The organism is Rhodococcus wratislaviensis (assembly GCF_041228765.1).
Lineage (GTDB): Bacteria > Actinomycetota > Actinomycetes > Mycobacteriales > Mycobacteriaceae > Rhodococcus_F > Rhodococcus_F wratislaviensis.
Genome location: NZ_CP150488.1, coordinates 4,615,012 through 4,672,682, shown reverse-complemented (window position 1 = coordinate 4,672,682; position 57,671 = coordinate 4,615,012). Strand labels below are relative to the sequence as shown.

General features: G+C 65.7%; 50 protein-coding genes and 3 pseudogenes (1 of these 53 running past the window's edge). 35 read left to right on the top strand and 18 right to left on the bottom strand.

Annotated elements, in window-relative coordinates; translation table 11 throughout:
- Positions 1-75: 75 nt before the first annotated feature.
- The gene (locus tag WKC72_RS21575) at positions 76-591 is read right to left on the bottom strand and encodes an NADPH-dependent FMN reductase (RefSeq protein ID WP_218027693.1); all 516 of its coding nucleotides are present in this window, start codon (positions 589-591) and stop codon (positions 76-78) included.
- A gap of 373 nt (positions 592-964) precedes the next feature.
- On the opposite strand from WKC72_RS21575, the gene WKC72_RS21570 reads away from it, so the two are divergent.
- Together WKC72_RS21570 and WKC72_RS21565 are read left to right on the top strand one after the other, a co-directional pair.
- On the top strand, positions 965-2,440 hold the full coding sequence (locus WKC72_RS21570; RefSeq protein WP_128638460.1) for an MFS transporter: 1,476 nt from the start codon (positions 965-967) through the stop codon (positions 2,438-2,440).
- A gap of 8 nt (positions 2,441-2,448) precedes the next feature.
- Positions 2,449-3,081 carry a TetR/AcrR family transcriptional regulator gene (locus tag WKC72_RS21565; protein ID WP_370179058.1) on the top strand — a complete coding sequence of 211 codons (633 nt, stop codon included), beginning with the start codon at positions 2,449-2,451 and terminating at the stop codon, positions 3,079-3,081.
- 136 nt (positions 3,082-3,217) lie between these two features.
- Here the strand turns inward: WKC72_RS21565 and WKC72_RS21560 are convergent, their stop codons facing one another.
- Positions 3,218-3,340 carry a hypothetical protein gene (locus WKC72_RS21560; RefSeq protein ID WP_370179055.1) on the bottom strand — a complete coding sequence of 41 codons (123 nt, stop codon included), beginning with the start codon at positions 3,338-3,340 and terminating at the stop codon, positions 3,218-3,220.
- A 39-nt stretch (positions 3,341-3,379) separates the two neighbouring features.
- Between WKC72_RS21560 and WKC72_RS21555 the strand changes: the two genes are divergently transcribed.
- Together WKC72_RS21555 and WKC72_RS21550 are read left to right on the top strand one after the other, a co-directional pair.
- The gene (locus tag WKC72_RS21555) at positions 3,380-3,607 is read left to right on the top strand and encodes a hypothetical protein (RefSeq protein WP_370184444.1); all 228 of its coding nucleotides are present in this window, start codon (positions 3,380-3,382) and stop codon (positions 3,605-3,607) included.
- A 106-nt stretch (positions 3,608-3,713) separates the two neighbouring features.
- On the top strand, positions 3,714-4,157 hold the full coding sequence (locus tag WKC72_RS21550; protein ID WP_037239065.1) for a DoxX family protein: 444 nt from the start codon (positions 3,714-3,716) through the stop codon (positions 4,155-4,157).
- A gap of 4 nt (positions 4,158-4,161) precedes the next feature.
- Here the strand turns inward: WKC72_RS21550 and WKC72_RS21545 are convergent, their stop codons facing one another.
- Positions 4,162-5,457, bottom strand: coding sequence for a wax ester/triacylglycerol synthase domain-containing protein (locus WKC72_RS21545; protein ID WP_268790458.1), 1,296 nt, complete (start codon positions 5,455-5,457; stop codon positions 4,162-4,164).
- 126 nt (positions 5,458-5,583) lie between these two features.
- Positions 5,584-7,230 (bottom strand): alpha/beta fold hydrolase, encoded by a 1,647-nt coding sequence (locus WKC72_RS21540; protein WP_370179051.1) that lies wholly within the window; start codon positions 7,228-7,230, stop codon positions 5,584-5,586.
- A gap of 411 nt (positions 7,231-7,641) precedes the next feature.
- On the opposite strand from WKC72_RS21540, the gene WKC72_RS21535 reads away from it, so the two are divergent.
- From WKC72_RS21535 to WKC72_RS21515, 5 genes and pseudogenes are all read left to right on the top strand, one after another.
- Positions 7,642-9,123: a class I adenylate-forming enzyme family protein gene (locus WKC72_RS21535; RefSeq protein ID WP_370184441.1), complete on the top strand. Its 1,482-nt coding sequence runs from the start codon at positions 7,642-7,644 to the stop codon at positions 9,121-9,123.
- Between the two features lie 98 nt (positions 9,124-9,221).
- Positions 9,222-11,090: a DUF3556 domain-containing protein gene (locus WKC72_RS21530; RefSeq protein ID WP_128638455.1), complete on the top strand. Its 1,869-nt coding sequence runs from the start codon at positions 9,222-9,224 to the stop codon at positions 11,088-11,090.
- Positions 11,087-12,520: a phytoene desaturase family protein gene (locus WKC72_RS21525; protein WP_370179047.1), complete on the top strand. Its 1,434-nt coding sequence runs from the start codon at positions 11,087-11,089 to the stop codon at positions 12,518-12,520. The genes WKC72_RS21530 and WKC72_RS21525 overlap by 4 nt, the downstream gene beginning before the upstream one ends.
- Positions 12,517-13,074 (top strand): annotated as a pseudogene (locus tag WKC72_RS21520) (enoyl-CoA hydratase-related protein); the annotation flags it as partial. The gene WKC72_RS21525 and the pseudogene WKC72_RS21520, both read left to right, overlap by 4 nt.
- Positions 13,075-13,259: 185 nt before the next feature.
- Complete coding sequence (locus tag WKC72_RS21515; RefSeq protein WP_235214780.1) at positions 13,260-13,406, top strand: hypothetical protein; 147 nt, start codon at positions 13,260-13,262, stop codon at positions 13,404-13,406.
- Here WKC72_RS21515 and WKC72_RS21510 read toward each other — a convergent pair.
- The gene (locus WKC72_RS21510; RefSeq protein WP_370179044.1) at positions 13,384-14,694 is read right to left on the bottom strand and encodes a PucR family transcriptional regulator; all 1,311 of its coding nucleotides are present in this window, start codon (positions 14,692-14,694) and stop codon (positions 13,384-13,386) included. The genes WKC72_RS21515 and WKC72_RS21510 overlap by 23 nt on opposite strands.
- Positions 14,695-15,083: 389 nt before the next feature.
- Here WKC72_RS21510 and WKC72_RS21505 point away from each other — a divergent pair, with 389 nt between their 5' ends.
- The 3 genes and pseudogenes from WKC72_RS21505 (at position 15,084) to WKC72_RS21495 (ending at position 16,740) form a co-directional block, all read left to right on the top strand.
- Positions 15,084-15,884: an SDR family oxidoreductase gene (locus tag WKC72_RS21505; protein ID WP_370179041.1), complete on the top strand. Its 801-nt coding sequence runs from the start codon at positions 15,084-15,086 to the stop codon at positions 15,882-15,884.
- 32 nt (positions 15,885-15,916) lie between these two features.
- Positions 15,917-16,104: pseudogene (locus WKC72_RS21500) on the top strand (enoyl-CoA hydratase-related protein); the annotation flags it as partial.
- Between the two features lie 25 nt (positions 16,105-16,129).
- Positions 16,130-16,740: pseudogene (locus tag WKC72_RS21495) on the top strand (citrate/2-methylcitrate synthase).
- Positions 16,741-16,797: 57 nt separating this feature from the next.
- On the opposite strand, the gene WKC72_RS21490 reads toward WKC72_RS21495, so the two are convergent.
- On the bottom strand, positions 16,798-17,844 hold the full coding sequence (locus WKC72_RS21490; RefSeq protein ID WP_370179038.1) for a helix-turn-helix domain-containing protein: 1,047 nt from the start codon (positions 17,842-17,844) through the stop codon (positions 16,798-16,800).
- Between the two features lie 913 nt (positions 17,845-18,757).
- Between WKC72_RS21490 and WKC72_RS21485 the strand changes: the two genes are divergently transcribed.
- From WKC72_RS21485 to zigA, 5 genes are all read left to right on the top strand, one after another.
- A complete protein-coding gene (locus tag WKC72_RS21485; protein WP_370179035.1) occupies positions 18,758-19,831 on the top strand; it encodes a phenylacetaldoxime dehydratase family protein in 1,074 nt (357 codons plus the stop codon).
- Entirely contained in the window at positions 19,831-21,390 is a 1,560-nt protein-coding gene (locus WKC72_RS21480) for an amidase (protein ID WP_370179032.1), read from the top strand. Before WKC72_RS21485 ends, WKC72_RS21480 begins: the two co-directional genes overlap by 1 nt.
- 72 nt (positions 21,391-21,462) lie before the next feature.
- Positions 21,463-22,086, top strand: a complete 624-nt coding sequence (nthA, locus tag WKC72_RS21475) for a nitrile hydratase subunit alpha (protein ID WP_370179029.1) — start codon at positions 21,463-21,465, stop codon at positions 22,084-22,086.
- A gap of 26 nt (positions 22,087-22,112) precedes the next feature.
- Complete coding sequence (gene nthB / locus WKC72_RS21470) at positions 22,113-22,751, top strand: nitrile hydratase subunit beta (RefSeq protein WP_112298346.1); 639 nt, start codon at positions 22,113-22,115, stop codon at positions 22,749-22,751.
- A 115-nt stretch (positions 22,752-22,866) separates the two neighbouring features.
- Positions 22,867-24,093 (top strand): zinc metallochaperone GTPase ZigA, encoded by a 1,227-nt coding sequence (zigA, locus tag WKC72_RS21465; RefSeq protein ID WP_268790427.1) that lies wholly within the window; start codon positions 22,867-22,869, stop codon positions 24,091-24,093.
- Between the two features lie 58 nt (positions 24,094-24,151).
- Here the strand turns inward: zigA and WKC72_RS21460 are convergent, their stop codons facing one another.
- Positions 24,152-28,123 carry an amino acid adenylation domain-containing protein gene (locus WKC72_RS21460; protein WP_370179024.1) on the bottom strand — a complete coding sequence of 1,324 codons (3,972 nt, stop codon included), beginning with the start codon at positions 28,121-28,123 and terminating at the stop codon, positions 24,152-24,154.
- Between the two features lie 252 nt (positions 28,124-28,375).
- Here WKC72_RS21460 and WKC72_RS21455 point away from each other — a divergent pair, with 252 nt between their 5' ends.
- Both WKC72_RS21455 and WKC72_RS21450 read left to right on the top strand, forming a co-directional pair.
- On the top strand, positions 28,376-29,389 hold the full coding sequence (locus WKC72_RS21455; RefSeq protein WP_370179021.1) for an NAD(P)-dependent alcohol dehydrogenase: 1,014 nt from the start codon (positions 28,376-28,378) through the stop codon (positions 29,387-29,389).
- Positions 29,390-29,460: 71 nt separating this feature from the next.
- Positions 29,461-29,835, top strand: coding sequence for an ANTAR domain-containing protein (locus WKC72_RS21450; RefSeq protein WP_037231936.1), 375 nt, complete (start codon positions 29,461-29,463; stop codon positions 29,833-29,835).
- Between the two features lie 78 nt (positions 29,836-29,913).
- Here the strand turns inward: WKC72_RS21450 and WKC72_RS21445 are convergent, their stop codons facing one another.
- On the bottom strand, positions 29,914-30,519 hold the full coding sequence (locus WKC72_RS21445; RefSeq protein WP_037231934.1) for a TetR/AcrR family transcriptional regulator: 606 nt from the start codon (positions 30,517-30,519) through the stop codon (positions 29,914-29,916).
- 259 nt (positions 30,520-30,778) lie between these two features.
- Here WKC72_RS21445 and WKC72_RS21440 point away from each other — a divergent pair, with 259 nt between their 5' ends.
- Positions 30,779-31,729, top strand: coding sequence for a metal-dependent hydrolase (locus WKC72_RS21440; protein WP_370179018.1), 951 nt, complete (start codon positions 30,779-30,781; stop codon positions 31,727-31,729).
- Positions 31,729-32,889: a hypothetical protein gene (locus WKC72_RS21435; RefSeq protein ID WP_370179016.1), complete on the top strand. Its 1,161-nt coding sequence runs from the start codon at positions 31,729-31,731 to the stop codon at positions 32,887-32,889. The genes WKC72_RS21440 and WKC72_RS21435 overlap by 1 nt, the downstream gene beginning before the upstream one ends.
- Positions 32,890-32,981: 92 nt before the next feature.
- Here the strand turns inward: WKC72_RS21435 and WKC72_RS21430 are convergent, their stop codons facing one another.
- Positions 32,982-34,439, bottom strand: a complete 1,458-nt coding sequence (locus WKC72_RS21430) for a catalase (protein ID WP_370179014.1) — start codon at positions 34,437-34,439, stop codon at positions 32,982-32,984.
- Positions 34,440-34,553: 114 nt separating this feature from the next.
- A complete protein-coding gene (locus WKC72_RS21425) occupies positions 34,554-36,185 on the bottom strand; it encodes a sigma-54-dependent Fis family transcriptional regulator (protein WP_370179012.1) in 1,632 nt (543 codons plus the stop codon).
- A 358-nt stretch (positions 36,186-36,543) separates the two neighbouring features.
- On the opposite strand from WKC72_RS21425, the gene WKC72_RS21420 reads away from it, so the two are divergent.
- The 13 genes from WKC72_RS21420 (at position 36,544) to WKC72_RS21360 (ending at position 49,652) form a co-directional block, all read left to right on the top strand.
- Positions 36,544-38,178 carry a methane monooxygenase gene (locus WKC72_RS21420; protein ID WP_037231929.1) on the top strand — a complete coding sequence of 545 codons (1,635 nt, stop codon included), beginning with the start codon at positions 36,544-36,546 and terminating at the stop codon, positions 38,176-38,178.
- An 84-nt stretch (positions 38,179-38,262) separates the two neighbouring features.
- Complete coding sequence (locus tag WKC72_RS21415) at positions 38,263-39,306, top strand: FAD-binding oxidoreductase (RefSeq protein ID WP_112298353.1); 1,044 nt, start codon at positions 38,263-38,265, stop codon at positions 39,304-39,306.
- A gap of 50 nt (positions 39,307-39,356) precedes the next feature.
- On the top strand, positions 39,357-40,463 hold the full coding sequence (locus WKC72_RS21410) for an aromatic/alkene monooxygenase hydroxylase subunit beta (RefSeq protein ID WP_037231925.1): 1,107 nt from the start codon (positions 39,357-39,359) through the stop codon (positions 40,461-40,463).
- The gene (gene mimD, locus WKC72_RS21405) at positions 40,460-40,801 is read left to right on the top strand and encodes a propane 2-monooxygenase effector subunit MimD (RefSeq protein WP_037231923.1); all 342 of its coding nucleotides are present in this window, start codon (positions 40,460-40,462) and stop codon (positions 40,799-40,801) included. Before WKC72_RS21410 ends, mimD begins: the two co-directional genes overlap by 4 nt.
- 124 nt (positions 40,802-40,925) lie before the next feature.
- The gene (locus tag WKC72_RS21400) at positions 40,926-41,972 is read left to right on the top strand and encodes an alcohol dehydrogenase catalytic domain-containing protein (RefSeq protein ID WP_370179008.1); all 1,047 of its coding nucleotides are present in this window, start codon (positions 40,926-40,928) and stop codon (positions 41,970-41,972) included.
- A 64-nt stretch (positions 41,973-42,036) separates the two neighbouring features.
- Complete coding sequence (locus WKC72_RS21395; protein WP_128638445.1) at positions 42,037-43,083, top strand: amidohydrolase family protein; 1,047 nt, start codon at positions 42,037-42,039, stop codon at positions 43,081-43,083.
- Positions 43,080-43,823, top strand: coding sequence for an iron-sulfur cluster assembly protein (locus WKC72_RS21390; RefSeq protein WP_370179005.1), 744 nt, complete (start codon positions 43,080-43,082; stop codon positions 43,821-43,823). The genes WKC72_RS21395 and WKC72_RS21390 overlap by 4 nt, the downstream gene beginning before the upstream one ends.
- Positions 43,820-44,845, top strand: a complete 1,026-nt coding sequence (locus WKC72_RS21385; protein WP_037231917.1) for an NAD(P)-dependent alcohol dehydrogenase — start codon at positions 43,820-43,822, stop codon at positions 44,843-44,845. The genes WKC72_RS21390 and WKC72_RS21385 overlap by 4 nt, the downstream gene beginning before the upstream one ends.
- A 42-nt stretch (positions 44,846-44,887) precedes the next feature.
- Positions 44,888-46,537, top strand: coding sequence for a chaperonin GroEL (groL, locus tag WKC72_RS21380; RefSeq protein ID WP_370179003.1), 1,650 nt, complete (start codon positions 44,888-44,890; stop codon positions 46,535-46,537).
- 97 nt (positions 46,538-46,634) lie between these two features.
- On the top strand, positions 46,635-46,961 hold the full coding sequence (locus WKC72_RS21375) for a putative quinol monooxygenase (protein ID WP_037231914.1): 327 nt from the start codon (positions 46,635-46,637) through the stop codon (positions 46,959-46,961).
- Positions 46,962-47,083: 122 nt separating this feature from the next.
- The gene (locus WKC72_RS21370) at positions 47,084-47,404 is read left to right on the top strand and encodes a hypothetical protein (protein ID WP_268790420.1); all 321 of its coding nucleotides are present in this window, start codon (positions 47,084-47,086) and stop codon (positions 47,402-47,404) included.
- A gap of 95 nt (positions 47,405-47,499) precedes the next feature.
- Entirely contained in the window at positions 47,500-49,248 is a 1,749-nt protein-coding gene (locus WKC72_RS21365; RefSeq protein ID WP_370178999.1) for a sigma-54-dependent Fis family transcriptional regulator, read from the top strand.
- 158 nt (positions 49,249-49,406) lie between these two features.
- Entirely contained in the window at positions 49,407-49,652 is a 246-nt protein-coding gene (locus tag WKC72_RS21360; RefSeq protein ID WP_037231908.1) for a hypothetical protein, read from the top strand.
- A 376-nt stretch (positions 49,653-50,028) separates the two neighbouring features.
- Here WKC72_RS21360 and WKC72_RS21355 read toward each other — a convergent pair whose 3' ends face one another.
- The 6 genes from WKC72_RS21355 to WKC72_RS21330 all read right to left on the bottom strand — a co-directional run bounded on the left by WKC72_RS21355 (position 50,029) and on the right by WKC72_RS21330 (position 54,697).
- Positions 50,029-50,325, bottom strand: coding sequence for an antibiotic biosynthesis monooxygenase (locus tag WKC72_RS21355; protein ID WP_370178996.1), 297 nt, complete (start codon positions 50,323-50,325; stop codon positions 50,029-50,031).
- 367 nt (positions 50,326-50,692) lie between these two features.
- A complete protein-coding gene (locus WKC72_RS21350) occupies positions 50,693-51,625 on the bottom strand; it encodes an NAD(P)H-binding protein (protein WP_370178994.1) in 933 nt (310 codons plus the stop codon).
- A 338-nt stretch (positions 51,626-51,963) separates the two neighbouring features.
- The gene (locus WKC72_RS21345) at positions 51,964-52,581 is read right to left on the bottom strand and encodes a TetR family transcriptional regulator (protein WP_370178992.1); all 618 of its coding nucleotides are present in this window, start codon (positions 52,579-52,581) and stop codon (positions 51,964-51,966) included.
- Positions 52,582-52,607: 26 nt separating this feature from the next.
- The gene (locus WKC72_RS21340) at positions 52,608-53,129 is read right to left on the bottom strand and encodes a GNAT family N-acetyltransferase (RefSeq protein ID WP_370178990.1); all 522 of its coding nucleotides are present in this window, start codon (positions 53,127-53,129) and stop codon (positions 52,608-52,610) included.
- A 486-nt stretch (positions 53,130-53,615) separates the two neighbouring features.
- Positions 53,616-53,801 (bottom strand): hypothetical protein, encoded by a 186-nt coding sequence (locus WKC72_RS21335; RefSeq protein WP_370178988.1) that lies wholly within the window; start codon positions 53,799-53,801, stop codon positions 53,616-53,618.
- 284 nt (positions 53,802-54,085) lie between these two features.
- On the bottom strand, positions 54,086-54,697 hold the full coding sequence (locus tag WKC72_RS21330) for a histone-like nucleoid-structuring protein Lsr2 (protein WP_370178986.1): 612 nt from the start codon (positions 54,695-54,697) through the stop codon (positions 54,086-54,088).
- A 446-nt stretch (positions 54,698-55,143) separates the two neighbouring features.
- Between WKC72_RS21330 and WKC72_RS21325 the strand changes: the two genes are divergently transcribed.
- Positions 55,144-56,364 (top strand): Ig-like domain-containing protein, encoded by a 1,221-nt coding sequence (locus WKC72_RS21325; RefSeq protein ID WP_370178983.1) that lies wholly within the window; start codon positions 55,144-55,146, stop codon positions 56,362-56,364.
- A gap of 18 nt (positions 56,365-56,382) precedes the next feature.
- On the opposite strand, the gene WKC72_RS21320 is transcribed toward WKC72_RS21325, so the two are convergent.
- Positions 56,383-56,601, bottom strand: coding sequence for a hypothetical protein (locus WKC72_RS21320; RefSeq protein WP_370178980.1), 219 nt, complete (start codon positions 56,599-56,601; stop codon positions 56,383-56,385).
- Between the two features lie 706 nt (positions 56,602-57,307).
- A protein-coding gene (locus WKC72_RS21315) for a DnaJ domain-containing protein (RefSeq protein WP_370178977.1) crosses the window boundary here: on the bottom strand, positions 57,308-57,671 show its 3' portion. The gene runs 32 nt beyond the window's last position; 364 of the gene's 396 nt are visible here — the last part of the coding sequence; its start codon lies off the right edge, out of view; it ends in the stop codon at positions 57,308-57,310.

The window sequence follows — 57,671 nt, the reverse complement described above, 5'->3', positions numbered from 1 at the left end:
CGCCTTGCTGGCCCTGCCCGGATATCGGCGAGCGCAAGCGCAGAGCTCGACGTGAAAGATGAGCTGAGGAATGTGTCATCCCACCTGACTCCAGATCTGTGCCAACGACTGCGCGACGTGTTCGTTCCGGATCTCGCCCTTCCCGTCTACCGCGTCCCGTCCGACCGGTACGGCGATGCATGCCGACCGGAGCAGTCGCGCTCCGACGTAACCCAATACGGTTTCCAGGGTGCTCACCGCACCGTGGCCGCGCCCCGGCGCGGCGACGTTGATCCACGCCACCGGTTTGTCGGTCATCTCGGTTCCACCGACTGTCCAGTCCAACAGGTTCTTGAAGCTGCCCGGCAGTGTGCCTGCGTACTCGGGTGTACAGAACAGCACGATGCCGGCATCCCGTATGAGCTGCCTCAGGGCGAACACTTCGTCGGGAAGCGGATCGTGGTCGTCGTCGGGGTTGAACGCAGGAAGTGTCGACAATCCGCGGTAGATGGTCGTTGTCGCCGTCGGCGGAGCCGATTCGGCGATTGACGCGAGAGCGGCAGCATTGGTCGAGGTCGCTCTGGTGCTCCCTGAGACAAGCAGAATGTTCACGAGGTCGATGTTCGCACGATCAGGAAGATGGATGAACAACTCCACGGCGGGGTTCGATGACTTTCGCAAATGCGTTGCAGCGCAAGCCGTCGAGTCAGCGAACCACATCTCATAATCCTGTTGTATCCGCCCCCGACGGCATCCACCTCGACGTTTTCACGCTCTTCGTTACAGTGCGCAATGCAACAGTGTTGTGAGAGCCGCTGGTTCCGAGCCGACCACGTCCGACGGCCCCGTCGGGTGACGTTTCCTGCACATGATCAGACACCGCCCACCCCGGACGGCCATGACCCACTCGATACAGGCAAGCCTCCGCTTCGAATGATAGATTCCTGGCATGCGGAGTGATCGCTCCGCTTTGTTGGGAGTATTTATGAGACCCGCTTCGCTGCGGACGCACTATCAGCTGACGTTTGCCGTTCTCACTCTGGGTGTAGGCGCCTTTGCGCTTCTGCAGTCACTGGTGATGCCGGTGCTGCCCACCCTCGAGTCGGAGCTGGGCACGACACAAGCCGATGTCACGTGGGTGTTGACTGCCTACCTGCTGTCGGCGTCGATCTTCACCCCGGTCGTGGGACGCCTCGGTGACATGCACGGCAAGAAGCGCCTGTTCGTGGTTGCACTCGTCGCGCTGGCGGTCGGGTCTCTGCTCGCAGCCCTCGCGACGTCGCTGTCGGTGATGATCGCCGCCCGGGTGATCCAGGGAATCGGTGGCGGTGTGCTGCCCTTGGCGTTCGGCATCATCCGCGACGAGTTCCCCGAGGAGAAGGTGGTGGGAGCAGTCGGCATCATCGCCGCTCTCACCGCTGTCGGCGCTGGTCTCGGCATCGTCCTTGCTGGTCCTATCGTGACCGTGCTGAGTTACCACTGGCTCTTTTGGATTCCGCTGATCATGGTCGTCCTGGCCGGGCTGGCCGCGCAGATTCTGGTCCCCGAGTCTCGCGTTCGCACCGCCGGGAGGATCAACTGGCTCACCGCCCTGCTGCTGTCCGGATGGCTCGTCACGTTGTTGCTCGGCGTGAGCAGGGCGCCCGCATGGGGTTGGGATTCTCCGATCGTCATTGGGCTACTGGTGGCTGCCGCGGTCATCGTGGTCACCTGGGTGGCCGCAGAATCGCGATCCGCCAACCCACTGATCGACATGAAGATGATGCGAATCCGCAGTGTCTGGGCCGCCAACCTGTTGGCTCTGCTGATGGGGGTCGGAATGTACGCCGCATTCGGCTTCCTACCGCAGTTTCTGCAGACACCGGTGTCGGCCGGATACGGCTTCGGTGCTTCGGTCACCGAGTCGGGCCTGATGCTGCTGCCCGTGAGCGTGGGAATGTTCCTGCTCGGGCTCGCCTCCGGCCGCCTGGCGGCTCGATTGGGTTCGAAAAACCTGTTGATCGCAGGGTCGATCGTCAGTGCGATCGGCTACTTCGCGGTGGCGCTTCTGCATGAGACCGAAATAGACATCTACGTCGCCATGTCATTGGTCGGGATCGGTTTCGGCCTGGCCTTCTCGGCGATGTCGAACGTTGTCGTCGCAGCGGTGCCACCGGAACAGACCGGTGTCGCGAGCGGCATGAACGCCAACATCCGCACAATCGGCGGCTCGCTGGGCGCTGCCTTCATGGCCAGCATCGTCACCGCCGGGGCGTCCTCCTCGGGGGTCCCGCAGGAATCCGGTTACACGAACGGATTCATCATGCTGGGTGTGGCAGTCGGCCTCGGCGCCGTTGCTGCTCTGTTCATCCCGGCAATGAAGCGGGACAAGATCACGCAACTCGAAGAGTCGACCGAGTTGCGACACCCGGAGCTCGCGATGGTCGCGGGAGGCACGCTGGTAGGCGACGAATCCGAGTGAGGTCCAACGTGAGCAGTCAGGCAGACGGCAAGGCACTGCGTCGCGACGCCGCGGAGAATCGGCAGCGGTTACTCGACGCGGCAGCGACCGTGTTCAGTGCGCGTGGCCTGGATGTGGGTGTCGACGAGATCGCACGGGTCGCCGGCGTCGGCATCGGCACCCTCTACCGGAGGTTCCCCACCAAGGATGCGCTGATCAGTGAGCTCGTTCGACAGGTGCTCGAAGAGTTCGTCGCCCTGGCCAATGAGGCGCTTTCCGCGCCGGATGGTGCGGGCCTGGAGCAGATGCTCTACGGCAGCGGGACACTCCTGGCCTCGAACCGCGGGTGTTTGTCTCGCATGTGGAGCGACGACGAGACCACGATCCTGAGGGACGAGTATCGACGGATCCTGTTCGAGCTCTTGGCGCGAGCCAAGCAGCACGGCCGCATCCGCGAGGATGCCACCGACGCCGACCTGGATCTCATCTTCTGGTCCGTACGCGGCGTCATCGCGACAACACGCGGGGTTACCGACACAGGTTGGCGTCGGATCATGGCAGTGATGATCGCGGGATTGCGACCCGGCGCGGACAATCTCGACGCGATCCCGATGAGCGCCCAGCACGTCGCGCAAATCATGGACCAATTGTGGGCTCGATAGGTGAGTGGGCGCCGTTGCGTTCCCGCCACCACTGCGGCGCATCGACGAAGTGGTCCGGCCATCCTGCTCGGTGCGGACGGATACACCCCATTCGGTGGAGTTGTCGGTCATCCGCATTCTCGTCATGTCGTTTCGGTCAGACGGACAGCAGGACAACGGCTACGATCAGTGCTGGTGCCGTAGCCCCGTAGATCGCGAACGCCGCCTTCCGGTCGCCACCGTTCGACAGCACGATCCACGTCTCGCCCAGCGGGATCACGGCCGGTAGAGTTGGTCGCGGGCCGCGAAGGCGAAGACGATCGTCGATTGCGCCCGCGACATCGCCGAAAACGACGGTCGGGCCGCCGTCACGACTCGTCGTCTCGCCAACGAGATCGAATACAGCCCACCCGTGCTCTACAGCCACTTTCCGGACTGCAGAGACGGCATCGTCAGCGCGGTCGCGCTCATCGGCTTCCGAGACTTCACGTACGTCATGCTCCGCCGCGGTGAGTTTTCCCGCCGCCTCTGGTCTGTACAGGTATGAGTCGACACGAAGCGTGCGGGAGCGGCCACCGTGTCCGCCGTGCGCCGACGGGCAGGTGCCACAGGCCAGCGGTGTACAGCTTCATGAACAGCAAGGAGAAAGTCTCATGACATCGACACCACCCTCCACGGGAGCCTCCAACGCGACACCGGCGCCGACGGACGGAACCACGAAGAAGACCCGAGTCGCCGGACTTGTCGTCAGCGTTCTCGTGGTGCTGTTCCTCCTGTTCGACTCGCTCATCCACATCGCGAACACCCAAATGGTGCGCGAGGCGATGGCCGATCTGGGTTTTGCCGAGAATCTCAACCGTGTCATCGGGGTGGTTCTGTTGGTGTGCCTGATTCTCTACCTCGTGCCCGCTACGTCGATCCTCGGTGCCGTACTGCTGACCGGATACCTCGGTGGAGCGGTCGCCACCAACATGCTCACCGAGCAGCCGATCATCAGCACCACCCTGTTCCCGATCTACGTCGGCATCTTCGTGTGGGGCGGGCTGTACCTGCGTGACGCGCGGGTGCGATCGATCATGCCCGTCCGGCGCACCTGATCACCTACCTGCATCCGGAGGCGTCTCGCAATTCGGCGTATGAATCTTCCATCGCCTCCGCCAGCCGGGCAACGTCGGGCAGCGCCTCGGGGTCGGTGCAGAGCCCGATACCGACGATCCCGGCGCAGGAGATCGCCGAGATCCGCAGTGCGTGGTGAGCGGCGGGTTCCGACGAGGAGAAGAGTCGCTCGACCCGGCGTCCGGAAACGCTGACCGGCACGCGCGGACCGGGGACGTTCGAGATCGACAGGCTGAACTCGCGCGCGCTGCCGGCGAGTCGCTGTGCGGCTTCCTCGACGCGCTTCACGCGGCCGAGTGCATGGAAAAGGTCGAAGAGCTCTCCGGCATCGTCGAGCAGTTTGCGCTTGCTGGTCTCGGCGTTGATCCGGTCGAGTCGGGTGAGCGGATCCGCCTCGCCCAGAGGGAGATCGACGTTCATGAAGGAATCACGGTTTCCGAGCTCACCCGCTCCCTCATCCCGGTGGTGAAGGCTGACCGGAACTTGAGCTCGAAGATGCGGGAGCGCCGCCTCGCCGGCGCCGAGCCAGCTGCGCAGGCCGCCGGCGACGATCGCGAGGAGCACGTCGTTGACAGTTGCGCGGGTGGGACGCGAGGCGCCGATTGCCTTCAGCTCCGGGAGCGGGGCGACGGTGAAGGCAAGCTCGCGGGCGGCACTGATCGGGCGGTCGAAGGGCGAGCGTGAGCCGCGATGGCCGAGCTCACGATGCACAGCCGCGGGCATCCGCAGTGCCTCGTCGACCCGCGAATGCTGCGGCGAAGCGGCGCGAAGGCCGGGTCGCTTTCCTCGCGGGGGCGGCTCGAGGTGTGGATCCCAGAGCACGTCGTCCAGGAAGCGAACCGCGCTGATCCCGTCGGCCATCGCGTGATGGATCCGGGCCGCGATCGCTTCGCGCCCGTCGCCGAGTGGGCCGATCAGATCGAACGTCCACAGTGGACGCTCGTGATCGAGGTGCTCGGACATCAGCTTGCTGACGACCTGCCACAGATCGCCGCGCGAGGCGCACCCGGGCCCTTCCCGGCGCCGGACGTGGTCGCTGATCTCGAACGCGGTCGCCTCGACCCAGCGCGGCTCCGGTCCCGAGGTGTCGATCCGCTGCATCGCCCGCGGCTGGCTCGAAAGCCGCTCCGCCACCGCGGTTCGCAGGGTCTCGAGGTCGAGCGGACCCGAGCCCGGCTCGAGAACGACGAGCTTGAGCGTGTGGCCGGTTATCACCGCCGATTCGAGCCCCAGGATGGTCGCATCGTCGGCGGAGAGCCGATCAGGATCCTCGCGGGTCACCTGGGCAAGTCTATTCGGGTGTGCACCTATCGGAACCCGGAATGCCGGTCTCGTAGCCCGGCATGGCCGCCGCCACCTGGCCGGCGGTGCGCTTGTCGCCGGTCGCGGCGGGGAACCAGACGGGTGTCACAACGGTGCGGTGATCGGTGCTTCGGGGGCGTGCGTGACGGTGGTGTGTCCATCCTCGAGGTACTCGGTGACGGCCTGGTCGATGACGGTGTTTCCACCCTGGATCCCCGCACCGTGATCGCCTCCGTCGACGGTGACGAGGTGCGCCCCCATGTCGCGGGCCAGTTGGACTCCGCCCTGATAGGGGGTCTGGGGGTCGCGCATCCCCTGCAGGACGAGCGGCGCCGTCGCCAGTCCCCGATTGCTCAATGCGGGCAGCGCGGCGACGGGCGGCGCACCGGCACACGCGGGTCCGGCGCTGTAGCTGTACCCGATGAGGTCGAAGAGATCTCCGGTGACGAATGTGGAGAAGAGCCATCCCGGGATGCGGTCCGGCCGGGCCGCCACACTGTTCTCGTTGCACAGGACGAGTGTCTGCATCATCTGGGACTGGGCGATCCGCTCGTACTCCTGCTCCGTCAGGTCGTCCATCGCGGTACCGTCGGGAATCGCGTCCGGGCCGTCGCGGATCACCCGGGCCATGAGCGGCCAACTGTTCCGGGCGGGAAGCACCTGGCGCGTCATCACGTAGATGCCGGACGACATCTGGGTGCGCGACGGGTCGGCGAGGCTACGAACGAAGGCCTCGAACTGAACGCGTGCCGGTCCGGTGAGATCGACCCCGCCGCGGTAGGCATCCGCAAGGGCTTCCAGGCCGGGCGGTACGTCACCGACCTGGGCGGGTGGCGGCGCGAGCGTCGGGTTCCCGCCGGCCTCCTCGACGATCCGGTCCGACCACCGCTGATACACCTTCAGTGGCGTGTCACCGAGCCCGTAGGTGTCGTCGTGGGCGGAGACCCAGTTCATGAGGTCGTAGAAGCGATCCTTGTAGCCGTCGTTCTGCTGCCACAGCACGTCGTTCCACAGCCAGTTCTGGTCGACCGCGGAATCGAGGACCATGCGACCGGTGTGCTGTGGGAAGACCGTCGCGTAGGTGGATCCGAGGATCGTGCCGTAAGAGAGGCCGTAGATGTCGATGACCTCCTCGCCGAGTGCGAGCCTGACCTGCTCCCAGTCCTTCGCGGTGTTCTCGGTCGTCAGGTGCGCCGTGCTGCCCGGTGCAGCAGACTCGCAGGCGGTACGGATCGCGGCACCACCGAACCCGAGGCTCATCGCCGTCGTGTGTTCGGGGGCCAGCACACACTCGACGGCGCCGGCATAGGGAAGCCCGCGCGGTTGGACACCGATCACATCCCACTGTGCGCGGACCGCGTCGGGCAGGATCTCGACGAACATGCTGTTCGAGCCGATCGCGTCGCCGCCGGGCCCACCGGGATTGGTGAACAGCACGCCACGGCGCGAGCCGGGATCCTCGGCGCGATGGCGGGTGACGAGTACGTCGATCGTGCCGGCGGCGGGGTCCGCGTAGTTACGGGGAACGGTGACCGAGGCGCACTGATCGGATGCCGGATCAAGCTCGTATTCGGCCGGGCAGGACTCCCAGCGAAGGCCGGCACTCGGTGCCGGTTGCGCGGTGGCGAGCGGTACCGCCCCCACGGCGACTGTGGCGGTGAGGCCGCCAACGAGGGCGACAAATCGTGTACGCCGTGAGTACCTCGCGCCCGCGCGCTGCCTCGAGTCCAAGTGCCCGTCGATCCCCGACATACTTTCGCGGTCCCCCTCGTCGTCCCGTGTCGTGAGGACAGTGGCGCCTGGGCCGCTCCGCGGCCAGTGCGCTCGCTATCGCTCAGCACCCAGTGTCTCAGACGCACCATCGCGTCGACCGGCAACCCTGTCGTCGTGCGAGCTCAAATGCGGTGTTCGAGGCGCCTTCCGGCGTGAAAGCCATTGTCGAGGATCGACGACATCGCCACCAGCCGCCGCCGCCGGCCGTCGGCCGTTGCCGTCACCTTCGAGGATCGGGGTCCGTCATTTCTCGTCTGTTTCGATCCCGGAGGGTTCACTGTCCGCCGCGGACAAACGCTGGGGCGAACTCGAGCCCCGCGGAATATGTCGGACCACACCTCCCGCGCTTAGTGTCATGGATCACACGGCGAAGTGAAGGGGATCGAAACAGTGTCCGACATCGGCTATTTCACCTGGGACCTCGCGACGACACACGGTGACGCACCGTGCCTGCGCGACGACCACATCGACCTCACGTACCGGCAGTTCGCCGATCGTGTGGATGCGTTCGCGACACAACTGAGCGAACACGGGGTCGGCAAGGGTGACGTCGTCGCGGTGATGCTGCCGAACCGGGTGGAACTGCTCGTCGTCCTGATGGCGGCCTGGCGGCTCGGTGCGGCCGCGACACCCGTCAACCCCTCCTTCACCGCCGTCGAAGCGGAGAACCAGATCACCGACGCCGACGCCGCCCTCGTCGTGAACGAGGGATCGGACGCCCCGACCGCCGGTCGTCCCTCGATCGCGGTCGACGAGATGATCGGGTCCCAGCCTTCGGGCCCGACCCCGGGCTTTCGCCCGGCGGGGAGCGACGTCGCATTACTGATCTACACGTCGGGGTCGACGGGGCGACCCAAGGGCGTCATGCTCACCCACGAAAACCTGCATTTCATGAGTTCTTCTTTGGCCGAGCATCTTTCACTGACCACCGACGACCACTGCCTACTCATCCTGCCGCTGTTCCACGTCAACGCGATCTGCGTCAGCTTTCTCGCGCCGATGCTGGCGGGAGGGCAACTGAGCGTCACCGGACGGTTCTCCCCGGCCCGATTCTTCGACGATGTCGCCCGGTTGCGGCCGACCTACTTCTCCGCGGTCCCGACGATCTATGCGCTGCTCGCCTCGCAACCCGACGAGATTGTCGCCGACACGTCCTCGTTGCGGTTCGCCGTATGCGGCGCCGCGCCGATCTCCAAGGAACTGCTCGACCGCGCCGAACATCGCTTCGGCCTGGTGATTGTCGAAGGGTACGGGCTCACCGAGGGCACCTGCGCATCGGCGTGCAATCCGCCTGCCGACGTCCGCAAACCGGGTTCCGTGGGACCCGCACTGCCGGGACAGACTCTCGCGATCATGGACGATTCCGGCGCCCTGCTCCCACCGGGAGCGATCGGCGAGGTCGTCGTCCGCGGCGCCAACGTGATGCACGGCTATCTGGGGCGTCCCGAGGAGACCGACCGGACCATTGTCGACGGCTGGCTCCACACGGGCGACGTCGGCCGACTCGACGAGGACGGCTACCTCACCCTCGTCGACCGCATCAAGGACATGATCATCCGCGGCGGAGAGAACATCTACCCCAAGGAGATCGAAAACGCACTCGCCACCCACGACGGAGTCCTCGAGGCGGCCGTGGTCGGAGCGCCCCACGAGGTGTACGGCGAGGTTCCCGTCGCGTATGTCGTCGCCTATCCCGAAAGCCCAGTTACCGAGGGCGAGCTCATCGAACACCTCCGCGGCCGGCTCACGAAGGTGAAACTGCCCGCAGCCGTCCACGTCGTCGGCGCCTTGCCCCGCAACCCCGTCGGCAAGATCGACAAGCCGGGGCTCCGTAGCCGTCACCGACAGCAACCCCTCGCCACAGGCGGATGAGCAACCGGCTCTAGCCGCCACCACAACGAACATCGCAACTCGGGACGCCCCCGAGGCGATGACCCCTACCCTCCGCCCGCCCTATCCAGGAGCATCCGATGGGATTCAAAACCGGGAACTTTCCCGAAGTAGACCCCGCAACATTCCTCGATCGCCCCTTCTTCGACCGGATCCGAGCCATGTCGACCCACTGGGTCGACTACGGCTTCGGCACCCCGAAGATGGTGCACACCATCTACATTCTGAAACTGCTCGTTCTCTACCTCGCCGCCGGACTGTCGATTGCGACGTTCACGTCCGGATACAACGTGCTCGACGTCGGCGCGTGGTGGAAGGCACCGATCGTGTACCAGAAGCTCATCCTGTGGACACTGCTGGTCGAGACCGTCGGTCTGGGCGGTTCGTGGGGTCCGCTCGCCGGCCACTTCAAGCCGATGATGGGCGGCGCCCTGTTCTGGCTCCGGCCCGGCACCATCCGCCTGCCACCCTGGCCGGGGAAGGTGCCGCTGACATCCGGTGACACTCGCACCATCTTCGATGTTCTCGTCTACGCCGCAATCTTGGTCGACATCGTCCTCGCGCTCGGATTCGCCGGCGTGCACACACCGTCTGTCGACGCGGCACTGCCCGGCAACCACGGCCTGGTGAACCCCACCCTTCTGTTGCCGCTGATCGCACTGCTGGTCGTGATCGGCCTGCGCGACAAGGTCATCTTCATCGCTGCCCGAGGCGAGCAGTACTTCCCGGCCGTCGTCTTCTTCGGTGTCCTTCCGTTCGTGGACATGATCGTCGCGCTCAAGCTGCTCATCGTGTCGGTGTGGGTCGGCGCCGGCATCTCGAAACTCGGCCACCACTTCTCGATGGTCGTGCCGCCGATGCTGTCCAACACCCCCTGGTTGCCGTCGAAGACGATCAAGCGCGCCCACTACCGCAGCTTCCCGAACGACTTGCGGCCGTCCATCGTCGCCGGCGGCGTCGCCCACGTTCTGGGCACCGTCGTCGAGGTGGTCACGCCACTGGTGTTGCTGTTCACCACGAATGGCACCACCACCCTGCTCGCGGTTGCGTTGATGGTGGCATTCCACCTGTTCATCCTGTCCACCTTCCCGCTCGCAGTACCCCTCGAATGGAACCTGCTGTTCGCGTACGCGGCAGTCTTCCTGTTCCTCGGGTTCCCGAACGCCGCCGGCTTCGGGCTGGGGGATTTTTCCTCACCGCTCCTGCTCGCTGCGATCGTCGCCGCGCTGGTGTTCTTCCCGATCCTCGGCAATCTGCGCCCCGATCTCGTGTCGTTCCTGCCCTCGATGCGTCAGTACGCAGGCAATTGGGCGTCGGCAACCTGGGCGTTCGCCCCGGGTGCGGAGGACAAGCTCGACGAGTTCATCATCCGTCCCACCAAGAACACCCGCACCCAGTTGCTGGCGACCTACCCGCCCGCGGTGGCCGACGTGGTGATGCACCAGTTGCTCGGCTGGCGGTCGATGCACAGCCAGGGCCGCGCCCTGTTGTCGCTGATGAGCCGCCATCTCGGGGACGACATCGACACCTACTCGCTGCGTGAGGCGGAGTTCAGCTGCAACTCGCTGGTGGCCTTCAACTTCGGTGACGGCCACCTGCACAACGAGTTCCTAATCGCCGCACTCCAGCGGCGCTGCAACTTCGCGCCCGGCGAGTTCGTCGTCGCCTGGATCGAATCGCAGCCCATCCACAAGGGCATCCAGGAGTACAAGGTGATCGACGCGGCCCTCGGTGTCATCGAGCGGGGAACGTACAAGGTGTCCGATGCCATCGCCGAGCAGCCGTGGCTGCCGAACGGTCCCATTCCGTTCGATGTGCAGTGGACGTTGGACATCGACGCCGATCGGGCGATCACCGATCCCGGCTCACTGTCGGAACCGAGGATGCGCAGCAAGCACGCCACCAATTCGTCACTCCATGGTGACGAGGGCAGCGGAGTGCGGCGGTGACCACGGCAGTCGTCGTCGGCAGCGGGCCCAACGGGCTCGCTGCCGCGGTCCACCTCGCCCGGCACGGCGTCGACGTCCAGGTCCTCGAGGCCGCCGACACCATCGGCGGCGGCACCCGCTCCGGCGAACTCACCGTCCCCGGCCTGCTGCACGACGAGTGCTCGGCGTTCCACCCGATGGGCGCCGGATCGCCGTATCTGCAGACCCTCGACCTCGGCCGGTACGGCTTGACGTGGAAGTGGCCGGAGATCGACTGCGCGCACCCCCTCGACTCCGGTGAGGCGGGGTTGCTGCACCGGTCGGTCGCGGCCACCGCCGCCGGACTCGGCGAGGACGGCGGGCGCTGGCAGCGCATGTTCGGCGGACTCGCCGACGGCTTCGACGACCTCGCCGCCGACCTGATGCGTCCGATCGCGAACGTGCCCCGGCACCCGCTGAAGCTCGCGAGCTTCGGGCCCCGAGCCCTCCTGCCTGCCGCCGTGACGGCCCGCTGGTGGCGCACCGACAAGGCCCGCGCACTGTTCGGCGGTGCCGCCGCGCACGCCTATTACCGCTTGGACCGGCCCACGACATCGGCGGTCGGCATGATGATCATCGCCGCCGGTCACCGATACGGGTGGCCGGTCGCCGAGGGCGGATCGCAGTCGATCACCGGTGCACTGGCGGCCATGCTCACCGACCGGGGTGGCAAGATCACGACCGGTGTCCACGTCCGCGAGTGGAACGAACTCCCGACCGCCGACGTCGTCCTGCTGGACGTCGCGCCGTCCGCCGCGCTCGGCATCCTGGGCGCTCGCCTGCCCGACCGGGTGGCCCGCGCGTACCGGCGGTTCAAGCACGCGCCCGCCGCGTTCAAGGTCGACTTCGCGATCGAGGGCGGGGTACCGTGGACCGATCCCGAATGCGGACGCGCCGGGACCGTCCATCTGGGTGGCACTTTCGCCGAGATCGCGGCCGCCGAACGCGACGTCGCATCCGGGCGGATGCCGCAGCGGCCGTTCGTCCTCGTCGGCCAGCAGTATGTCGCCGACCCCAGTCGTTCGAACGGCGATCTGCATCCGCTGTACGCGTACGCCCATGTCCCGCACGGCTACACGGGAGACGCGACGGAGGCGATCACCGCGCAGATCGAACGATTCGCGCCCGGGTTCCGGGATCGGATCGTCGCCACGGTCAGCAGCGGACCGGCGCGACTGGCCGCGTCGAATCCCAATTACATCGGCGGTGACATCATCGGCGGCGCCAACACCGAGACTCAGGTGGTGCTGCGGCCGCGCATCGCCCTCGACCCGTACAGCACCGGCGTTCCGGGAACCTATCTGTGCTCGGCCTCCACGCCGCCGGGCGCCGGCGCCCATGGGATGAGCGGATTCAATGCCGCCCAATCCGCACTGCGTTACCTGCGCAGACACGGTGGTGATGTGCTGTGACGGTGGAAGAGTCCGAGAAAAGGGATCGCCGTGGTGCGGCTTTTCTCGAGCGGCACGGTCCGCTCGCAGTGATCACTCTCAATCGTCCCGAGGTCCGCAACGTCGTCGACTCGGCCGTCTCCGCCGCGGTCGGCGCGGCGATGGAGACGTTGGCCGCCTCTCCCGACCTTCGGGTCGGCATCATCACAGGAGCAGGAGACACCTTCTGTGCTGGTGCGGATCTGGCCGCATTGACTGCCGGGCACCGCATCGACGCGCCCGGACACCCGGGGTGGGGGTTCGCCGGCTTCGTCGGGCATGACGTGGGCAAACCGCTCATTGCAGCCGTGAACGGTTCGGCCTCGGGTGGAGGACTCGATCTCATCTTGGCGTGTGACGCCGCCATCGTCAGTTCTCACGCCTCTCTCGGGTCCCGGGAAATGGGACGATATGCGGACGGGGATCCCGACTCTGTAGGACTCGGCCGCCGAGTCCGGGCCAGGGCGGTGTTCCCTCGCGACCCGCTCGAGCCGGAGACGGCACTGCGATGCGGAATGATCGACAGGGTCGTCCATCCACATGAAGTACTGCCGGAGGCCATGCGGCTGGCGCGTGCGCTCGCAACGACACCTCCACCCCTGGATGGGATCGGCGCAGCGGTCATGCGTCGTCGCGCCGGCAGGAACACCTCCCGGCACCGCAGCGATCCTGTGGTGCCGGGCCCGCCGCCCACCCCACGACGAAGACGAACCGAGGAATCATGCTGGAACGAGTGTACGCAGCCCTACTGGCCGCAGCCGGACTGTCATTCGGCGACTACATCGCCCTCGAGGACGCGGTGAGCGATCCAGACGAACTGCCGCGGACCGTCACCGACCCCGCCATCATCGCCCACCCCCACCTTTGACCGTCGGCTCACCCTTTGCCCGATCCGGTGTCAGGACCACCGGTCCCAGCCATTGGCACACGAGCAGGGCGAGTTCGACGGCCAGGCGATCCCCGGTGAAGTCTTCCCCTCGTTCCTCCGCGGCCCGCTTCACCCGATATTTGACCGAATTGTAGTGCAGATCCAGCTTTTTCGAAGCAGCGACGTTACTGAGGTTGCTTGCGAGGTAGACCTGCACGGTCTCACGTAGGCGGGCCGCGTTCTCATTGTCCACCGCCAGGCCGCGCAAGACGCTGCGCACCCACGTCCGGGTGGCCGCAAGGTCCTCTATCAGCAGTGCGACCGTCGACACTCCTGGGTCGTCGTACGCGGTCACGACGGGGGCATTCTTTCCTGCAGCGATAGCGAGCGCTCGTGCGCGTTGAGCACGCGTGTGCGACTGCCGAAATCCTTCCGGGCCGTTGGTGACCCCGCCGACCGCCATGACCAGCCCCGGATGGCGGGCCTCGAGGAACTCGCGCAGTTCGCCGTAACTTCGCCGGGGAGCCGAGCGCGTACCGAGTGGGACCCATACCCATCCGGTGACGCGGTCGGCCGCAACGAACAACGGATCGGTCGCTGCGCCCATGAACCCTGAGAAGTCGTGTGCCGCCGACTCGATTCTGGCCAGCATGTCTCCCGAACCGGTATCGGGAACCCAGATGATGGCCGCCAGGTGATTCTGATGCAGCACATAGTTGAGGGCGGCGCTGGCCCCGGCGTCCGGGTGTTCGTTGCCCGCCAGGATTTCCTGGACTCGGACGGCACGAACGCTGCTCTGGTGGGCCAGCCACCGTTCGCGTTCACGCTCGTAGACTTCGACCACCTGCTGCGACACCCTGTCGATGTACACCGACATCACCGTGATGATGCGCTCGAGCACCGGAACACCCAGCTCCGGCTCGACCGCTTCCCCACCCAGCTCGTCGAACACCAGCTCGAGAAGATTGGTCTGTCCGAGTCGGTAGGCGCGCACGAGCGCGTTCACGGGAACCCCTTGCTGAGCAAGACGTCTCGCGTATTCCATCGCGGCAGCCGGCGCTTCCAGATTTTCCGGTGCGATGTTGTGCTGCAGCGTGTGGAAGATGGTGTCGAGGTTTCCTTCGACACTCGCACCGAGCAGGTCGAACAGCTGCCGATCGGCACGCAGATCGGGAATCTCGCTGTACAGAACATCCGTGATATCGGCCGTCAACGTCACCAACCGCTGGTTGAGCGAGCCCGCGATCCGTGCGACCAACAGCGCGGCGCGCTCGTCGTGTGAAGCCATGCGAAGACAATAGAGCAGTCGACACCCCAGCATGACGATTTATCCAGAACGTCATGCTCAGCGTCTCTACCTGCACACTTCCGCCCATCCGGCTGTCCACCTCCTCACCGACACGACATGAGCATGTCCCCATAGGACAAACGGCCCACGTTTCTTGATGCTTCGCGGACGTGGTCACCATCACAGGACTCTCCTATCGTGAAGAGCGCTCGGCCAACGCCTGCGAACTGCTCGGTGAGCGACGCACGGCACCCCGAGACTCCGTCGTACGGGATTGGTTCGAGCGTTACCGTCCAAGTTCGACAGGCGCGGAACGGCTTCTCACCCACAGCGTCAACTACGAAGGGATTACAGTGAACAACACGAGCTTCCGCGGGAGAACCGCCGTCATGTCCGGAGGCAGTCGCGGCATCGGACTTGCCATCGCCCGCGCGATCGCGAGCCGCGGTGGGAACGTCGTCCTGCTTGCCAAGACCGATACCCCCGACCCTCGACTGCCCGGGACGATTCACACCGCCGTCGCAGAACTGAACGAGCTGGGCGGACACGCCGTACCCGTTGTCGGCGACGTCCGAAGCGATGGCGATATCGCCCGGGTCGTCGACGCCGCTCTCGACAACTTCGGCGGCATCGACATCGTGGTCAACAACGCCAGCGTGCTGGATATCTCGAAGACCGAGGACCTGCCGCTCAAGCGGTTCGATCTGATGCAACAGGTCAACGTGCGCGGCACTTTCGCGCTGACCCGGGCGTGCCTTCCGCACCTGCAGAAATCCTCCGCCCCGCACGTACTGACGCTCTCACCGCCACTGAACATGACGCAGCATTGGCTGGGCACCCATCCGGGCTACATGCTGGCAAAATACGGGATGACGCTGGCCGCGTTGGGCATCGCCGCCGAGTACGCGAATCAACCCATCTCCAGCAACTGCCTGTGGCCGCAGACGATGATCGCGACGGCAGCGGTCGGGAACCTACTCGGCGGCCACGACAGCCTGGAACACTCCCGCTCCCCCGAGATCATGGCCGACGCCGCGATCGAACTGCTCGGCCGTCCCGCCGGCACCGACAACGGTCGCACGGTCCTCGACGTCGAAGTACTCACCGAAGCCGGTGTCACCGATTTCACGCCCTACGGTGGAACCGCCCCGTTGACGATCGACATCTTCGTCGACGCTGCGGCGGGATGACGACGCATTCTTCCACGTCAGGCCTCGTAACCGCCGCGGGTGTCGGCGTATCCCTGGCGCTCGCGTGCGACCTCACCGTCGCTACGGAGTCCAGCTACTCCTTCTTGCGTTCAATAAGGTCGGCCTCATGCCGGACGGCAAAGGCACCGCCCTCATCGCCGCGTCGACCGGCCACGCCCGTGCCATGAAGATGGCTCTCCTCGCAGAACGACTCCCATCATGGACACGAACAGCAGACCGTACCAATCCATTTCAACCCTGGACTGGAAGGTGTGGTCGCGTTCACCAGCGACATCGCCGAACCCGACAAGGACGGCGGCGCCCTGCGCTACCGCGGCGTCGACATCGAAGAACTCGTCGAGGGCACGTCACCTTCGGCAACGTGTGGGCCCTGCTCGTCGACGGCCGCTTCGGCCCCGGACTGCCCCCGGCCGAACCGTTCCCCCTGCCCGTGCACACCGGCGACGTCCGCGTCGACGTCCAGGCCGGCCTGGCCATGCTCGCCCCCATCTGGGGATACCAGCCCCTCCTCGACATCGACGACGACATCGCCCGCGTCCTGCCGATGATCGAGGATACCGAAAAGACCGGCGACGCCCGCACCCTGGTCAAGGGCATCCTCGACCGCAAGGAAAAGCTGATGGGCTTCGGGCACCACGTCTACCGCGCCGAAGACCCCCGCACCCGGGTGCTGCGCGCCACCGCCCAACGCCTGAACGCCCCCCGCTACGAGGCGGCCGCCGCCCTCGAACAGAAACGCCTCGGCAAACTCGTCCGCCCCGCCGCCATCTACACCGGACCCGCACCCCGCACCCCCGAGTCCGTCGAGGGCTGGGACCAGATCGCCTCGACGTAGGGGTCGACAGCACTGACTGAGGCGCCTACTGGCGGCGGATGGGCCTTCGGGCCTCGATCATCGGTGCTGTTCCCGGTAGCGGCTCGGACTGATGCCGTAGGTCGCCGTGAATGCTCTGCTGAAGACGGACAGATCGATGAACCCGAACTGGGCTGCGATGTCGGTCAGGGATCGGGGGATGTTGCGTGGGGCCACCATCGCTTGGCGGCAGGCCTCGAGTCGGTGTTCGCGAATCGTGGCAGCAGCGGTTGCGTCGAAGCGCGCGAACACTCTGTGGACGGTTCTGGTGGAGACGAAGAAGGCCTGTGCGATGCCGGACGGGGACAGGTCCGGGTCGTCGAGGTGCTGTCCGATGTACTGCACCATGTTCGCGTACAACTCCCGCATGGCGGCATCTGGATCGTCGGGCTGACACTCCTCCTGCGCCGCGGTGATGGCCAGGTCGGCCAAACCGCCGGCGAGCCCGATCGCGCCTCCTGAGGAGACTTCCCCGTCGGCGACGAGGAGGCTGGACAACATTGGTGACAGTAACTGTCCGACCGGGGAAGTGGAGCTGACGGTCCGCGCTGTCAACTGCTGTGACTGGCTCTCGGTGAGCGCCACCGAGGCGCGCGGCCAGGTGAACACCCGCAGGTGCCAGTCCGGATGCAGGTTCCAGGTAAAGGGCCGTGACGTCTCGTAGAGGGCGAAGTCACCCGGACCGAGAATGCAGGTACGCCCGTCCTGGATGAGCTGTCCCTCACCTGCGACCACCATGCCGATCTGCATCAACTCGAGTGGGTGGCGGTTGGCAAGCCTCGCCGTTCGGCGGAAGGATTGCGATGTCGCGGTGACGTCGGCAGCCATCAGGTGCGCGAAATGCCGGGTGTGGACCGCGCCGGTGAACTGCGTGGGCTCGGCGGGATCGATGTCCAGCGCGACGAAGGTGTCGCGGATCGTGTCGATCCAGGTGCCGAGCGTGCTGGTCCGAACCACCTCGCGGCGCTGCTGAGGTGTCGACCCGGCGCGCGACAGTGACGGTTGCGGCACCGCTGTGTTCGCGGGCCGGGAATCCGAGCAGTCCCCATCCACGAGGTCGCCATCAGGCGGTGGCAACGACGTCATGGACAGCTCCTTCTCCTCGCGTGAACCTCACGCTATGAGCGGCGAAACCGCATGTCAACGCGCGCTCGCCCATTTACGCGGAAGAAACACGATTTCCAACCCGTGACAAAGCCGAATACCTGTCGGGGTATGACTCACGAACCCTGTGAGTTCCGGCGCCAGTGGCTCCGCCCCCGCGATGACGATGTCGCGGAGTGCAAAGCGGGCAGTCGCTGAGCGTCAAACATCACGCCTCGGAAACTCCTACCGTTCGAGTACGCCGGAAATCCCGGACGGGGCCGATTGTCGGTTCCTCGTCCTGACCGCCGGCGGGTCGCCGGTGTAGACAGGAGGACAACATGAAGGCACCGCCGTTCGTCACTCGGTGGACCTCGACCGAGCAATCACGGTGGCCGTGATCGTCCAATCGCTGCCGCCGACGTCGTCGTATCAGTGTTGGTGGCCATCAGTTTCATCGCATCCGCGGCGATTCTCCAACGCCATCGGCATCGTCGGGCCTGTGCGGCCGGGCCCAAACGAAGAGACACAGCATGCCGCTACTACTGCTCGACGCTGCCATTGCACTTCTCCGAATGCTGATCCGCCCTTACCGTTGGCCGGCCGACCTGAAGGAGGGTGTCACCAGACTTGCGACGGCGCGCGCTGATCGACGGTCGATGGCCCTGCACGCATACTTCGCGGGTGCACACGACGAGCGCATGTGCGCCGATGATTTCGGCGGCACAGCTACGTCCCGCGGGGAATCCAGACGGAACACTCCGCCCGGTAGCACGTTCTGCGCCGAGTGTCGCTGATCGTCGAACTACCTGTCGCTCGTCGTCAAATTCACACCGGCACACGAAGGTAACGTCAATTTCGATCCGAGTTGCCGAGCGTTCTCGGCAAGCCCCAACTCGATGACTCAGGAGTCCTCATGGAATCTGCAATCAGTGACCACCTCACATGTCCGCGGAGTTTGACCCGGCGTGTGCCCGACGACTACCAACCCCCTTTCCCCATGTGGGTGGGACGTGCCGACGAGCGCTTGCAGCAGGTGGTGATGGCGTATCTCGGCGTGCAGTTCCTCGGCGACGAGCAACGCCCGGCCGCGCTTGCTGCCATGCGCGACATCGTCGCCAGTTTCGATCTGGGCGACGGCCCACTGCACCACGACCTGACCCATCATGCGGACAATCAGGGTTACGAGAATCTGATGATCGTGGGCTACTGGAAAGACGTTTCTTCCCACACACGTTGGCTCCACAACCCTGCTGTGGCCGACTGGTGGGCATCGGATCAACGACTGGCCGAGGGACTTGGCTACTTCCGCGAGATCGTGGCCCCACGGGCCGAGCAATTCGAAACGCTCTACGCCTTTCAGGACCACCTCCCTGGTGTCGGCGCTGTGATGGACGGGATCAGCGGCGAGATCAACGAACACGGGTACTGGGGTTCGATGCGCGAACGCTTCCCGATCTCCCAGAATGACTGGATGCAGCCCTCGGGCGACCTGCGGGTGCTCAGCGGCGATCCCGCTGCCGGTGGCCGTGTCGTGGTACAAGGCCACGACAATATCGCGCTGATTCGGTCCGGCCAGGATTGGAAGGATGCCGAATCCGAAGAACGCGCCCTGTATCTCGAGGAAATCCTCCCGACCTTGCAGCAGGGCATGGATTTTCTTCGAGACAACGGCGAGTCGGTGGGCTGCTACAGCAACAGGTTCGTGCGCAACATCGATGTGGAAGGGAACTACCTCGATCTGAGCTACAACATCGGCCACTGGGGTTCGCTCGACAAACTCGAGCGCTGGGCAGAATCCCATCCGACCCACCTGCGAATCTTCACCACCTTCTTCCGCGTCGCCGCCGGCCTGTCAAAACTTCGGCTCTATCACGAGGTCTCGGTGTTCGACGGGTGCGACCAGCTGTACGAGTACATCAACTGCCACCCCCAGACCGGCATGATGCGCGACGCCCAACCGGTCAAGCACGTGAGGAGCACCACCTGATGACAGTCGTCCGACCGAACGCCGATGCAATCGGCTCTGCCGCAGATCATTACGGCCTCCATTTCGACGCCGCGACTCGTCAGGAGTTCGCAAGCTTGGTCGATGGCGCGCTCGGCTCGTACGACGTGGTCGACGCCCTGTATGCGGACGAGAGCGTCTCGGCACCGTCCCGCAATCATGCGACACCTGATGCAAGCGACAATCCCTTGGGCGCATGGTATGTCACCACGAGCATCTCGACGACGACAGAAGGTCCGCTGACCGGCCGGCGTGTGGCGATCAAAGACAACGTGACCGTGGCCGGCGTGCCCATGATGAACGGATCGCGGTCGCTGGAGGGGTTCGTTCCCACCCGCGATGCGACCGTGGTCACCCGACTGCTCGATGCCGGCGCCACGGTGGCGGGCAAGGCGGTATGTGAGGATCTGTGCTTTTCCGGTTCGAGCTTCACCCCGGCCACCGGTCCGGTACGCAACCCGTGGGACCCTGACCGCGAGGCCGGTGGATCCTCCGGTGGCAGCGCCGCCCTCGTCGCAGCCGGTGATGTCGATTTCGCGATCGGCGGCGACCAGGGTGGGTCGATCCGCATTCCGGCCGCATTCTGCGGCGTGGTCGGCCACAAGCCCACGTTCGGGCTGGTCCCCTACACCGGCGCCTTCCCCATCGAGCGCACGGTCGATCATCTCGGGCCCATCACCCGCACAGTCGAAGACACCGCCCTGCTTCTGTCGGTGATCGCGGGCCGTGACGGCCACGATCCCCGCCAACCAGACGACCTCGTGGTGGATGACTATGCGTCTACCCTCGACTCCGGGATCGAGGGCCTGCGGGTCGGGGTCGTGAGTGAGGGCTTCGGGCACGCGGTCTCGCAGCCGGAGGTCGATGATGCGGTCCGCGCGGCCGCACACCGGTTCACCGACTCCGGCGGTGTGGTCGACGAGGTGAGCATTCCGTGGCACCTGCACGCGTTCCATGTGTGGAACGTGATCGCCACCGACGGCGGCGCCTATCAGATGCTCGACGGCAACGGTTACGGCCTCAACGCAGACGGCCTCTACGACCCTGAACTGATGGCGTACTTTGCACAGCGCCGAATCCAGCACGCTGATGCCCTGTCCGAAACCGTCAAACTCGTCGCCTTGTGCGGCCATCACGGTGTCACCGCATTGGGCGGATCGAGCTACGGCAAGGCCCGCAACCTGGTACCGCGCGCTCGCGCCGCCTACGATGCGGCGCTGGAAAGCTTCGACGTCCTGGTCATGCCGACCCTGCCCTACGTTGCCTCCGAACTACCGGCGCAGGATGTGGACCGAGTCACGTACGTCACCAAAGCCCTCGGAATGATCGCGAACACCGCCCCATTCGATGTCACCGGCCACCCCGCCCTGTCAGTGCCGGCAGGTCTGGTGAACGACCTTCCTGTCGGAATGATGATCATCGGGAAACGATTCGACGACGCCACCGTGTTACGCGCCGGCCACGCATTCGAACAGATCCGCGGCGCCTTTCCCACGGCGACCGGCCAACCGGCTACCAGTGCACGTCTGAGTCTCGCCTGAGACGAGGCGCGTCCTACCCGCCCACTCACACCACCACTTCACAAGTATCAGCCCCTACAGAAAGTGGAAACAATGTCGGCAACGATCGAACACACACCAGACAACGCGGCACCACCTCAAGCGCCGGCGTCGGATCGCGCGTGGGCCCTGTTCCGTGCGCTCGACGGAAAGGGCCTGGTCCCAGAGGGTTACACCGAAGGGTGGAAGAAGACCTTCGAGGAGGACTTCAGCCCGAAACGCGGCGCCGAACTCGTCGCGCGAGCCTGGACCGACCCGGAATTCCGCAACCTGCTCCTCACCGACGGCACCGCCGCCGTGGACCAGTACGGCTATCTCGGACCGCAGGGCGAATACATCGTGGCGCTCGAAGACACCCCCACCCTCAAGAACGTGATCGTATGCTCCCTGTGCTCGTGCACCGCGTGGCCCATCCTCGGGTTGCCGCCGACCTGGTACAAGAGCTTCGAGTACCGTGCCCGCGTCGTCCGTGAACCTCGAAAAGTTCTGTCGGAGATGGGCACCGACATCCCGAAGGATGTCGAGATCCGTGTGTACGACACCACCGCCGAGACCCGCTACATCGTGCTCCCCCAACGACCGGCCGGCACCGAAGGCTGGAGCCGGGAGCAACTGCAGCAGATCGTGACCAAGGACTGCCTGATCGGGGTCGCAGTCCCGCAGGTCCCGGCCAACTGAACCACCGAACCAAAGGAGAGAGACCCATGGATGGAGTACACGATCTCGCCGGTGTTCAAGGATTCGGCAAGGTGCCCCACACCGTCGACGCCGATATCGGCCCTACCTTCCACGCCGAGTGGGAACACCTGCCCTACAGCCTGCTGTTCCTCGGAGCGGCGGACCTGGGGGCATTCAGTGTCGACGAGGTTCGCCACGTCGTCGAACGGATGGAACCCCGCCACTACATGATGACGCCCTATTACGAGAGGTACGTCATCGGCGTTGCCACCCTCATGGTCGAGAAGGGCATTCTCACCCACGACGAACTCGAAGTCCTCGCCGGTGGCCCGTTCCCGCTGTCCCGTCCCGCCGACTCGGCGGGACGTCCAGCCCGCACCGACACCATCACCTTCGAAGTCGGTCAACGCGTCCGGGTGCGCGACGAATACGTTCCCGGGCATATTCGCATGCCCGCCTACTGCCGCGGCAGGGTCGGGACCGTCACCCACCGCACCAACGACCAATGGCCGTTCCCGGACGCCATCGGCCACGGCCGCACCGATGCAGGCGAGGAACCGACCTACCACGTCGAGTTCGCGGCCGAGGACCTCTTCGGAGAAGACACCGACGCCGGCAGCGTCGTAGTCGACCTGTTCGAGGGGTACCTCGAACCGGCGGCCTGACCCTCTGCCCACACTGTCCCCAGCGGGCGTCGGCGGGCACGCACCTCGACTGCGCGTACCCGCCGACGCCCACGTAGCCGGGATCTCCCCGACCCCGCGGAAGGATTCAAAAGCCATGGCCGACACTCGACTTCCCGTGACCGTGCTGTCAGGGTTCCTGGGTGCAGGAAAAACGACCCTCCTCAACCAGATCCTGCGCAACCGTGAGGGCCGACGGGTGGCCGTCATCGTCAACGACATGAGCGAGATCAATATCGACAGCGCCGAAGTCGAACGGGAGATCTCGCTGAGCCGCTCACAAGAGAAGCTCGTCGAGATGACCAACGGCTGTATCTGCTGCACCCTGCGCGAAGACCTTCTCGCAGAAATCAGTGCATTGGCCGCCGATGGACGATTCGACTACCTCCTGATCGAATCGTCCGGCATCTCCGAGCCGTTGCCGGTCGCTGAAACGTTCACCTTCATCGACACCGACGGACATGCTCTGGCAGACATCGCCCGCCTGGACACCATGGTGACCGTCGTCGACGCCCACAGCTTCCTTCACGACTACCAGACCGGCGGCCGCGTCGAGGCCGACGCACCCGACGACGAACGCGACATCTCCGACCTTTTGGTCGATCAGATCGAGTTCGCCGATGTCATCTTGGTCAGCAAAGCCGACCTCGTCACCGTAGAGCACCTGACCGAACTGACCGCGGTCCTGCGCTCACTCAACCCCACTGCCCGCATACAGTCGATGTCTCACGGCGACATCCCGCTCGAGAGCATTTTGGACACCGGCCTGTTCTCCCTGGAGAAGGCCGCCCAGGCACCCGGATGGCTCCACGAACTCCAAGGCGAACACACTCCCGAGACGGAGGAATACGGAATCAGTTCCGTGGTCTACCGTGAACGCGCCCCCTTCCACCCCGGCCGGCTGCACCATTTCCTCACCAGCGAATGGTCGAATGGGCGTCTCCTGCGCGCCAAAGGCTACTTCTGGAACGCGCACCGATTCACCGAGATCGGCAGCATTTCCCAGGCCGGCCACGTGATCCGACACGGCTATATCGGACGGTGGTGGAAATTCCTGCCCGAGGCCTACTGGCCTGAGGACGAGTACCGCAGGGCGGGGATTCTCGACAAATGGGAAGAACCAGTTGGTGACTGCCGGCAGGAACTGGTCTTCATCGGCCAAGGAATCGACCCCGACGCACTGCGCCACCAACTCGACGCGTGTCTGCTGACCACCGCCGAGATCGAACTCGGCCCCGACACCTGGACGACATGGCCCGACCCCCTCGGTGACGGCCACAGCGACCAGGTCACCAGCACCGTTGCCCAGACACGCACCGCCTGACCCCAACCGGCAACATCTCGGGCGCGGCTCGGAGCGTCGATCCTGTGCCGAGGGAACGTCACGTCGTTCCTTCCGATCGCGCGGAGTTACCGGACAGCGCGAGCCGGCGCTCGGCGAGCGTCACGTGGTGCGCGAGGACGGGGCCGATGTCGGCGAGCCCTTCCGGGCTCGTCATCTGCTGGTGCGACACGGGAATGGCGTGTTCGTGGATCTCGCCGCTGATGTGCGGCCTCCACGCGGCGACGCCGGTGGGGGCATCCACAGAATCTGCCGCACCGAAATACAGCAGATCGAGACCGATCGGTGTCGACGGGCGATGCGCGAGGGCGAGGTCGACCGTGTGGGTGAACACCCGGTGGACGGCCTCGAGATCGTCCGCGGTCACAGCGGCGAACAGTCCGCCGGTGCGGCGCAGCGCTTCCACGGCACGATCCGTGGTCGGCGCCGCATCCTCGCCACCCGGGACCACCGCGCCGAACTCCGCCAGAAGTGCTGCCACGGTGGGCTTCTCCGTCGGGCGACCGTATCCTCCGGTCAGGTGCGTGTCGAGCATCGCGAGGGTGGCCACTTCGTCGCCGTCACCCGCGAGTTGCACCGCCATCTCATGGGCGATCTGACCACCGACCGAATAGCCGACCAGGTGGTACGGGCCGTGCGGCTGCACCGAGCGGATCCGTTGGACGTACCCCGCGGCGAGATCCTTCAAGGAATCGACACGCAGGTCCGGGTCGGTGAGCGCCGGGGATTGCAGCCCGAAGACCGGACGATCGCCGAGATACTGCACCAGTCCGGTGAAGCACCAGGCCAACCCGATCGCGGGATGGATGCAGAATACCGGGCTGCCGGTTCCGGAGGTCCGCAGCGGCAGCAGCACGTCGAGCGACCGGTCCGCTGCGTCCTCCGCCCCGGGGTCCTCCGGCGCCGTGGCGATCATGTGCGCCAGGGCTTCCGGCGTCGGATGGGTGAAGATCCACTGCACCGGCACGGCGCGCGCAGACGATTCGGCAATCCGGGCGATCACGCTGGTCGCGGTGAGCGACGTGCCACCGAGCGTGAAGTAGTTGTCGTCGAGGCCGACCCGGTCCAGGCCGAGCCCCTCGGCGAACGCGGCGGCCACCACTCCCTCGGTTACGTTGCGCGGCGCCCGGTACGCGGCGCGCGCCGCAGTGAAGTCGGGCTCCGGCAGGGCGGCGCGGTCGAGTTTCCCGTTCGCGGTGACCGGCACGGCGTCGAGCACCGTGACGGTCGTGGGGACCATGTGCGGGGCCAACCGTGCGCGGGCGTGAGCCAGGACCGCGGCCGTGTCCAGTAGTGAACCCGCTGCGGGGACGACGTAGCCGGCCAGCCGGTCGCCGCTGGTGTTCACGACGGCGCGATCGATACCGGGGTATCCGAGGAGTGCCGATTCGATTTCGCCGAGTTCGACCCGGAAACCACGAATCTTCACCTGAAAATCCGAGCGACCCACATACTCGAGCACCGGCCCACCCACCGAACGCCGCCACCGCACCACATCCCCCGTCCGATACATCCGCTCCCCCGGCCCCCCGAACGGATCCGCAACAAACCGCCCCGCCGTCAACCCGGACCGATTCCGATACCCCCGCGCAAGCGCCGGACCCGACAAATACAACTCCCCCGCCGCCCCGAACGGCACCGGCCGCAACCGCCCATCCAACACCAACTCACCGAACCCACGAACCGGACCACCGACCGTGACCGACTCCCCCACCACCAAACCGCCGCTCGCATTCGACATGATCGTCGCCTCCGTCGGCCCATACGCATTGAACATCCGCCGACCCGGAGCCCACCTCGCAACCAACTCCGGCGGGCACGCCTCACCCGCCACCACCAGAGCACCCAACGCCTCCAGCCCGACCGGATCGACCGACGACAACGCCGTCGGCGTCAACACCGCATGCGTCACACACTCCCGAACCAAGATCTGCGCCAACTCCTCCCCACCGTAAACCGTCGGCGGAACCACCACCAACCGCGCACCCATCCCCAACGCCCACACCAACTCGAACACCGAAGCATCGAAACTCGGTGACGCACAATGCAACACCCCAGCACCCACACCAACCCCGAAACCCGAACGCTGCGCAGCCACCACATTCGCCAACCCCCGATGCGTCACCACCACCCCCTTCGGCACACCCGTCGACCCCGACGTATAAATCACATACGCAGCCTGACCCACCCGCACCGGCGCACCCCGATCCACATCGGTCACCGCCCCCGCCGACACCGACACAACCCGCGACACGACCTCCGCATCATCGAGCACCACCCACCGCACCGAACCCGGCAACCGATCCCGCACCTCCGAGACCGTCACCCCCACAACCACACCCGAATCCACCAACATATGCTCGATCCGACCCACCGGATACAACGGATCCACCGGCAAAAACGCCGCCCCCGTCTTCGCCACCGCCCACACCGACAACACCGACTCGACCGACCGCGCCACCGCCACAGCCACCACCGACTCGGCACCCACCCCCGCCCCCAGCAACACCCGCGCCAACCGATTCGACGCCTCATCCAACTCCCGATACGTCACACGCCGATCCCCACACACCACCGCCACCGCATCCGGATCCACCCCCACCGCCGCCGCCAACAACTCCGGCAACGACACCTCCGACACCGACACCTCACCCACCACCGGAGTCAAGCACTCCAACTCCGCCACCCCGATCACGGCGAGCGGAGTACCGGGGTCGGCGGCGAGCAGTTCGTCGATCAATCCGACGACGCCGGCGTGATGCGACCGCAGGTCGTCGTCGCGGTAGCGGTACGGGTTGGCCTCGAACTCGACGATCGTCGACGCCGGAGTGCCGCTCCGGTACACGTTCACGGACAGGTCCGGGACAGGACCGGTGGTGAGGATCCGGAAGTCACCGGTCAGCGACCCGAAGGTGAGATCCTGGTCGAAGAGCATCACGTTGATCATCGGTCCCGAGATCCTGCGGGCCTCGGCGGACACACCCAGCTCACGCAGAATGTCCTCGACGTTGCCGCGCTGGTGCCGCATTGCCCCCATCAGTTCGTGCTGCACCCGGGTCACGAGGTCGCCGACGGTGTCGTCGGATCGGACCTGCACCCGCAGGGGCGCGACGTTGGCGAGCATTCCGCCGGATCGTCGCAGTACAGCGGTGGTGCGCGCGGACAGGGGAATGTCCACGAGCACGTCCTGCCGTCCCGTCCGCCGCGAGAGGTAGCAGGCGAAGGCGGCGATCAATGCGGCTGCTGCCGTCGCGCCCGGCCGGCCGTCGGTGTCCTCGAGTCGTGCGACGGTATCGGCGGACAGCGCCGTGCGCACGGTCAGGCTGTGTGCGGCAGGCGGAGCCTCGATGTCGGTCAGGGAGGCGCCGTTCGTGCGTGTGTGGAGACGTTCGGCCCAATAGTCACGGTCGGACGAGAACCGGTGGGACGCCCGGTAGTCGCTTTCGAGGCGGTGCAGGGTGTGCAGGTCGGCTGCACGGCTCGGTTCGAGCTCGAGGCCTTGGACTGCCGCGGTGTACAGGGCGGCGACACGGTTGACCATCGTCATCGCCCCGTATCCGTCGAGGGCGACGTGGTGGATCCTGCTGTACCACAGGTGCCGCTCGTCACCGACCCGCAACAGCGACGATTCGCACAGATAGTCGTGCTCGAAATCGACTCGTGCCGTGTAATTCTCCCGCATCCACGCCTCCGCGGCGGCCATCGGGTCGGATGCACTGCGGAAGTCGACGATTCCCATGGCCGCGTCGGCAGGCGGATCGACCACCTGCTGCGGCTCACCGTCGACGACGACCAAACGCAGGAACACCGACTCGTATTCGTGGCCGGCAACGAGCGCTACCTCACGAAACAGATCGACGTCCAGCTGCCCGTGGATGTCGACGTACTGCGCGATGCAGATCGGGACGTCCGGGGCGAGTTGCTGCGCAAACCACAGCCCGTGCTGCGCCGCGGACAGCGGGAACGGATCGGATCGATGCTCTCGGTAGTTCGCTCGCGCAGCGTGTTCCATCAAATCACCAACCAGGGTGCTTGCGCCGCTGGATCGACGGCGGGACGCTCGGTCCTTGTGGGCAGGGGCAGCCGGATATACCGACGCCACTACGGTCCCGCGGATCGCCATGCGCGGAAACACACCCTAGGTGTGTGGTGTGGACACCCTGCACCGCCCGCACAACCCCACGACGAGGATGCCGGAGAACTATGCTTGGCCGTGAGCTTGTTCGAGGCGCGACGACCCGGAACGCCGCCGAGGAGGTCTGCGATGAAGGCGATCATCCACACTCGGTTCGGCGGACCCGAAGTACTCGAACTCGCGCAGGTCCCGAAGCCGACACCCAAGGACGGCGAAGTCCTGGTGAAGGTCCACGCGACAACGGTGACAACAGCCGAATGCAAGATGCGCCGCGGCGAGCCGCTGTGGGGCCGGTTGATCCTCGGGCTGCGAAGGCCACGAAGGAAACTGCGGACTCTGGGCCTGGAGCTTGCCGGAGAGATCGAGGCCGTCGGCAAGGACGTCCGCCGGTTCCAGCCGGGCGATCAGGTATTCGGGTTCACCGGGTTCGACATCGGCGCCTACGCCGAGTACAAGTGCCTACCGGAAACCGCCTCGCTCGCACTCAAGCCGGTCAACAAGACCTACGAGGAGGCCGTCGCCGCCGTCGACGGTGCCACCACCGCATTGTTCTTCCTTCGGGACAAGGCGAAGGTGCGAACCGGGCAGAAGGTCCTCGTCAACGGCGCCTCCGGCAGCGTCGGCACCTACGCGGTGCAACTCGCCAAGTCGTTCGGCGCGGAGGTCACCGGAGTGTGCGGTCCGCACCACACGGAGTTGGTGAAATCCCTGGGCGCCGACGACGTCATCGACTACACCACAGAGGATTTCACCGCCAACACCGCGGCATACGACGTCGTCTTCGACACGATCGGCAGGAACTCGTTCGCGCGGTGCAAGGGCTCGCTCACCGAGCACGGGTGCTACGTTCCCACATCCGGGCTGAACAACAACGTGCTGCAACTCTGGACGTCGATCCGAGGCGGACGGAAAGTCGTCACCGGTATGTCCGTCCGCAAGAACGACGCTTTGGCGTACATCAAGCAGCTCCTCGAAGCGGACACATTGCGGATCGTCATCGACCGCAGCTATCCCCTGGAACGCATCGTCGAGGCGCATCGGTATGTCGACACCGGGCACAAGAGTGGCAACGTCGTCATAACCGTGGCCCAGACGGGCCTCCCCGGAGATCGCGATCCCACCCTCACGCGTCCGACCACATGAACCAGCACTCGGGTACGCACGTTTACGAGATCGCGACCTGGGGGAATCTCGTAGACAAAGGACGGTGCCAGATGTTGAAATCCGAGAACCCCAACCCCGTGCGGCCCACCCGAAGCTTCCTCGACCGGCGCCGCGGGCCCTCCGACCGTGAACTCTTGACCACCGCCAAGGCGCTGCTGATCACCAGCCGCGGCTACAGTGATGCGCAGGCGTTCGACGAACTGCTCGACGTGGCACGACGGCACCACCTCTCCGTGCAGGGCGCCGCTCGGTGCCTGATCGACCTCACCAGCAACACCCGGCACCTCACCAGTCGCCGTCCGGGCACGTTCCCCGAGTGGGAAGGACTCCGCGGACAACCTTCGGGGCACCACCGGCCTTCGCAGCGCATGGCCAGCCTGCACGGGCGACACCATCCCCACCTCGCGACACAGATACGACCGTGACCAGCACGGCTGTCGGCGCGCCGGGGTCGCCGGCAGCGGCAGCCGACCATGTTCCCGCGGCAGATCGCCGCCCGGCCTCTAGGCCGGCCTGTGTGGGACGGCGACCGTTGATCCCACCCACCGTCGGAGATACGCACGCAGTTCGTCCTGGCTACGCGGCGGGTTTCCGGGCGAGATGAAGAACGACTGCATCGTCCGCAGCTGATATTCGACGAGCTCACGCAGGTCGGCCTCGTCGTAGCCGTGCCGCTCCCAGTCGACGTCGAAGCGTCTGATCATCGTCATCCCGAAGGAGAGGGCTTCGTCGGACGTGATCCCCTCGGTGTGGGAATGAGAACCGGACAGCATGATGCCGAGCTGCGGAATGCGGGGCGCTTCGTTGAGCGTGTAGATCACGGCCTCGACCACAGCGTCAGCGGGGTCCTCGATACCCACGAGATGTTCCGTGAGGCGGTCGAGGAATCCGGCGACGGCGGCGATGGCTGCGGCTCGCAGGAGGGCGTCGGTGCTGGGAAAGTACCGGTACACCGTCTGCCGGATGACGCCGAGGGATTCCGCAACGTCGGCGATGCTGATCGCCGTATCTTTCCGGCTGATGAGCTCGACTGCGGCGGCGACGATTCGCCGGGACGCTTCCTCGTCACTTCCAGGCGGACTGCCACCCCACCCACGCCTGCCAGCCACTTCTTTCCCTACCTCTCACAACGCGCCGTTGGGCCCGAACGTCGTGCAAGGGCTGCCGGCGCACCGCCCGACCCGGACTCAGAGGTTACCGCGCACACATTCCCCTCCGCTCCGAAGCCCTGCTTCGCGGACGCTCTCGAGGGATTCGCCGAAACGTAATCATACAAGTTCATCGATGTGTGTATGTTGTTAAACGCTCGGGTCTCTACCTACCCAGAGGCTGCAGCCCACTCATGCCGCACGAGACGAGGTATCCCACATGACCGACCTGCACCCCCGAAAGATGGATTTCGCGTTCGACGAGCAGGACGTCCCGTTCCTGTGGAACCCCGACAACCCGGCCTGGTCGAGCATGTCGAACGCGATCTCGTTCCTGGCCGTCGGCTTCGAGAAGATGATCGTCAAGGCGATCATGCAGGCCAAAACACGGATGACCGATCCCGAGGTCGCAGAAGAGGCCATGGCGTTCATGCGTCAGGAGGGCCACCACTCGACCGCGCATCGCCAGCACGTCAAAGCGTTGATCAAGCGATACCCGGGGCTCCAGAACACCCTCGACGCCGTGATCGGCGAATACGACCTGCTCACCGAGGCGACCACTCTGAACTACCGACTCGCCTACACCGCGGATCTGGAAGCGACCTTCACGCCGGTGTTCAAACTGATGCTCGACAACGACGCGACCCTCTTCCGCCCGGGAGACGACCGGGTTGCGTCCCTGTTCATCTGGCACTTCGTCGAGGAGGTCGAACACCGGAGTTCAGCAATGATCATCTTCAATTCCCTTGTCGGGGAGGAGCTGTACCGGATGCGGATGGCACCGTCGATCTTCACACATGTGATGAAGGTGATGCGGATCGCCTGCGCCGGCTTCAACCAGCATGTGCCGATCAAGGAGCGGAAGGTCGATTCGATGTCGATGTTCGCCACGCACCGCACGAAGCAGAAAGTGCTCACCTCGTTCGCGCCCTACCTGAGCAAAGGCGTCATGCCTCGTGCGTTCGACGACCTCCCGCGCGGTGAACAGCTCACCGCCCTCGCCGGCATCGTCCGTAGTCAGATGCCGAACCACGACCCCACCCACGAAAAGCTGCCCACGCTTGCCGACAAGTGGTTCACCCGTTACGACGCAGGCTACGACTGCACCCGCTGGTACACCGCAGAATCGCGCGAACGCCGCACCGATCCCGTCCCGGCGGTGGTCAACTGATGGCCGATCTCTGCTCCCCCACCTTCGATCAACTCTCGACAGCGCTCGGCTTCTCCTGCGCCGAGGCCGGCGGGCTCGTCGAGGTCCGTAACCCGTTGGCACTGGAGAACTGGACCCTGCCGGTTCTCGAGCTCACCATCGTGGTCGGGTCGGTGCTCGCGCTCGTTTTCGCGATCCTGCGCTGGCGCCGCAACGGCGACCCGACCACGATGGTGCTCTGGTTCGGGGCCACGGCGTACCTGTTCGTCATCGAGCCGCCGCTGTACTTTCCGGCGGCCTTCGGAATCGAAGAGCACGTGGACACGATGTTCGCGCACAACGTGTTCACCGTGGACTTCCTGTGGGGCCGACTGCCGCTGTACATCATCGCGATCTATCCGCTGATGGCGACGCTGGCCTTCGAGCTCGTCCGGATGCTCGGCGTCTTCCGGAAGTACGGCGTACTCGCCGGCGCGGTCTGTGTCGGCTTCGTGCACCACGCGTTCTACGAGATCTTCGACCAGCTCGGACCGCAGCTGAGGTGGTGGGAATGGTCGACGACCAACCCGGTCAACCAGCCCATGTTCGACTCGGTCCCACTGCCCAGCGTGGTGGTATTCGCGGCCCTGTGGCCGATGTCGCTGGCCCTGTGCGTTCAGTTCTTCGTGGGTCGCTACGCCGACCGGGGTCGGGACTTCACCGGACTCGAACTGGTGTGGCGCACGATCGTGATCGGTCTCCTGGCGTCGGCGGGCACGTTCATCCTCCCGATCCCGGCGACGGTCCTCGGAATGGAGAGCACCACGGTCCGGGGAATTCTGTACGCGATCGAACTGGTCGTCGTCGTGCTCGTCGCGATCCCGATCCTGGTCCGGCAGTGGTCGCGGCTGCGCCGGGGGACGTCCGACGTTCCCATTTACTCCAACGACTTCGTCCGTGTCTACAGCGTGGTCTATCTCGGCGTGATGGGCGTTCTGTGGGTGACCGCGTTGCCCAGCTACTTCGGCGCTGTCGACGGCGTCACGAGCAATGGCGATCCCATCGGAAATCTCTGGTATACCCTCGCCTGCTTCGCGATTGCGATTCTGTGCGTGACAGCCACCTTCACGGTGCCGCGGGGACCCGCTGACGGACGCGGCCCGGTCTCCGGTGAGGGTGCGGTGCCGAACGCGGTCCGATAGCCGCGACGACGGGGGTCGACTGGTTGGTCGGTGCGGGCCCCACCCGTGATCTGGCGGCGATGCGCGCAGACCGCGGGCCGGGATGCCGCGACTTACAAGGTGCCGAGGGCTTCACAAGCCTTTCGCACGCCTTCGCCGTAGGCGGGGTCTGCTTGCGTGCAGTTGGCGATGTGGCGCTCGATGACGGCGGCCGACGCTCCGGTGATGGCACGGGCGGTGTTCTCGAACAGCACGGTCTGCTGCTCGGCGCTCATGCTGCGGAAGAGGTTCCCGGGCTGTTCGAAGTAGTTGTCGTCGTCTGCTCGGTAGTCGAACCGGTCGGCGACCACGCCGACTTCGAGTGGCGGTTCGGCGTAGCTGTGCTGGTCCGCGAATCGGCCGTGGGAGTTGGGTTCGATGCTCGGGATGCTGCCCTGGTTCCCGTCAACGCGCATGGCACCGTCGCGGTGGAAGGAATTGACGTGGGTTGCGCCCCTGGGGCTGTTGACCGGGATCTGGTGGTGGTTGACGCCGAGCCGGTAGCGGGCGGCGTCGCCGTAGGAGAACAGCCGGCCCTGCAGCATGCGGTCCGGTGAGAATCCGATGCCGGGGACGACGTTCGCCGGGGAGAAGGCGGCCTGCTCGACGTCGGCGTGGTAGTTCTCCGGGTTCCGGTCGAGTTCGAGTTCCCCGACCTCGATGAGGGGGTAGTCCTTCTTGGACCACACCTTGGTGAGGTCGAACGGATGGTAGTGGTAGGTCTGGGCGTCGGCTTCCGGCATGATCTGCACGAAAAGGGTCCACTTCGGGAAGTTGCCGTCCTCGATCGCGTCGAAGAGGTCGCGTTGCGCCGACTCGCGGTCGCCGGCGACGACGGCGGCGGCTTCTTCGTCGGTGAGGTTCTTGATGCCCTGCTGGGTGCGGAAGTGGAATTTCACCCAGGAGCGGTCTCCGGCGTCGTTGACGAACGAGAAGGTGTGTGACCCGAATCCGTGCATGTGCCGGTAGCCGTCGGGGATGCCACGGTCGGACATCACGATGGTGATCTGGTGCAGCGCCTCCGGGAGATTAGTCCAGAAGTCCCAGTTGTTTTCCGCAGAGCGGAGGTTGGTCTTCGGGTCGCGCTTGACCGCGTGGTTGAGGTCGGGGAATTTGAGGGGGTCACGGAAGAAGAAGACGGGGGTGTTGTTGCCGACGACGTCCCAGTTGCCGTGCTCGGTGTAGAAGCGGACGGCGAATCCGCGGATGTCGCGTTCGGCGTCGGCTGCGCCGCGCTCGCCGGCCACGGTGGAGAAACGCAGGAAGATTTCGGTCCGCTTACCGATCTCCGAGAATACGGCGGCGTTGGTGTGTGCGGTGATGTCGTGGGTGACGCGGAAGGTGCCGAACGCGGCCGAGCCTTTGGCGTGCATGCGGCGTTCGGGGATGACTTCGCGGTCGAAATGCGCGAGCTTCTCGAGAAGCCAGACATCTTGCAGGAGCATCGGACCGCGTGCGCCGGCGGTGAGGCTGTTCTGGTTGTCGGGCACCGGTGCACCGGCGACTGTGGTGAGTCCGTTCGGGTTGGTCATCGATTTCTCCTGTCTGACACCCGAGGCTGGGCGGGTGAATGTGGTTCGGCGAGAGCATCCCTCAGGGCAGAGCGCAGCGGTGTCTCAATTTGACATTCCCGGGGTCCGGGTCGTTCAGGGCACGATTCCGAATTCGCGGATCTTGCGGTAGATCGTCGCTCGGGACATGCCGATGGCGGTGGCGGCGGCCGTCTTGTCGCCGGCATGAAGCGCGAGCGCGTCCACGATCGCGTCCCGCTCGAGCGCCTGCATCCTGGTCAACGTTCGGCGTGTAGTGGAACGGCATGCGGGAGGCAGGGTGTCGAGTTCGACGATGCCGGACCGTTGCCGCCGGTAGGTGTCCTCGAGAACCTTCTTCAGCTGGGTGACATTTCCGCGCCACGCCAGACGCGCGAGCTGATTCGAGGCGGCCGGAGCCAGGGTGAGGCCGGTGGCCCCCAGGGTGTCGAGCAGGCTGCGCACAAGATCGGGAATATCGTCCAGGTGGTGCCGCAGGGGTGGCACCGTGACCGATTTGGGGAACATGCGCAGCAGTGAACTGGTGTCGGTCGAGTCCTGGGGATACCGGGTAAGCGCCACCCACGGTCTGAGAGGTGGCTCCTGCGCGTGGGGGCCCTGCAGTAGGTCCGCGAGTGCGGCGAGATGAGCCTCGCTCATGGCGTGTGCGTGCAGTATTGCCAGGTCGGATCCGCTGCCGAGTTCGACGGAGGCCCGGGTGAGGAGGTCGTCGCCGCCGAGCTCGCCGGCATCGAGTACGGCAAGTCTTCGGTTCGGGACGAGTTGGTGCGCCGCTCGGATCAGGGCTGTCTTGCCCACTCCTGGTTCTCCGTCGACGACGAGCCAGTCCTGTCGCCGGCAGGCCTCGACAACCGAATGGACCGTATGCCGCCAGAGCGGGCTGGTACCGGCGATCGAGGGCGGGGTGGACGCGCTCACCTTCGGGATGGAAAAACTGGGCGAAGCAACCTGTTTCGTGATCCGGACGATTCCTCCGGCCAGCCGGCCACCGGTGAATGTCGGCTCGTAACTCAGGCGTACGACCGTTCCGCTGGGCAGGTCGGTGAGGATCGTGATCGGTTTCGTTTCGCCGCCGATGTCTCGGGTGCGTTCGAGAATCGCCATCTGGTCTGGTGAGTCGAATTGTTGCCGCGTCAGCGAGTTCATCATCACGACCTCGTCACCGACGGCGACGACGGGTCGGCTGGAACGTCGGCATGCGGACCGGTAGGCACTGAAGATCGCCCGGTCCGGTTCGGTTGCGTCGTCCAGCATGCGCTCACGGAGGCGGGCCGCGGCGAGTGTGGCGAAGGACAGCAACAGGGTGTTGGAATTCTGCGAGGCGGTGGTCAGGTCCACGACCCCGAGGATCGCTCCGGTGATGGGGTGCGTCACCGGAGCCCCCGCGCAGGAGAAGGACCGGAGCGGGCCGCTGAAGTGCTGGTCTCCGTCCACCAGGAGGGGTCGGCCGACCTCGAGCGCGGTGCCGATTCCGTTGGTGCCGACCTGGGTTTCCGCGTAGCGAAAGCCCGGGGCGAGGTCGACTCGGTCGAGTGCGGTGAGCAAGGTGCTGTCGCCGGCGGTGCGGGAGAGCACGATGCCGTTCGAGTCGGTGAGAATCATTGATACCGGCTCGTTTTCGATGTCGGCCGCCAATGCGGGCAGCACGGATCGGGCGGCTCGCTCGAGCACCGTATCGGTGGTCGAGCGCTCGACGTATGCAGCGTTGGGCCGGTCGTCGTCGCCCAACGCCTGCCGAGATCGCGACCAGGACACCCGAAGCCAAGTGCTCGGACGAAGGTGGTCCGATCCCGTAGGCGAACTCGAGGCCGGAGCCAACTCGGAGTCCGGGTTCGAATTCGGCGTCGTGCGGTGGTGCGACGTGCTGGAGGGCTGTGGGGTCACTCGCTCTGGTCTCCTGTGTCGGCTGATAGAGGGTGTGAGGGTCTGCCGCGGCGCGGGGCAAGTGTAGGCAGCCACCGCCCACTCGGAAGTGACTTGCGTCTCACACTGAGACGAATGAGAGCTGGATCACGGGGTTCAATCAATTCCCACAACGTCCCCCCACAGCCGGCACCCGGCCGGCTCACGATCCAGGAGGCGCACATTGAGTAGGCAAAGCCTGACAAAGGCCCACGCGAAGATCACCGAACTGTCATGGGATCCGACATTCGCCACCCCGGCCACCCGGTTCGGCACCGACTACACCTTCGAGAAGGCTCCGAAGAAGGACCCTCTCAAGCAGATCATGCGGTCCTACTTCCCGATGGAGGAAGAGAAGGACAACCGCGTGTACGGCGCCATGGACGGTGCCATCCGCGGCAACATGTTCCGCCAGGTGCAGCAGCGGTGGCTCGAATGGCAGAAGCTGTTCCTGTCGATCATTCCGTTCCCGGAGATCTCGGCGGCCCGAGCGATGCCGATGGCCATCGACGCCGTCCCCAACCCGGAAATCCACAACGGGCTGGCGGTGCAGATGATCGACGAGGTTCGTCACTCGACGATCCAGATGAACCTCAAGAAGCTGTACATGAACAACTACATCGATCCCGCCGGGTTCGACATCACCGAGAAGGCGTTCTCGAACAACTACGCGGGCACCATCGGCCGGCAGTTCGGCGAAGGGTTCATCACCGGTGACGCAATCACCGCCGCGAACATCTACCTGACCGTGGTCGCCGAGACCGCGTTCACCAACACCCTGTTCGTCGCGATGCCCGACGAGGCCGCCGCCAACGGTGACTACCTGCTGCCGACGGTGTTCCACTCGGTGCAATCCGACGAGTCCCGGCACATCTCCAACGGCTATTCGATCCTGCTGATGGCGCTCGCCGACGAGCGCAACCGGCCTCTGCTCGAACGGGATCTGCGGTACGCATGGTGGAACAACCACTGTGTCGTCGACGCAGCGATCGGCACCTTCATCGAGTACGGCACGAAGGACCGCCGCAAGGACCGCGAAAGTTACGCCGAGATGTGGCGGCGGTGGATCTACGACGACTACTACCGCAGCTACCTCATCCCGCTCGAGAAGTACGGCCTGACGATCCCGCACGACCTGGTCGAGGAGTCGTGGAAGCGGATCACCGAGAAGGGCTACGTCCACGAGGTGGCCCGGTTCTTCGCCACCGGCTGGCCGGTGAACTACTGGCGGATCGACACGATGACCGACAAGGACTTCGAATGGTTCGAGCACAAGTACCCCGGCTGGTACTCGAAGTACGGCAAGTGGTGGGAGGAGTACAACCGCCTCGCCTACCCCGGCCGTAACAAGCCGATCGCGTTCGAGGAGGTCGGGTACCAGTACCCGCACCGGTGCTGGACCTGCATGGTGCCGGCCCTGATCCGCGAGGACATGGTCGTGGAGAAGGTCGACGACCAGTGGCGGACCTACTGCTCGGAGACTTGCTACTGGACCGACGCGGTCGCGTTCCGCAGCGAGTACGAGGGCCGGGAAACCCCGAATATGGGGCGTCTCACCGGATTCCGGGAGTGGGAGACCCTCCATCACGGAAAGGATCTCGCTGACATCGTGCAGGACCTCGGTTATGTGCGCGACGACGGTAAGACCCTCATCGGTCAGCCGCACCTCCATCTGGACGACCCGAAGAAGATGTGGACTCTGGACGACGTACGAGGCAACACCTTCCAGAGTCCGAACGTGCTGCTGAACCAGATGTCCGACGCCGAACGCAACGCGCACATCGCCGCGTACCGCGCCGGCGGCACGGTTCCGGCCTGATTCAAGGCCCGGTGGGTGGCGCCGCGGCCACTCCGGCGCCACCCACCGCTTCACCATTCACTTCACGAGTCCAGGAGAGACCCCGTGGCCGACAAGCACCGTATCAACTTCGAGCCCGTCGACATCGAGATGGAAGTCGGCGAAGACGAGTACATCCTCGATGCCGCGTTCCGGCAAGGCATCCACCTGATGCACGGCTGCCGCGAGGGACGCTGCTCGGCCTGCAAATCCTTTGTCCTCGACGGCGATATCCAGATGGAGGACTACTCGACATTTGCGTGCAACGACGCCGAGGTCGACGAGGGGCACGTGCTGCTGTGCCGCTCAACCGCATACAGCGACTGCACGATCGAACTGCTCAATTTCGACGAGGACGAACTCCTGGGCGGTGTCCCCATCCAGGATGTGCGCACCCAGGTGACCGGGATCGAGTCGATGACCAAGGACATCGTGTCGCTGCGACTGGCGCCCGTCGAACCCGCGGGGTACGAATTCAAACCCGGTCAATACTCCGACCTGCACATCCCGGGCACCGACGAGCATCGGTCCTTCTCCATGGCGACAACCCAATCGACGCCGGGGCACGTCGAATTCCTCATCAAGAAGTACCCCGGCGGCAAGTTCGCCGGCCTGCTCGAGGACGGGATCTCGGTGGGTGACGAGATCGCCCTGACCGGTCCGTACGGGTCGTTCACCATCAAGGAAGGCCACGTTCTGCCGATGGTCTTCATCGGCGGCGGCGCGGGGATGGCTCCGCTGCTGTCGTTGCTGCGGCACATGAGCGAGACGGGCAACACCCGGCAGGTGCACTTCTACTACGGTGCCCGCACCCCGCAGGACCTGTTCTACCTCGACGAGATCCTCGAACTCGGACAGGGACTGAAGGATTTCAGTTTCGTGGCCTGCCTGTCCGAATCGATGGACCCGCCGCCGGTGGGTGCGATCACCGTCGAGGACGGCAATGTCACCGACGTCGTCAGCTGCAGCGAACCCGAGCTCGGGCGGGCCGAGGTGTACCTGTGCGGGCCGCCGCCGATGGTCGACGCCGCCCTGGCACTGCTCGAGGCGAAGGGCACCCCGCACGACCAGATCTTCTACGACAAGTTCACCAGCCCCGCCTTCGAATAGACGTCCTGGGAAACCACTTTCCTGCTTCACCGACAGAACTGAGAAACGAGATGACCGCAACCTCCGAGTCCAAGCAACGCAGCTTTCCGAAGATCGAGTTCACCGACTCCGAAGCCGGTGCGCTGGAGTTCCCCAGCTCCCGCAGCCGCTCGTTCAGCTACTACACGCCGGCCAAGAAGCGGTCGACGATGTACGAGGACGTGACCGTCGACGTGCAGCCCGACCCCGACCGTCACCTCTCGCAGGGCTGGATCTACGGCTTCGGTGACGGACCCGGCGGTTACCCACAGGAGTGGACGGCCGCGAAGTCGTCGAATTGGCACGCCTTCCTCGACCCGAACGAGGAGTGGGACCAGACCATCTTCCGCAACAACTCCAAGGTGGTCCATCAGGTCGAGTTGTGCCTGTCCAACGCCAAGCGTGCCCGAGTTTACGACGCCTGGAACACCCCGTGGCTGACGTTCATCTCCCGCAACCTGGGGGCCTGGATGCACGCCGAGAACGGGTTGGCGCTGCACGTGTTCACCTCGATCCAGCGGTCCTGCCCGACGAACATGATCAACACCGCCGTCGCGGTGAACGCCGCCCACAAGATGCGCTTCGCCCAGGACCTGGCCCTGTTCAACCTGGACCTGTCCGAGGCCACCGAGGACTTCGACGGCACCGCCCACAAGGAGGTCTGGCAGTCCGCACCCGAGTGGCAGCCCACCCGCGAGGTCGTCGAGCGGCTCACCGCGGTTCCGGACTGGTGTGAGCTGCTGTTCGCCTCGAACATCGTCTTCGAGCAGCTGGTCGGCACCCTGTTCCGCAGCGAATTGGTCATGCAGATCGCCGCCGGTAACGGTGACTACATCACCCCCACCATCGTCGGCACCGGCGAACACGACTACGACCGCGACCTCGCCTACACCCGCAACCTGTTCCGGTTGCTCACCCGAGACCCCGAGCACGGGGAGACGAACAAGGAGCTGTTCGGCGCCTGGCTCTCGATCTGGGTGCCACGGTGCCTCGACGCCGCCCGGGCGCTGCAGCCGATCTGGTCGCAGCCGGCCGACAAGGCGATCACCTTCGCCACCAGTTTCGACGCCGCCACCGACAAGTTCCGTTCCCTGCTCGAGGACCTCGGGCTCGACATCCCCAAGGAGTTGGACAAGTGAGCATGCAATTCGGATCGTCCACCGAGTTCTCCAACATGTGTGGCGTCACCTTGATGAACACCCCCATCGGCCGTGTCGTCGCGGAAGTGATGGGCGCCAAGGACGGTGTCGAGCTGACCGAGTACCCGTCGATGATCCGCGTCGACGGCCAGAAGGTGCTCGACTTCGACTACGAGGAACTCACCGACGCCCTCGGCCAGGAGTTCGACGGCTCCATCTTCGAGGAGATCAGCTCCACCCACTACGGGCGCATGGTCCACCTCGACGAGAAGACCCTGCTGTTCGCCAGCCCCGAGGACGCCGCCGAGTACATCGGATTCGACCTCACAGCACAGTAGATACGAACCGACATTGCACCGTGCCGGCGCCGCCCGACCGGACTTGGTGGGCGGCGCCGGTGGACTGAGAGGCATCCCAGGTTTCGGCGGGTGCGTCGTCAACCCTTCAGAGAATGAGATCGATGTGAAAGCACTTGTGTTCCAGGGCCCCGGCTCGATGTCGTGGACCGATGTACCCGACGCACACCTGGTCGACCCCACCGATGTAGTAGTGCGTGTCGATACGACGACGATCTGCGGGACCGATCTGCACATCCTCAAAGGTGATGTGCCCGCTGTTACCGCCGGTCGCGTGCTCGGGCACGAGGCAGTCGGCGTCATCACCGAAGTCGGGTCGGCCGTTACGTCACTCGCAGTGGGAGATCGGGTGCTTGTGCCGGCGATAACCTCCTGCGGCAAGTGCGGGCCTTGCAAATGCGCCATGCCCTCCCATTGCGCCTCCGTCGGTGGCATCGGGTGGATCTTCGGACACCTGATCGACGGTACGCAGGCAGAGTACGTGCGCGTGCCCTTCGCCGAGACGAGCGTGCACGTGTTGCCCGAGGCCGTCACGAACGAGCAGGCAATCTTCCTTGCCGACATTCTGCCCACCGGTTTCGAGATCGGGGTGCAGTACGCTCGAGTGCAACCTGGCGACACCGTCGTGGTAGTGGGTGCGGGCCCGGTCGGGCTGGCGTCGATGCGCACGGCAGGGCTCTACGGCGCCGCGACCGTCATTGCTGTCGATCTTTCCGAAGCTCGGCTCCAGCGTTCACTCGGCTTCGGTGCGGACGAGACCATCAACAGTGGCACGGTGGACGTCCGGGCCCGCGTCCTCGAACTCACTCACGGTCTAGGCGCGAACGTGGTGATCGAGGCAGTCGGGATCCCGGAAACCTTCGAATTGTGCACTGCCCTGGTACGTCCCGGAGGGAACATCGCCAACGTCGGTGTGCACGGCAAACCTGTCGATCTACACCTCGAAGATCTGTGGATCGACAACATCACGATCACCACCGGACTTGTCAACGGCACCACCATTCCTACCCTCCTGGATCTGGTGGCCCACGAGAAGATCGACGTCGGGACGTTCAGCACTCACTCGTTCGGGCTCGAGCAAATGATGGACGCGTACGACGTCTTTGCACATGCAGACACCCACGACGCACTCAAAGTCACCATCAGCCGGTGAATTACGCAGCTGCGGCGAGCCGTGGCCCGATTTTTACCCATCGATTGAAACCGGAGCATCCAACATGTATGAGAAGAACGGCGAGAAGTATTTCATCGTGGACGGCCACGTACACGTCTGGGACGCCCGCGAGTCGAACCAGAAGAACGTGCACGGCAAGCAGTTCATCGATTGCTTCTACGACTATCACAAGAATCTCAGCCCCGAAGAGGTCGTGTGGGACTACGACACCTACACGTACTACGGCAGCGAACGCTTCGAGCGTGACATCTTCGTGGAGGGATACGTCGACCACGCGATCTTCCAGGCCACCTTGCTCAGCGACTTCTACCACAACGGATTCGGGCGAACCGACGAAGCACTCGCCCTGGTCGCCAAGCACCCCGGCAAACTGACCTACAACCACGCCTACGATCCCCGCCACGAGGAGGCCGGGCTCGAACAGCTCCGCAAGGATGCCGACCGGATGAACCTGCAGGGCGTCAAGCTCTACACCGCCGAATGGCACGGCGACTCCCGCGGTTACAAACTCGACGACAAGTGGTCGCGGCGCTACCTCGAAGAGTGTATCACGCTGGGGATCAGGAACATTCACGTCCACAAGGGTCCGACGATCCGCCCCCTCGACCGCGACGCCTTCGACGTCTCCGACGTCGACAAGGTCGCCACCGACTACCTGGACCTGCGATTCGTCGTCGAGCACGTGGGGTTGCCGCGGCTCGAGGACTTCTGCTGGATCGCCACCCAGGAGTCGAACGTGTACGGCGGCCTGGCGGTGGCCCTGCCGTTCATCCACACCCGGCCCCGCTACTTCGCCCAGATCATCGGCGAGCTGCTCTACTGGATCGGAGAGGACAAGATCCTGTTCGGCAGCGACTACGCGCTGTGGACCCCGAAGTGGCTGATCGAGAAGTTCGTCGACTTCCAGATCCCCGAGGACATGCAGACCGAGTACGCCCCCATCACCGCCCCGCAGAAGCAGAAGATCCTCGGCCTCAACGCGGCGGCGCTGTACGACATCGACGTTCCCGCGGACCTCCGACTGGCCGAGCCGGCCGGGCAGGAAGGTGTGGAGGTCGCTGCCGGGGCGCGGGAAACCGTGTCGTCATGACCGCCGCCGTTGTCTGCACCGACCAGGACGTCCTGATGGCCCTGTCGACGGTCACCGACCCGGAACTGGACGAGCCGATCACCGATCTCGGCTTCGTCCGGTCGGTCACCCTCGACGACGGCGGGGTGACCGTGCACCTGCGGCTGCCCACCGCGTTCTGCTCGCCGAACTTCGCCTACCTCATGGCCTCCGACGCCCTCGACGCCCTGCGCCTGGTCGAGGACATCGGCGAGGTGCGGGTGCTGCTCGATGACCATCACGACAGCGACAAGATCAACGCCGGCCTCGCGGCCGACGCCGGATACGTCGGGACGTTCGGCGCCGAGGCGGAGGACAGTCTGCACGAATTGCGCCGAACGTTCCGGTCCAAGGCGCACGCCGCGGCGATGGAGCGGTGCGTCGAGGCGCATCTGAAGACTACCGATGTGGGTGTGAACGAGATCTACCGACTCACCCTCAGCGACCTCGCTCCCGGACGGGCCAAGGCCGCGCTGCTGCGTCGCCGGATCGGCATCGGGTTGAGCATCTGCCCGGCCAGCCGGGTGTTCGTCGACGACGACGGCAAGCGCATCCCCCCGGAGTCGGTGCCGATGCGGCTGCGCTTCGCCAAGTCGGTGCGAATCTCGATGGAAGGCAACGCCCACTTCTGCCGGGGCCTGCTCGCCACCCGTTACGCCGACAGCGAATCCGTCGGCGCCACACCGCGAATCACCAACCTCAGAACCAGGAGTCCGCGATGAAGGCCGTGCAAGTGGTGGGATACCACACCAAGCTGCAGCTCACCGACATTCCCGAACCCACCATCGAGGGCCCCCTAGATGTCATCGTGCGCATCGGCGGCGCGGGCGTGTGCCGCACCGACCTGCACATCCTCGAAGGACAGTGGGAGGCGAAGTCCGGTGTCGCGCTGCCGTACACGATCGGCCACGAGAACGCCGGCTGGGTCCACGCCGTGGGCGACGCCGTCACCAACGTGACGGTCGGCGACAAGGTGATCCTGCACCCGCTCATCACGTGCGGACTGTGCCGGGCGTGCCGTTTCGGTGACGACGTCCACTGCCAGAACAGCACGTTCCCCGGCATCGACGTCAACGGCGGGTACGCCGAATATCTGCGCACCACCGCCCGCAGCGTGGTCCGGATCGACGACTCGCTCGAACCGGCCGACGTCGCCGCCCTCGCCGACGCAGGTCTGACGGCCTACCACGCCGTTGCCAAGGCCGCGAAGACGACTCGGCCCGGAGACGTGTGCGTGGTGATCGGGGCCGGCGGACTCGGCCACATCGGCATCCAGGTCCTCAAGGCGATCTCCGGCGTCACCGTGGTCGTGCTCGACCGCAACCCCGCGGCCGTCGAACTCGCCGTGAAGATCGGCGCCGACCACGGCATCGTCGCCGACGGCACCCACATCCAGCAGGTGCTCGACCTGACCGGCGGTCACGGCGCCGAAGCCGTCGTCGACTTCGTCGGCGAGGGCGGCGCGACCCGGGAAGGGATCGCGATGCTGCGCCGCGCCGGGAATTACTACGTCGTCGGGTACGGCGAGAACATCGACGTCCCGACGATCGATGTGATCTCCACCGAGATCAACTTCATCGGAAATCTCGTCGGCTCCTACAACGACCTCCAGGAGCTCATGACCCTTGCCGCCCAGGGCAAGGTCACCCTGCACACCACCCGATACCGGCTCGAGGACTTCCAGCAAGCACTCGACGATCTCGATGCCGGCCGGGTGCGCGGCCGGGCGATTCTCGTCCCGTAGCACTCCGCATCCTCCGCTCGAAGCACGAAAGGAACATCAGCCATGGCAAAAGAGCTGCGGTACAACACGGACGCCCGAGCGCGGCTCGAACACGGCGTCAACGCCCTCGCCGATGCGGTCAAGGTGACCCTCGGCCCCAAGGGGCGCAACGCGGTGCTCGAAAAGCTCACCGGACCACCGACGATCACCAACGACGGCGTGACCATCGCCCGCGAGATCCAGCTCCGCGAACCCTTCGCCAACATGGGTGCCCAGCTGGTCAAGGAAGTGGCGATGAAGACCAATGGTGTGGTCGGCGACGGCACCACCACGGCAACCGTGCTCGCCCAGGCGATGGTCCGCGAGGGTCTGCGGTCCGTCGACGCCGGCGCCAACCCCATGCGGGTGCGCCGCGGCATCGAGCGGGCCGTGTCCGCGGTCGTCGACTCCCTCCGCGAGCAGGCCTCCCAGATCGGGGGGCAGAGCGATCTGCAGCGGATCGCGACCCTCGCCGCCAGCGACGACGAAGTGATCGGGCACGCCATCTCGAGGGCCGTCGACTACGTCGGCAAGTCCGGGGTCGTCACCACCGAGGAGAGCGACACCCTCGGGCTGTCGGTCGACATCGTCGATGGCATCGAGTTCGATCACGGGTACATCTCCGGCTACATGGTCACCGACCCGGAGCGGATGGAAGCGGTGCACACAAATCCGCTGATTCTGCTGACCAACAAGAAGATCACCCAGGTCCAGGACATCATGCCGAGCATCGAGGTGGCCAAGCGCGCCGACCGGCCCCTGGTGGTACTGGCCGAGGAAGTCGACGGGCCGGCCCTGCAACTGCTCGTCGGCGGCAACATGCACAAGACGATGCAGTCGGTGGTCGTCCGGGCCCCCGGTTTCGGGCACCGCCGCGTCGCCGAGCTCGAAGACCTCGCGGTGGCACTGGGTGGGCACGTGATCGCCAAGGACACCGGCATCGAACTGTCCGAAATCGGTGTCGAGCATCTCGGTTCGTGTGACCGCATCACCGTGACCGAAAACGAGACCACGATCGTCGGCGGGCACGGAGACCAGCGCCTGCTCGACGCCCGCATCGCCCAGCTCGAGTCCCAGCACGAGCGCGCCAAGATCGAAGCGGACCAGGAAAGCCTCGAACTGCGCATCGCCCGGCTCACCGGTCGGGTTGCCGTCATCCGCGTCGGCGGCGCGACCAGCGTCGAGCTCAAGGAGCGGATGTTGCGAGTCGAGGACGCCCTGGCCGCCACCCGCGCCGCGGTAGAAGCGGGCATCGTCTCCGGCGGTGGCACCGCGCTGGCGCAATCACACCGGGCTCTGGCCGACCTCGACCTGGCCGGCGACGAGGCCATCGGATGCGACGTCGTGCGCCGCGCCCTCCCCGAACCGCTGCGCTGGATCGCGATCAACGCAGGATTCGACGGCGACGACGTCGTCGAGGTGGTCGCCGGTCTGCCGCTCGGGCACGGTTTCAACGCCCTCACCGGTGAATACGGGGACATGTTCGACGACGGAGTGATCGATCCGTTCAAGGTCACCCGCGCCGCCCTCGAAAGCGCGGCCTCGATCGCGGCACTTCTGATCACCACGGAAACCGCTGTCGTGGAAGAGGTGCTGGGCAATCCCGGTGCCATCATGGCACCCGGCTTCGGCGATCTCGCCGAAGGCATGGTTCGCCCGTCGAATATCTACTAGAGCAAGCCAGTGGGTCACCGCCTCGACGGTCTTGCGAGGCGGTGACCCACTCCCCGTTCCGGCGGTGAGGAATCCGTCGGAAAGAAAGTGAGTCATTGTGATTTTCATCGTGGTGAAGTTCAAGGTTCTCGACAAGTACCGGAACGACTGGTTGCTCGTCACCCAGGAGTTCACCGACGCGACCCGATCCGAGCCGGGCAACCTCTGGTTCGAATGGCACCGCAGCGCAGACGATCCCGCCGAATTCGTGCTGATCGAGGCGTTCCGGGACGGGCAGGCCGGCTCGGACCACGTCGCCGCCGACCACTTCCGGAAGGGTTTGGACGCGATGCGCCCGGCGCTGAGTGAGACACCGCGAATCATCCATACCGACCTACCCGGCACCGACTGGTCCCGCATGGGCGAACTGGAGATCAGCCGGTAACCCGGTCCGGTGCACAACCTGACGAAATACATCACTGTGGAAGGACAAGGCATGACCGTGGTCAGGACCAGCCCCGCGGCACCGTTCGACCCCGCCGAACTTCTCGATTCGGGGCGCGCGATATGACGCCCACGAAACCACATGTGCGGTCGAAGCGGGACGACGACATCGTCGTGGAGTTCGGAAACCGGTGGGCGTTGTTCGGCGGCGGCAGCGCCGAAGACATCTTCGTCACGTTCGGGTGGACCGAGGCACAGTACTTCGAACGCCTGCAGGTCTTGGCAGGGCGCCGTTTCCCGCCCCTCGACGACACCCTCCGGCAGCGTCTTCTCGCCGTGTGCGCCGCGCGGCTGCAGCGAGTTGATCATCCCCCTTCCCGAGCGGCGAAAGGCCACGTCGATAACCGCGAATCCCGGCCGACGACGCGGCCGTCCCCGCACTGACGTCGACCACCCCGTCTCATATTGAGACCCGTCTCACAACGAGACGACGTAGTCTCAACTACGTGAGCGGTGGAGAATCGGGGCGTAAACACAGCATGACCAGCAAGGATCTACAGCGGGCGCGAGAGCTGTTCCTCGCCGACGACGACCTCGACAGTTCCGTTCGCCAGCCCATCTCGTACTCGTGGCAGCGATCGAAGTCGCTCAAGGTGCGCCCGGATCAGCTCGACCTCCCGTTCGTGCGAGAGCCGAACCTGGACTGCCCTCTCGTTGCGGCCGCCGAACCCGTCTTGCGGCAGCTCGCGGACGGACTGGTCGACGAACCGGTGAGCGTCATCCTGACCTCGGCCGACGGAGTGATCTTGACCAGGATCACCGCCAGCCGAAGACTCAATCGCACACTCGACGACGTCCAATTGATACCCGGTTACAGCTACTCGGAAGAATTCGCCGGCACCAATGGCATCGGCACCACACTCGAAACCCGTCAGCCCACCCTGGTGACCGGCGCCGAGCATTACGCCGACTGTCTCGGGCAACTGGCTTGCGCCGGTGTCCCGATCACCCACCCGATGTCCGGCGCCCTCGTCGGTGCACTCGATCTCACCGGCTGGGTCGAGGACGGGGGCCCCCTACTGGCCACCCTCGCCAAATCCGCCACGGCTCAGATCGAAGGCCGCCTGCTGGCACAGGCCAGTGCAGACCAGACCGCGTTACTCAACGCCTACCTGAAGGCCTGTCGGCGGTCACCCCGAACAGGAGTGTTGGCGCTCGGAGACGATGTCGTGCTCGTCAACCGAAAACTACGCGTGGCGCTGGATGCCCAGGATCAGGGCGCTTTGCTGGAACACGCCGTCGATCTGAGCGGCGCGCCCGCCACCCAACGACACATCGTCGCCCTGCCCAGTGGGCAGACGGCCCGGCTGTCATCGGTTGAGGACTTCGGGCCCGGGGCCCGGAGGCAGATGGCCTTGTTCTACGTACATCTGCTCGAGATCCCCACCTCGGGATCCCCTGCTCTCGAGAGCATCCGCGTCTTGCCCGGAATCACCGGCAGCAGCGCGTCCTGGCGCCGTAGTTGCCAGCAAATCGCCCGCTGCGCGCGCGAGCAACAGTGGGTCACCGTCTCCGGCGAAGCCGGAAGCGGCCGCGGATCAGCCCTCAAAGCTGCTGCCATCGAACATATTCCCATCCGCACACGGATCTTCACGGTGGCCGAACTCGCAGGCGACAGCGCCGGTCTGCCGGCACTCGACCAGGAACTCGGACAAGACCGATTCAGCGTCATCCTGCGCGACATCGACCTCCTCGGCGAGTCACAGCTGCGGACGGTCGCCGACCTCGTTCAAGGACGCGAACACGCAGGGTGGATCGGCGCGACCATCGGCGGAACCGATCACAACACCGACCTCGACAACCTGGTCCTTCCCCACTTCAGTCATACCGTCACCATGCCCGCGCTGCGTCATCGCATCGACGATCTTCACAGTTTGGTACCGCATCTGCTGAGGCAGCTCGGTCGCGGCGCGGACTTGTCGCTCTCGCCTGCGGCGATGCGCCAACTCTGCAAGTACAGCTGGCCCGGAAACGTCACCGAGCTCCGGCATGTTCTGCACGAGGTGGTCCAGCGTCAGCGCTCCGGTGTCGTCGAGGTCGAGCAGCTACCCCCGATGTGCCGCGCTCTGAGCCGACACACACTCACACAGATCGAAGCCCTCGAACGCGACGCCATCGTGCGCAGCCTCGAAGAGAACCACGGCAACAAGCGGGCCGCAGCAACAGCTCTCGGCATCTCCCGGGCCACCATCTACCGCAAGATCAAGGAATTCGGCATCGACATCTGAAGTCGTCCGCCCCCCAGTGTCAGGAAATGAGACGGCCGCGACACCCAGTCCGGCGGATCATGAGGTCAGACAGAAGATCCCACGCGAATCAGCAACTCGTTGACGGGCAACCATTTTCGAGTACGGATTCGCGACCGGGACCGACGTGAGGACGACCCATGAATACGAACCCATCTGCCGCGGATACCCACTCGGCATTCCCCGGCAGCACCACCTCCCGGGTGTGGTTGGTCGCCGCGCTGGCGCACACTTGCGAACCCGCCGACCGCCCCGCGGTACGTGACGATCTGATGCGGACCTGGGTTCCGGAGCCGGGCAGCGGGTACCGCACCCACGACGGCCGTCGCCGGGCCACCTGGGCGCAATTGCACTCCCGGTTCGATCTCGTCGAGGTGACCCCATGACCACGTCCTGCGCGATCCGGCCCGCGCCGGGCCGCCACCGCTCATCAGGGCTGGTACCGGCCCAGTCGACCACCTTGGGTGATCGACTGGCCTGGGAAGACGCTGCCGAGGATGCGCGGCGCTTGTCCCCCGACGACCGGACCACGTGCCCGCTGCACCGACGGTGGATCCACCACTGCGTCGCGTCGCCGACGCACGTCAACGCCGTCACGCGACACCGGTGGTGCCGCCAGTGCGCCGTCCCGCTCACCGTCACTGTCGACGAAATCGCACAGACCGTCACAATGGTCTGCCCGTCCTGCGGTGACGGCGGCAGTCCCGCCACCACAAGGCTGGTGTCCGCGTGTTGCGCCAGCCTCGGCGAGGCGTCGAAACATCACACTTCGCGGACAGGCTCGTAGTGCTCCACGAGCGGGAAGGGCTCGTAGAAGTGGTGCAGCAGCTCCTTCCATTGCTGGTACTCGCTCGACCGACGAAAGCCTTCGGTGTGGTCTTCAAGTTCCTCCCACTCGACCAGCAGGAGGTAGACGTTCGGTCGCTCGAGGCCGCGTGACAACCGCAGTCGCTGGAATCCGGGCATCGACGAAATGATCGACTCGGCCTGCCGGAACGCAGATTCGAACTCCTCGACCCTCGCGGGTGCCACGGACAGCAGTGCGTGTTCCACGATCATCAGCACAGTATGCGACGTGATCGCATCCAACGCGTGGCGCAGGTCGAGGGATGCGCGGTGACGTCGCACGACGGGAATGCACCGCGGCGGATTCCGTCGCACAACCGAAAGGAGACGAACCACAACGGCCGGTCAGACCACCACCATCGGCGTCGGCGCCGACGGCAACCTCACCGGCCCCATCCGAAGCAACCGGGAAGACACGGTGGTGGCCGTGACCGCCGCGGGCGGGTTATGGGCGCGCGGATCGGGCGGCATCGTCCTCGTCCCGGCACTCGTACACGCGGTGTCGACCCGGACCCGGATGCGGCAATGGGTGTACGAATGGACTCGGCTCGACGCACCACCGCGATAACCCTGGCCCGTACTACCCGGAGGCAGCCGACTTCGAGAACAGCTCGCGGTGTCCGGCGACGTACTGCTCGACCGACTGCGCGGGCTCGCCGGTCACGTCCTCGACGTCGGTGGTCAGCCGGTTGTAGCGATCGTCGCGGTGCAGTGCGGCGACCGTGAGAAGGTGTTGCACGGTGTGCGAGGAGATGCCGGGCACCGCGCCCATGATGTCCACGAACTTGCCGTAGGGCAGATCGGATCCCGTTACCGGCCGACCCAAGCCGCGGGTGTACTGCTCGGCGAGTCCGTCTATGTCCAGGACGGCGGGACCGGTCAGCTCGTAGACCTGCCCGACACGGCCTGCTGGATCCTGAAGAATGGCGGCGATGACACGGGCGACGTCGGTGGCGGCGACGGGCGACGTCCTGCCGGTACCGAACGGCAAAGCCAAAACACCGTGTTCGGCGACCGAACGGCTCGCCACGACGGTGAACAGCGGGTTGTCCAGGAAGACTGTGGGTCTGACATGGACGACGGGCAGACCGGACCAGTTCATGATGCGCTCGGCGAGCCAGTGCAGTCGTTGGTGCCGCGACTCCGCGGTGCTGGTCGACGTCATCTGCGACACCGTCATCTGCGACATGTTCACCAACGCCTCGAGGTCGCCCCGCTCGTCGGCAATCGCGCAGACGACAGCGGCGGCCTCCAAATAGTCCGCGGAGACGCTCATGTTGAAGAACACCCGCGTCACGCCCGCCAGCGCCGCAGCGACGTCTCCAGGTCGGGTCAGATCGCCCACGACGATGTCCGCTCCCAGCTCCCGTAAGGCATCGGCGCGGCCGTCGTCGCGATGAACCATCGCCCGCACGGGCTCGCCACTGCGCAGCAGCAGCTCCGCGACCAGCCGGCTGATGCTGCTGTGACCGCCGCCCACACCGGTCATCAGGAACGGCGCCCGGTCACTCATGACCGAATCTCGCTGTTCGCGTCAGTCGGGAGCCACGACTGCCCCGCTGATATGGAATGCGCGCTGCGGCCATCAGGGACCTCCTGGAATTACGCTCTACTGCGACGTTACGACAGGAGAGCACGCGCCAGCCACCCACCGAATAGGACACGTGGCTCCCGGATCGCTCGCGAACACCCCGACACCGGAGCCGTGGGTGCGGTTCGGTGATCCGGCGGGCTCAGTGCAGAACAGATCCACCGGGATGACGGTGTGGCGCGGTAACCCGGCCCCGGGCAGGGTGAGTTGCCACAAGTTCCAGCCGCACCGTCGATGCGATACGTTGCCGTGCAGGGTTTTCAGGATCGGTAACGATCGTCGGACTGGGCGGTGTGCAGCGCGGTAAGGATGTGATCGACCGCGGCCGTTGTGCGTTGCGCGTCGCCGGTGGCCAGCAGGTCCAACAACGCACCCCGCAGTGCGGCGAGCACGCTGGTCCGTTGATCGCGCGCACGAGCGGTGCCGCGCGTGTGTTCCGGTTGCGCCGCGGCGAGGACGTCCAGCCAGTCGGTCACGGTCGCCTCGGCGAATTCGTTCCACGGTCCGGTGGGGTCGGTCAAGGATCGGCCGTAGGCCTCGACCCATAGGGCGAGCATCGGCCGGTGTGCCTCGGCCACGAGCCACGACCACACCGTTCGGGCGACCTGGAAGATCGCCCCTGGATCGTCATCGGCGTCGCGACGTATCTCGTCGAGGAAGCCCAGTTCGTCACGGCGGGCGCGCGCCAGTATCGCGCGTATCAATCCCTCCCTGCTGCCGAAGAGATACAACAGCACCCGCGGACTCGACCCGATTGCTGCTGCCAGGGGCCGCAAGGTGAGCTCTGCCAGCCCATTGGCCATGACGTAGGCGTGCGCGGCATCGAGCAACTCGATATGACGGGCCGACGCCGAGCCGGCGGGCCTTTCATGCGCCACACGATCTCCGCGTTGTTCTCGGTTCACTAGAGTTCTCGCGACCAGCACTGTTCGACGAGGTCCTGTCCGAAGAGCCGGCTGCTCGTTTCGGAGTCCAGCTCGAAGCCGGCCGCCTGATAGATGCGCCGCGCCGACGACAGAGTGTCGACGGTCCACAGGCCGATACGGCGGTATCCGGCCTGCCGAGCGAAGTCGACGCACGTATGGACGAGTCGACGCCCGACCGCGTGTCCTCGCGCCTTCGGGTCGACCACCAGCACACGCAGTTTCGCCGAGACGTCGTCGTCGCCGTGGGTACAGAACACGCAACCCACGCGGGCGCCGTCGAGTTCGGCAATCCATGCCGCTTCACGCTCGTCGTGATTGCGTGCGTACTCGGCCACCAGTTGCGCCACCAGCACCTCGATACCACTGTCCCAACCGAACTCGTTGGCGTACACCTCACCGTTGGCCTGGATCACCCACCCCAGATCGCCCGGCGCTCCCAGCGGTCGAATGGTGACCTCAGTGGCGGCCTCGCCCTCACCGGCCACGTGGGTCTGATGCATCACGTCCTCCTCGCTCCGATCGCACAACCAAGCACTGAAACGATCGTTTCAGCACTTTAGCATTGCAGCCCGGATCGCGGAACCAACGATCCACCACCGCCGGCCCCGCTCACGTCGATACAGCCCCCGCACCACCTGCCGCCGCACTCGTCCCGACCTCGGCGAACTCGACAGCCACGTCGGCAGCTGAGCCGACCTGCCCAATTCGGACACAGCGGCTCCCACCGAACCTGTGCGAAGCCGCCGCCGCGCGCCACCTCACCGACCGGTACGGCACCGATCCCGTCCGCTGGTAGCCCGGTGCGTCACCTGATGCCTCCTCACGGGCGAAACAACCGCCGCCGAAAAGCGGTAGCCCGACCCACCAGCCCACCGCGAAGATCGCAGGGTTCCTTGCGGTGTCGAGGCAATGTGCCACGCTGTCGCGCGCTGCCCCGACGACGCACCGGTGCCGCGCACGCCAATTCCCGGTGGCATCCCGGCCGATCAGCAGGCAGCGCCGGTCGATCCCGGGCCCCGAAGATAGCCGATCAGCGTGTCGAGGACGGCCTCGAGATCCTCGACACTGCCCGTCGACCGCAGGACCTGCACCCCACCCTGAATTCCCGCGATGAACGCGGACGCGGTGCGCGGCGCACCCACGCCGGCCCGGATCTCACCTGCCGCCCGCATCGCCTCGATCCCTGCCGCGACTTGAAACACTGCCTGTACGCAGGCTTCTCATGCACGGTCTTGGCTCGAGCGTTGATCATGCGTGAGCCGATCTTCGGATAACGTTCCCCGGCTCGTCGTCGAGGCGTAACGACCGCACATACCGATAGCGTGCCACGGAGCCCCTGCCGGGCGAAGGATAAACCCAGGGAACGGGCCCACACAGAGTCCGCCTCCGGCCACGGTTCGAAATGATCAGCTCGTGGGCCAGGTACCCGTGGCTCTACCCATCGGGGGTGAGGTGGTTAGTGGGCGACGCGGAAAGCGTGCTCGATGTTCGTGGGTATGCGGCCGCGCGAGGAGATCTCATAGCCTTCTTGCACCGCCCATTGGCGGATCTCTCTGGCCGTGCTTGCACCCCGGGCATGTTCACGGGGACGGCGTCTCGGCGCTTCGTTCTGCTCGGGTGGGTAGGGCGCGGCGCTGTCGTCGGTCTCGCCTCTTCTCTCGACCTGCTTCTCTTCTCCGACCTCCGACAGCCTTTCGCCTTCCCCTACCTGTTCGGGGACCTTGTTATCCTCCGCGCGCTCTTCTTCGCTCTCCGGCGGCTCGTCGACGTGGGAGTCGCGGATCTCGCCCGACCCGCGCGGGGTTCCGGCAACCGCGTCCTCGTTCCCCGCCGGTTTCTCGCCGCTCGCTAGGAGTCGGCTGTTCAGCGATTCGATACGCGAGCTGGCCGCGGTGACTGCCGCGGCTTTCGCGGAGTTCATCAGGTCAGCCCGAATTGTCTCGCCGAGTTTGACGATCTCAGGGGAATCGGTCAGCTTTGCGGTCCAGCCCCTCAACAGGTATCCCGCCCCGGCGGCCGCCGACACCAGCCAAATGGTTTTCATCGTCTTCACCCACTGTGTTGGCACCTGGGCACCTCGGCGTCGCGGGCAGCTGGTGCCGGACGGGGGTGCGTAAGCCGTGCTTACCCCAGGCTGAGGCGCTTAATCATCAGCACGGAACGCCGACAGGCGGTCGGCGGCACCGATGCCGGAATGCTCGCTCACCAGCTGCGGAATATTCCTGTGCCGTCGATACAACGGGCCGCGCGATCCTCGACTTGCCGCTGAAGTTCTGGCCGGGCATATCGACGTCGACGAGTTCAACGGATGACCGCACCGACGCGGCAGATGGGGAGCCAGCGGTGATACAACCGCGACACCCCGTTCACCTGGTGGAGGTGCTGTCCACGGGCATGGCGCCACCTAGGTCGAACCCGCCGGGGGCGAAGGCCGCTGCCGCGAACTGCCCTGGTGACCGCCGTCGCATAGCGACTGCACACGCCCGGGCCCTTCCGCACGGGAGAATCACTGTCATGCACGCCCGTCGCCGTCCCGGTCACCTCGCCGCTGTCCTCGCAGTCCTGCTGCTCGCTCTCGCCGCCGCCTGCGCACCCTCGACCGACCAACCCGCAGGACCGGCCACACCGCCGCCGGGACCGGAGATCACCGTGTCCCCGGCCGACGGCGCCGCCGCGGTCAACCCCACGGACCCGGTAGCGGTGAGCACAAACGGTGGCACCCTCGAGACGGTCACCATGACCAACGACGAGGGACGGGTGGTCGAGGGCATCTTCACCCCCGATCGCCTGTCCTGGAAACCGGGAGTGCCCCTCGGCTACGGCCGCACCTACACCCTCGCGGTCACCGCGGTCGGCGACCAAGGTGTCCGGAGCGAGAAGACCAGCACGTTCTCCACGGTCACCCCCGGCAACCAAACCAAACCCACCTTCGTCACCAGCGGCGGGAACCTGCTCGCCGACGGCGGCACCTTCGGTATCGGCATCGTGATCGTCACGCACTTCGACGAACCGATCACCGACCGCGCCGCCGCCGAAAGAGCCCTGCACGTGGAGACCACACCCCCGGTGACCGGATCCTGGTACTGGGCCGACGACCAGAACGTGCACTGGCGACCCCAGAACTACTGGACACCCGGCACCCAGGTCACCGTCCGCGCCAACGTCTACGGCATCGCGCTCGGCGAAGGCCTCTTCGGCCAGGAGGACGCGACCACCTCGTTCACCATCGGCGACGCACACATCTCCATCGCAGACGACACCGCCAAACAGGTCACCGTCACCGACAACGGGCAGGTGGTCCGCACGATGCCGACGTCGATGGGCCGGGGCGGCACCGAAGTCGTGGGCGGGCAGACCCTCTCGTTCTGGACCCAACCGGGCATCTACACCGTCATCGACAAAGCCAACCCGGTCATCATGGACTCCTCCACCTACGGACTGCCGGTGAACTCCCGCCTCGGATACAAGGAATCGATCAACTACGCCACCCGCATCAGCAACGACGGCATCTACCTCCACGAACTCGCCGACACCATCTGGGCGCAGGGCAACACCAATGTCTCGCACGGCTGCCTGAACCTGAGCCCCGACAACGCCCGCTGGTTCTACGACTTCTCCGTCCCCGGCGACATCGTCGAGGTCCGCAACACCGGCGGCGCTCCCCTCGAGCTGTGGCAGAACGGCGACTGGTCCGTGCCGTGGGAGCAATGGCAGGCCGGCAGCGCCCTGACCTGACCACACAGGGACACGGCTTTACTCGGCGCGGGTTTCGAGCAGAGCCTCGAGGTGTCGCAGGTTGGCGGCGAAGTCCCGCCGCAGGCTCGCGGCCACCACCGGGTCAGCGAGGGCGAACAGCCCCTTCTGCTCCATCCGCATGTGGCAGCTCAGCCGGGTTCCCTCGGCGGTCTCCTCAGTCAGGTAGGACACCTCGAAGCGGCCCGGGCCGGACGCACCGGTGAACGTGATCTCCACGTTCGGTTCGAAGTGAAGTCGAAGACCTCCCCGACGGCGTCGCGGCGGCCTCGGCCTCTCGCTCGCCGGTCGCGGCGGCGGTGCCCGTGTTCGCTTCCGGTGAAGGCCCCTCGGGGTGAGGGCGCCTCGACACCGGCGGGGTCGGTGGGCTCGCTCTGCTCCTCGGTGGTGGTGCCTGCCTCCCCGGTTCCGGTGGCCTCGTCCTCGGCCGGCTTCGGTGCGATGTCCTCGGCGGGCTCCGATTCCGATGATGCCTCGTCAGCGGCGGGGGTGTGGTCGAACGAGCCGGGGCCTGCGGATTCGGAGACGTCACCGAGTTCGAGTGCGGCAACCAGTCGGGGGCGATGCCGCCGTCGACGGCGCCGAGTTCGTCGGCGCAGGAGCCGAGCACATCGGATGCGGCGGATCCGGTGGCGGCGAGCACGGACGGCGAGTCCGCGTCGCCGGGAGTATCGGCGGAGGCGGGCGGCGCTGCGATGACCACCGCGACCGCAGCCGTCGAGGCCCCCAGCGCCAGCGCGGGCAGCCTTCTCATGCCCACCGCAACTCCACGGAAGGGCCCGGCGGCCCCGAACGAGACTGAAGCGGCAACGGATGTTCCACCACCTACCTACCTGTTCACCTCGGCGGAACGACGCCCTGATGATCCTCATCGGCACCTCCCGCACGGCGGCGCGATGTCGCTGCAACCGGGTGAGTGCTCATGTCAGCGGTGCCACTGCACCGGGCTCACCCACAACCCCGTTGCGGGTGGGCCCTGCGGCGGCGGGGAACCGCGCACGACGACCCGGATGCGGATCGGGGTGGCCGGCCGGGTCGGAGCCTCCGGCCGTCGCCGAGGCTGGGCATCGGATTCGGCCTCTGCCCTCTCGGTCACCGCCCGGTCATGGGCGGCGCGGTGCTCGGGATCGCGCAGCAGGGCGTAGGCGGACAGAATGCGCTGGAGGTGTTCGTCCGCCGCCGGATTGGAGGACCGGGGGCGTGTGCGGGTGTCGGGATGGTGTTCACGCAGCAGCCGCCTGTAAGCACTGGTGATTTCGGACTGGGACGCCGACGAGGACAGTCCCAGC

Coding starts and splice junctions, on each gene's coding strand:
- WKC72_RS21515 (WP_235214780.1), top strand. CDS start 13,260: ATGCTGGAACGAGTGTACGCAGCCCTACTGGCCGCAGCCGGACTGTCA.
- WKC72_RS21550 (WP_037239065.1), top strand. CDS start 3,714: ATGACATCGACACCACCCTCCACGGGAGCCTCCAACGCGACACCGGCG.
- WKC72_RS21410 (WP_037231925.1), top strand. CDS start 39,357: ATGACCGCAACCTCCGAGTCCAAGCAACGCAGCTTTCCGAAGATCGAG.
- WKC72_RS21530 (WP_128638455.1), top strand. CDS start 9,222: ATGGGATTCAAAACCGGGAACTTTCCCGAAGTAGACCCCGCAACATTC.
- WKC72_RS21350 (WP_370178994.1), bottom strand. CDS start 51,625: ATGAGTGACCGGGCGCCGTTCCTGATGACCGGTGTGGGCGGCGGTCAC.
- WKC72_RS21340 (WP_370178990.1), bottom strand. CDS start 53,129: ATGCATCAGACCCACGTGGCCGGTGAGGGCGAGGCCGCCACTGAGGTC.
- WKC72_RS21385 (WP_037231917.1), top strand. CDS start 43,820: ATGAAGGCCGTGCAAGTGGTGGGATACCACACCAAGCTGCAGCTCACC.
- WKC72_RS21365 (WP_370178999.1), top strand. CDS start 47,500: ATGACCAGCAAGGATCTACAGCGGGCGCGAGAGCTGTTCCTCGCCGAC.
- nthA (WP_370179029.1), top strand. CDS start 21,463: ATGTCGGCAACGATCGAACACACACCAGACAACGCGGCACCACCTCAA.
- WKC72_RS21390 (WP_370179005.1), top strand. CDS start 43,080: ATGACCGCCGCCGTTGTCTGCACCGACCAGGACGTCCTGATGGCCCTG.
- zigA (WP_268790427.1), top strand. CDS start 22,867: ATGGCCGACACTCGACTTCCCGTGACCGTGCTGTCAGGGTTCCTGGGT.
- WKC72_RS21485 (WP_370179035.1), top strand. CDS start 18,758: ATGGAATCTGCAATCAGTGACCACCTCACATGTCCGCGGAGTTTGACC.
- nthB (WP_112298346.1), top strand. CDS start 22,113: ATGGATGGAGTACACGATCTCGCCGGTGTTCAAGGATTCGGCAAGGTG.
- WKC72_RS21430 (WP_370179014.1), bottom strand. CDS start 34,439: ATGACCAACCCGAACGGACTCACCACAGTCGCCGGTGCACCGGTGCCC.
- WKC72_RS21570 (WP_128638460.1), top strand. CDS start 965: ATGAGACCCGCTTCGCTGCGGACGCACTATCAGCTGACGTTTGCCGTT.
- groL (WP_370179003.1), top strand. CDS start 44,888: ATGGCAAAAGAGCTGCGGTACAACACGGACGCCCGAGCGCGGCTCGAA.
- WKC72_RS21355 (WP_370178996.1), bottom strand. CDS start 50,325: ATGATCGTGGAACACGCACTGCTGTCCGTGGCACCCGCGAGGGTCGAG.
- WKC72_RS21360 (WP_037231908.1), top strand. CDS start 49,407: ATGAATACGAACCCATCTGCCGCGGATACCCACTCGGCATTCCCCGGC.
- WKC72_RS21325 (WP_370178983.1), top strand. CDS start 55,144: ATGCACGCCCGTCGCCGTCCCGGTCACCTCGCCGCTGTCCTCGCAGTC.
- WKC72_RS21440 (WP_370179018.1), top strand. CDS start 30,779: ATGACCGACCTGCACCCCCGAAAGATGGATTTCGCGTTCGACGAGCAG.
- WKC72_RS21480 (WP_370179032.1), top strand. CDS start 19,831: ATGACAGTCGTCCGACCGAACGCCGATGCAATCGGCTCTGCCGCAGAT.
- WKC72_RS21335 (WP_370178988.1), bottom strand. CDS start 53,801: ATGCGGGCGGCAGGTGAGATCCGGGCCGGCGTGGGTGCGCCGCGCACC.
- WKC72_RS21395 (WP_128638445.1), top strand. CDS start 42,037: ATGTATGAGAAGAACGGCGAGAAGTATTTCATCGTGGACGGCCACGTA.
- WKC72_RS21450 (WP_037231936.1), top strand. CDS start 29,461: ATGTTGAAATCCGAGAACCCCAACCCCGTGCGGCCCACCCGAAGCTTC.
- WKC72_RS21540 (WP_370179051.1), bottom strand. CDS start 7,230: ATGTCGGGGATCGACGGGCACTTGGACTCGAGGCAGCGCGCGGGCGCG.
- WKC72_RS21505 (WP_370179041.1), top strand. CDS start 15,084: ATGTCCGGAGGCAGTCGCGGCATCGGACTTGCCATCGCCCGCGCGATC.
- WKC72_RS21370 (WP_268790420.1), top strand. CDS start 47,084: ATGACGCCCACGAAACCACATGTGCGGTCGAAGCGGGACGACGACATC.
- WKC72_RS21510 (WP_370179044.1), bottom strand. CDS start 14,694: ATGGCTTCACACGACGAGCGCGCCGCGCTGTTGGTCGCACGGATCGCG.
- WKC72_RS21490 (WP_370179038.1), bottom strand. CDS start 17,844: ATGACGTCGTTGCCACCGCCTGATGGCGACCTCGTGGATGGGGACTGC.
- WKC72_RS21455 (WP_370179021.1), top strand. CDS start 28,376: ATGAAGGCGATCATCCACACTCGGTTCGGCGGACCCGAAGTACTCGAA.
- WKC72_RS21460 (WP_370179024.1), bottom strand. CDS start 28,123: ATGGAACACGCTGCGCGAGCGAACTACCGAGAGCATCGATCCGATCCG.
- WKC72_RS21435 (WP_370179016.1), top strand. CDS start 31,729: ATGGCCGATCTCTGCTCCCCCACCTTCGATCAACTCTCGACAGCGCTC.